51 protein-coding genes, 3 pseudogenes, 1 riboswitch and 4 other annotated features (1 of these 59 running past the window's edge) are annotated in these 57,671 nt (G+C 35.6%); of the genes and pseudogenes, 14 read left to right on the top strand and 40 right to left on the bottom strand.

The annotated features are described in order from the left end of the window. Positions 1–218, top strand: a pseudogene (locus AC3WTI_RS00270) (serine hydrolase domain-containing protein); it begins 777 nt to the left of the window's first position. Positions 219–271: 53 nt separating this feature from the next. Here the strand turns inward: AC3WTI_RS00270 and AC3WTI_RS00265 are convergent. Next, the gene (locus AC3WTI_RS00265; protein ID WP_087955639.1) at positions 272–877 is read right to left on the bottom strand and encodes a pentapeptide repeat-containing protein; all 606 of its coding nucleotides are present in this window, start codon (positions 875–877) and stop codon (positions 272–274) included. A 55-nt stretch (positions 878–932) separates the two neighbouring features. Then, a complete protein-coding gene (locus AC3WTI_RS00260; RefSeq protein WP_097842085.1) occupies positions 933–1,856 on the bottom strand; it encodes an alpha/beta hydrolase in 924 nt (307 codons plus the stop codon). A gap of 205 nt (positions 1,857–2,061) precedes the next feature. Between AC3WTI_RS00260 and AC3WTI_RS00255 the strand changes: the two genes are divergently transcribed. Continuing rightward, entirely contained in the window at positions 2,062–2,823 is a 762-nt protein-coding gene (locus AC3WTI_RS00255; protein WP_097842086.1) for a DODA-type extradiol aromatic ring-opening family dioxygenase, read from the top strand. 52 nt (positions 2,824–2,875) lie between these two features. Here AC3WTI_RS00255 and AC3WTI_RS00250 read toward each other — a convergent pair whose 3' ends face one another. The 3 genes from AC3WTI_RS00250 to AC3WTI_RS00240 form a co-directional block, all read right to left on the bottom strand. After that, positions 2,876–4,090, bottom strand: a complete 1,215-nt coding sequence (locus AC3WTI_RS00250; protein ID WP_087955632.1) for a multidrug efflux MFS transporter — start codon at positions 4,088–4,090, stop codon at positions 2,876–2,878. A gap of 169 nt (positions 4,091–4,259) precedes the next feature. Next, positions 4,260–5,111, bottom strand: a complete 852-nt coding sequence (locus tag AC3WTI_RS00245; RefSeq protein ID WP_492304289.1) for a GNAT family N-acetyltransferase — start codon at positions 5,109–5,111, stop codon at positions 4,260–4,262. Between the two features lie 18 nt (positions 5,112–5,129). Next, positions 5,130–5,846, bottom strand: a complete 717-nt coding sequence (locus tag AC3WTI_RS00240; RefSeq protein ID WP_087955628.1) for a DUF554 domain-containing protein — start codon at positions 5,844–5,846, stop codon at positions 5,130–5,132. A 216-nt stretch (positions 5,847–6,062) separates the two neighbouring features. Between AC3WTI_RS00240 and AC3WTI_RS00235 the strand changes: the two genes are divergently transcribed. Together AC3WTI_RS00235 and AC3WTI_RS00230 are read left to right on the top strand one after the other, a co-directional pair. Next, positions 6,063–7,166, top strand: coding sequence for a CapA family protein (locus tag AC3WTI_RS00235; protein ID WP_087955625.1), 1,104 nt, complete (start codon positions 6,063–6,065; stop codon positions 7,164–7,166). Positions 7,167–7,218: 52 nt separating this feature from the next. Then, entirely contained in the window at positions 7,219–7,446 is a 228-nt protein-coding gene (locus AC3WTI_RS00230) for a hypothetical protein (protein WP_097842088.1), read from the top strand. 80 nt (positions 7,447–7,526) lie between these two features. Here the strand turns inward: AC3WTI_RS00230 and ilvA are convergent, their stop codons facing one another. From ilvA to ilvE, 6 genes are read right to left on the bottom strand one after another with little or no spacing between them, the layout of a single operon-like run. After that, complete coding sequence (gene ilvA / locus AC3WTI_RS00225) at positions 7,527–8,789, bottom strand: threonine ammonia-lyase IlvA (RefSeq protein ID WP_097842089.1); 1,263 nt, start codon at positions 8,787–8,789, stop codon at positions 7,527–7,529. Positions 8,790–8,820: 31 nt separating this feature from the next. Next, a complete protein-coding gene (ilvD, locus tag AC3WTI_RS00220) occupies positions 8,821–10,494 on the bottom strand; it encodes a dihydroxy-acid dehydratase (RefSeq protein WP_087955620.1) in 1,674 nt (557 codons plus the stop codon). A gap of 46 nt (positions 10,495–10,540) precedes the next feature. Further along, entirely contained in the window at positions 10,541–11,548 is a 1,008-nt protein-coding gene (locus AC3WTI_RS00215) for a ketol-acid reductoisomerase (protein ID WP_087955618.1), read from the bottom strand. A 14-nt stretch (positions 11,549–11,562) separates the two neighbouring features. Continuing rightward, the gene (locus AC3WTI_RS00210) at positions 11,563–11,793 is read right to left on the bottom strand and encodes an ACT domain-containing protein (protein WP_000019914.1); all 231 of its coding nucleotides are present in this window, start codon (positions 11,791–11,793) and stop codon (positions 11,563–11,565) included. Beyond that, a complete protein-coding gene (gene ilvB, locus AC3WTI_RS00205; RefSeq protein ID WP_097842090.1) occupies positions 11,790–13,505 on the bottom strand; it encodes an acetolactate synthase large subunit in 1,716 nt (571 codons plus the stop codon). The genes AC3WTI_RS00210 and ilvB overlap by 4 nt, the downstream gene beginning before the upstream one ends. A 22-nt stretch (positions 13,506–13,527) precedes the next feature. Then, the gene (gene ilvE / locus AC3WTI_RS00200; protein WP_048527269.1) at positions 13,528–14,427 is read right to left on the bottom strand and encodes a branched-chain-amino-acid transaminase; all 900 of its coding nucleotides are present in this window, start codon (positions 14,425–14,427) and stop codon (positions 13,528–13,530) included. Positions 14,428–14,579: 152 nt separating this feature from the next. Further along, positions 14,580–14,818, bottom strand: a binding site (T-box leader). Positions 14,819–14,885: 67 nt separating this feature from the next. Continuing rightward, positions 14,886–15,131: a binding site (T-box leader), on the bottom strand. Positions 15,132–15,325: 194 nt separating this feature from the next. Here ilvE and msrA point away from each other — a divergent pair. After that, positions 15,326–15,862, top strand: coding sequence for a peptide-methionine (S)-S-oxide reductase MsrA (gene msrA, locus AC3WTI_RS00195; protein WP_097842091.1), 537 nt, complete (start codon positions 15,326–15,328; stop codon positions 15,860–15,862). Between the two features lie 156 nt (positions 15,863–16,018). On the opposite strand, the gene AC3WTI_RS00190 is transcribed toward msrA, so the two are convergent. From AC3WTI_RS00190 to AC3WTI_RS00170, 5 genes are all read right to left on the bottom strand, one after another. Next, positions 16,019–16,219, bottom strand: a complete 201-nt coding sequence (locus AC3WTI_RS00190; protein WP_087955609.1) for a hypothetical protein — start codon at positions 16,217–16,219, stop codon at positions 16,019–16,021. Between the two features lie 185 nt (positions 16,220–16,404). Further along, the gene (locus AC3WTI_RS00185) at positions 16,405–17,301 is read right to left on the bottom strand and encodes an RCC1 domain-containing protein (protein WP_097842092.1); all 897 of its coding nucleotides are present in this window, start codon (positions 17,299–17,301) and stop codon (positions 16,405–16,407) included. A 164-nt stretch (positions 17,302–17,465) separates the two neighbouring features. After that, entirely contained in the window at positions 17,466–18,107 is a 642-nt protein-coding gene (locus AC3WTI_RS00180) for a FusB/FusC family EF-G-binding protein (protein WP_087955604.1), read from the bottom strand. 110 nt (positions 18,108–18,217) lie between these two features. Then, on the bottom strand, positions 18,218–18,904 hold the full coding sequence (locus AC3WTI_RS00175; protein ID WP_087955602.1) for a DUF421 domain-containing protein: 687 nt from the start codon (positions 18,902–18,904) through the stop codon (positions 18,218–18,220). A gap of 157 nt (positions 18,905–19,061) precedes the next feature. Beyond that, positions 19,062–19,325: a CD3324 family protein gene (locus tag AC3WTI_RS00170; RefSeq protein ID WP_071721825.1), complete on the bottom strand. Its 264-nt coding sequence runs from the start codon at positions 19,323–19,325 to the stop codon at positions 19,062–19,064. 326 nt (positions 19,326–19,651) lie between these two features. Here AC3WTI_RS00170 and AC3WTI_RS00165 point away from each other — a divergent pair, with 326 nt between their 5' ends. Beyond that, the gene (locus AC3WTI_RS00165; RefSeq protein WP_087955600.1) at positions 19,652–20,356 is read left to right on the top strand and encodes a polysaccharide deacetylase family protein; all 705 of its coding nucleotides are present in this window, start codon (positions 19,652–19,654) and stop codon (positions 20,354–20,356) included. A 40-nt stretch (positions 20,357–20,396) separates the two neighbouring features. On the opposite strand, the gene AC3WTI_RS00160 is transcribed toward AC3WTI_RS00165, so the two are convergent. Beyond that, on the bottom strand, positions 20,397–21,734 hold the full coding sequence (locus tag AC3WTI_RS00160) for a sodium-dependent transporter (protein WP_087955598.1): 1,338 nt from the start codon (positions 21,732–21,734) through the stop codon (positions 20,397–20,399). 301 nt (positions 21,735–22,035) lie between these two features. Further along, positions 22,036–22,258: a binding site (T-box leader), on the bottom strand. 220 nt (positions 22,259–22,478) lie between these two features. Here AC3WTI_RS00160 and AC3WTI_RS00155 point away from each other — a divergent pair. Then, complete coding sequence (locus tag AC3WTI_RS00155; RefSeq protein WP_087955596.1) at positions 22,479–24,113, top strand: putative polysaccharide biosynthesis protein; 1,635 nt, start codon at positions 22,479–22,481, stop codon at positions 24,111–24,113. Between the two features lie 38 nt (positions 24,114–24,151). On the opposite strand, the gene AC3WTI_RS00150 is transcribed toward AC3WTI_RS00155, so the two are convergent. From AC3WTI_RS00150 to AC3WTI_RS00135, 4 genes are all read right to left on the bottom strand, one after another. Then, complete coding sequence (locus tag AC3WTI_RS00150; protein WP_087955594.1) at positions 24,152–24,976, bottom strand: DUF4037 domain-containing protein; 825 nt, start codon at positions 24,974–24,976, stop codon at positions 24,152–24,154. Positions 24,977–25,069: 93 nt separating this feature from the next. Then, on the bottom strand, positions 25,070–25,582 hold the full coding sequence (locus tag AC3WTI_RS00145; protein ID WP_087955592.1) for a GNAT family N-acetyltransferase: 513 nt from the start codon (positions 25,580–25,582) through the stop codon (positions 25,070–25,072). Positions 25,583–25,659: 77 nt separating this feature from the next. Further along, positions 25,660–26,577: a cysteine synthase A gene (cysK, locus tag AC3WTI_RS00140; RefSeq protein WP_087955590.1), complete on the bottom strand. Its 918-nt coding sequence runs from the start codon at positions 26,575–26,577 to the stop codon at positions 25,660–25,662. A 10-nt stretch (positions 26,578–26,587) separates the two neighbouring features. Continuing rightward, positions 26,588–27,799, bottom strand: coding sequence for an MFS transporter (locus AC3WTI_RS00135; RefSeq protein ID WP_001149401.1), 1,212 nt, complete (start codon positions 27,797–27,799; stop codon positions 26,588–26,590). 222 nt (positions 27,800–28,021) lie between these two features. Between AC3WTI_RS00135 and AC3WTI_RS00130 the strand changes: the two genes are divergently transcribed. Further along, a complete protein-coding gene (locus AC3WTI_RS00130; RefSeq protein WP_087955588.1) occupies positions 28,022–29,662 on the top strand; it encodes a peptide ABC transporter substrate-binding protein in 1,641 nt (546 codons plus the stop codon). A gap of 41 nt (positions 29,663–29,703) precedes the next feature. On the opposite strand, the gene hflX is transcribed toward AC3WTI_RS00130, so the two are convergent. Both hflX and AC3WTI_RS00120 read right to left on the bottom strand, forming a co-directional pair. Continuing rightward, positions 29,704–30,963 carry a GTPase HflX gene (gene hflX / locus AC3WTI_RS00125; protein WP_087955586.1) on the bottom strand — a complete coding sequence of 420 codons (1,260 nt, stop codon included), beginning with the start codon at positions 30,961–30,963 and terminating at the stop codon, positions 29,704–29,706. Positions 30,964–31,446: 483 nt separating this feature from the next. Continuing rightward, positions 31,447–31,995 carry a cobalamin biosynthesis protein CbiN gene (locus AC3WTI_RS00120; RefSeq protein ID WP_142286563.1) on the bottom strand — a complete coding sequence of 183 codons (549 nt, stop codon included), beginning with the start codon at positions 31,993–31,995 and terminating at the stop codon, positions 31,447–31,449. Between the two features lie 180 nt (positions 31,996–32,175). Between AC3WTI_RS00120 and AC3WTI_RS00115 the strand changes: the two genes are divergently transcribed. Then, positions 32,176–33,159 carry a ketoacyl-ACP synthase III gene (locus tag AC3WTI_RS00115; protein WP_000555766.1) on the top strand — a complete coding sequence of 328 codons (984 nt, stop codon included), beginning with the start codon at positions 32,176–32,178 and terminating at the stop codon, positions 33,157–33,159. Positions 33,160–33,243: 84 nt separating this feature from the next. On the opposite strand, the gene AC3WTI_RS00110 is transcribed toward AC3WTI_RS00115, so the two are convergent. The 3 genes and pseudogenes from AC3WTI_RS00110 to AC3WTI_RS00100 form a co-directional block, all read right to left on the bottom strand. Next, complete coding sequence (locus AC3WTI_RS00110) at positions 33,244–34,512, bottom strand: MFS transporter (RefSeq protein ID WP_097842093.1); 1,269 nt, start codon at positions 34,510–34,512, stop codon at positions 33,244–33,246. A gap of 187 nt (positions 34,513–34,699) precedes the next feature. Then, a complete protein-coding gene (locus AC3WTI_RS00105) occupies positions 34,700–35,512 on the bottom strand; it encodes a polyphosphate kinase 2 family protein (protein ID WP_087955580.1) in 813 nt (270 codons plus the stop codon). Between the two features lie 88 nt (positions 35,513–35,600). After that, positions 35,601–35,737, bottom strand: a pseudogene (locus AC3WTI_RS00100) (carbon starvation CstA family protein); the annotation flags it as partial. Positions 35,738–35,819: 82 nt separating this feature from the next. On the opposite strand from AC3WTI_RS00100, the gene AC3WTI_RS00095 reads away from it, so the two are divergent. Further along, positions 35,820–36,284 (top strand): YozF family protein, encoded by a 465-nt coding sequence (locus AC3WTI_RS00095; RefSeq protein ID WP_087955579.1) that lies wholly within the window; start codon positions 35,820–35,822, stop codon positions 36,282–36,284. Positions 36,285–36,303: 19 nt separating this feature from the next. Here AC3WTI_RS00095 and AC3WTI_RS00090 read toward each other — a convergent pair whose 3' ends face one another. From AC3WTI_RS00090 to AC3WTI_RS00075, 4 genes are all read right to left on the bottom strand, one after another. Further along, positions 36,304–36,582: a hypothetical protein gene (locus tag AC3WTI_RS00090; protein ID WP_087955578.1), complete on the bottom strand. Its 279-nt coding sequence runs from the start codon at positions 36,580–36,582 to the stop codon at positions 36,304–36,306. 28 nt (positions 36,583–36,610) lie between these two features. Then, positions 36,611–37,873, bottom strand: coding sequence for an MFS transporter (locus AC3WTI_RS00085; protein WP_087955577.1), 1,263 nt, complete (start codon positions 37,871–37,873; stop codon positions 36,611–36,613). A 194-nt stretch (positions 37,874–38,067) separates the two neighbouring features. Further along, positions 38,068–39,480: an S-layer homology domain-containing protein gene (locus AC3WTI_RS00080; protein ID WP_097842094.1), complete on the bottom strand. Its 1,413-nt coding sequence runs from the start codon at positions 39,478–39,480 to the stop codon at positions 38,068–38,070. A 309-nt stretch (positions 39,481–39,789) separates the two neighbouring features. Next, a complete protein-coding gene (locus AC3WTI_RS00075; protein ID WP_087955575.1) occupies positions 39,790–41,034 on the bottom strand; it encodes an N-acetylmuramoyl-L-alanine amidase in 1,245 nt (414 codons plus the stop codon). A gap of 169 nt (positions 41,035–41,203) precedes the next feature. On the opposite strand from AC3WTI_RS00075, the gene AC3WTI_RS00070 reads away from it, so the two are divergent. Further along, positions 41,204–41,689, top strand: a complete 486-nt coding sequence (locus tag AC3WTI_RS00070) for an 8-oxo-dGTP diphosphatase (RefSeq protein ID WP_087955574.1) — start codon at positions 41,204–41,206, stop codon at positions 41,687–41,689. Between the two features lie 29 nt (positions 41,690–41,718). Here the strand turns inward: AC3WTI_RS00070 and AC3WTI_RS00065 are convergent, their stop codons facing one another. Genes AC3WTI_RS00065 through AC3WTI_RS00055 form a run of 3 tightly spaced genes read right to left on the bottom strand, consistent with a single transcriptional unit; the run spans position 41,719 to position 44,873 of the window. Further along, complete coding sequence (locus AC3WTI_RS00065; RefSeq protein WP_087955573.1) at positions 41,719–43,344, bottom strand: YndJ family protein; 1,626 nt, start codon at positions 43,342–43,344, stop codon at positions 41,719–41,721. 5 nt (positions 43,345–43,349) lie between these two features. After that, positions 43,350–43,961 carry a DUF4166 domain-containing protein gene (locus AC3WTI_RS00060; RefSeq protein ID WP_087955572.1) on the bottom strand — a complete coding sequence of 204 codons (612 nt, stop codon included), beginning with the start codon at positions 43,959–43,961 and terminating at the stop codon, positions 43,350–43,352. Between the two features lie 3 nt (positions 43,962–43,964). Continuing rightward, on the bottom strand, positions 43,965–44,873 hold the full coding sequence (locus tag AC3WTI_RS00055; RefSeq protein WP_087955571.1) for a DoxX-like family protein: 909 nt from the start codon (positions 44,871–44,873) through the stop codon (positions 43,965–43,967). A 192-nt stretch (positions 44,874–45,065) separates the two neighbouring features. Beyond that, positions 45,066–45,252, top strand: a riboswitch (Lysine riboswitch). 199 nt (positions 45,253–45,451) lie between these two features. Between AC3WTI_RS00055 and AC3WTI_RS00050 the strand changes: the two genes are divergently transcribed. Next, the gene (locus AC3WTI_RS00050; protein WP_087955570.1) at positions 45,452–46,681 is read left to right on the top strand and encodes an aspartate kinase; all 1,230 of its coding nucleotides are present in this window, start codon (positions 45,452–45,454) and stop codon (positions 46,679–46,681) included. Positions 46,682–47,027: 346 nt separating this feature from the next. Further along, positions 47,028–47,480, top strand: coding sequence for a VOC family protein (locus tag AC3WTI_RS00045; RefSeq protein WP_087955569.1), 453 nt, complete (start codon positions 47,028–47,030; stop codon positions 47,478–47,480). A gap of 194 nt (positions 47,481–47,674) precedes the next feature. On the opposite strand, the gene AC3WTI_RS00040 is transcribed toward AC3WTI_RS00045, so the two are convergent. Both AC3WTI_RS00040 and asnA read right to left on the bottom strand, forming a co-directional pair. Then, the gene (locus AC3WTI_RS00040) at positions 47,675–48,112 is read right to left on the bottom strand and encodes a helix-turn-helix domain-containing protein (protein WP_087955568.1); all 438 of its coding nucleotides are present in this window, start codon (positions 48,110–48,112) and stop codon (positions 47,675–47,677) included. A gap of 136 nt (positions 48,113–48,248) precedes the next feature. Continuing rightward, on the bottom strand, positions 48,249–49,232 hold the full coding sequence (gene asnA, locus AC3WTI_RS00035; RefSeq protein ID WP_087955567.1) for an aspartate--ammonia ligase: 984 nt from the start codon (positions 49,230–49,232) through the stop codon (positions 48,249–48,251). A gap of 70 nt (positions 49,233–49,302) precedes the next feature. Beyond that, positions 49,303–49,561 (bottom strand) — a binding site (T-box leader). Positions 49,562–49,965: 404 nt separating this feature from the next. Here asnA and AC3WTI_RS00030 point away from each other — a divergent pair. Next, complete coding sequence (locus AC3WTI_RS00030; RefSeq protein ID WP_000047588.1) at positions 49,966–50,100, top strand: DUF3934 domain-containing protein; 135 nt, start codon at positions 49,966–49,968, stop codon at positions 50,098–50,100. Between the two features lie 98 nt (positions 50,101–50,198). Here AC3WTI_RS00030 and AC3WTI_RS00025 read toward each other — a convergent pair whose 3' ends face one another. The 5 genes and pseudogenes from AC3WTI_RS00025 to AC3WTI_RS00005 form a co-directional block, all read right to left on the bottom strand. Beyond that, entirely contained in the window at positions 50,199–53,393 is a 3,195-nt protein-coding gene (locus AC3WTI_RS00025; protein ID WP_087955566.1) for a DEAD/DEAH box helicase, read from the bottom strand. Positions 53,394–53,511: 118 nt separating this feature from the next. Continuing rightward, positions 53,512–54,444, bottom strand: a complete 933-nt coding sequence (locus AC3WTI_RS00020) for a response regulator (RefSeq protein ID WP_087955565.1) — start codon at positions 54,442–54,444, stop codon at positions 53,512–53,514. A gap of 2 nt (positions 54,445–54,446) precedes the next feature. After that, the gene (locus AC3WTI_RS00015; RefSeq protein ID WP_097842095.1) at positions 54,447–55,745 is read right to left on the bottom strand and encodes a sensor histidine kinase; all 1,299 of its coding nucleotides are present in this window, start codon (positions 55,743–55,745) and stop codon (positions 54,447–54,449) included. Positions 55,746–55,808: 63 nt separating this feature from the next. Then, positions 55,809–57,521, bottom strand: coding sequence for an oxaloacetate-decarboxylating malate dehydrogenase (malS, locus tag AC3WTI_RS00010; RefSeq protein ID WP_142286565.1), 1,713 nt, complete (start codon positions 57,519–57,521; stop codon positions 55,809–55,811). Between the two features lie 75 nt (positions 57,522–57,596). Next, positions 57,597–57,671 (bottom strand): annotated as a pseudogene (locus AC3WTI_RS00005) (aspartate ammonia-lyase); the annotation flags it as partial.

The raw sequence follows: 57,671 nt of genomic DNA, 5'->3' as shown, positions 1-57,671 counted from the left end.
CTGCAGAATCTTACGGATATGGTTACGGTTGGAATATTGCTATGACCGAGAAAAATAATAAACTTATATTTCATCACGGAGGAATTAATGGCTTTACGTCCTCCTATTTACGATTAATTGACAAAGAGGCTACAATCATCATTTTAAGCAATGTATCTACACTATTAACATCGACTCTTGCTAACGAAATAGCTTCTTATATAGAAAATAATTTTTAAATCTATTATGATTTGAAAAACCGTTCAGCATTTTGAACGGTTTTTCAAACAATTTAGTTCACCTTAGCCCCATAACATCTTGCTACTGCAACTGCCTGTGCTATATCTAATTTCACATTTTTTAAATCAAAACTTGTAAAGTCAATTCTATCAACTATCGCTCCCTTTAAATTTGCACCGCTAAGTTTCGCCTTACCTAATTGTGCACCGGTTAAATCCGCTTCACGTAAATCTACTTTTTCTAAATTACATTCATATAGGTCAGCTTCCATTAAACGTATGCCTTTTAACATTTGTTTACTTAAGTTCGCAAACCTTAAATTCGTATATGACCAATCGCCCGATATTATAGTTATTCCGTCTAAATTCGCTTCTTCAAAATCGGAACCAGTCATTTTACATTCTTCAAACTTCGCTACAAATAAATTCGCACCAACAAACTTACAATTTGCAAATGTAGTCCCTTGATGAATAGAAGCATTAAAAAGAGCACCGGTAAAATCACATTCTATGAAATTACAATTTTCAGTAGAAACTTCCGATGCATCTATCCCTCTAAAACGGCATTTTATGAAAGTACAATTTTTCAATTCCTCTTCTTTAATCAAAACATCTTGAAAATCTATTTCTACATATTCTTTATTTACAAATTCACTCATAACTACTCCTCCATCTCCTTAAAGAAACCTCACTTCAAAAAAGTGAGGTTTCTTCTCATACAATATGCTTATCTAACCAAGAAATCAAATCTTGAAATACTTCATCTCGATTTACTTCATGGAACATTTCATGTCTGCCATTTTCATATAAACACAGTGTTACATCTTTCACGCCACATTTTTTATAATTTTCATATACTTCTTTTACACCTTTCCCCATATCCCCAACAGGATCACGATTTCCTGAAAAAATATGTATTGGAAGGTTTTTCGGTGTTTTCTTGAACTCTTCTAGTTTATTTACTTCTAATACACCAGAAAATAATTCTCGATAAAAACTCGTCGTACAAATGAATCCACATAACGGATCTGCAATATATTTATCTACTTGATGATTATCTGAAGATAACCAATCAAATTTTGTACGATTTGGTTTAAAGTGTGAATTGAAGTTTCCGAAAGATAAAAAGTTTAGCATCGGACTTTTCGTTTTTTCCCCGCGTAATTTCATCTCAATTGTCGCTACTTTATGACCGATACTTCCTAAAAGCCCTGGATTTCCACCAGTTCCTGAAATAAGGAATCCATCATATAATTCACCTTTCAGTTGTACAGCACGTCTTGATAAAAAAGAACCCATACTATGTCCAAGTAAAAATAACGGGCATGTCTGCTCTTTTCTTATCGTTTCTGATACAAAAATAACATCAGAAACAGCCTCACTCCAACCTACATTTGGTTTAAAATGACCATAATCTTCTTCTCTTTTCACTGTTTTCCCATGACCTTTATGATCATGCGCATAAACACCATAGCCTGCTTTTAATAACGCAGCAATAAAGTCTGTATAAACACCTGCATGTTCTGTCATACCATGTGCAATTTGAATAATCCCTCGCGGATCTCTTTCTGGTAGCCACTTACGTAAATAAATTTCCGATCCATCCAATGCCGTAACGAAACTTTCCTGTACGTTCATTTCGTCAGCCCCCAACTCTATTATGTATATCAACAAATGAATATCCATTCATTATTCTTATTATGTATTATATGCAATTGCTTTCATTATGACAAATGCCGCACTTTTCCAATTAGCTCAATAACTATTATGTTGACGAACTTGAAATAAAATTATATAGTTACTTACATAAAGTAATTATTATATTTTGGGGGAGGTTTCTATTATGATGCCATCATTATTTTTAGCACACGGATCACCGATGCTTGCTATTCAAGATACAGACTATACAAGGTTTTTAAAAACACTTGGAGAAACATATAAACCGAAAGCAATTGTTATTTTCACTGCTCACTGGGAAAGTGAAGTATTAACGATTTCTTCATCAGATAACGAATATGAAACAATTTATGATTTTGGAGGTTTTCCTCCTGAGTTATACGAAATCAAATATCGTGCGAAAGGTTCTTCTAACATTGCATCTATGTTAGAAACAAAATTTAAAAACAAAGGTATTCCAGTCCATCATAATATGACGAGAGGTTTAGATCATGGCTCATGGACACTCTTACACCGCATGTATCCAGAAGCAAATATTCCTGTCGTCCAAATTTCAGTCAATCCATTCCTACCTGCAAAAGAGCAATTTAAGATTGGAGAAGCACTTAAAGGACTTGGACAAGAAGATATTTTAGTCATTGGTAGCGGTGTTACCGTTCATAACTTACGAGCATTGAAATGGAATCAAACGACACCTGAACAATGGGCAATTGAATTTGATGATTGGATTATTAAACATATGCAGATTACTCATAAAGATGCATTATTTAATTGGGAGCACAATGCCCCTCATGCACAATTAGCAGTACCAAGAGCAGAGCATTTTGTTCCTTTATTTATCGCTATGGGAAGTGGTGAAAATAACGGTGAAATCATTCACCGCAGTTACGAGCTTGGTACGTTAAGTTATCTTTGTCTCCAATTTTAAAGAAAAGGATGAAGCAATCATTGCTTCATCCTTTTCTTTTTTATTCACCTAGTTAACTAACTTCCAAATGTCGTTTCTCTGATACTTCTTCGTTCTTATTATGAAAATAAACCCAAATGCACGCAATAAATAATAGTGATGATGTAGAGAAGAAAACATATTGGAAGCCTGCTTGTGCTGCAATTTGTCCACCAAGTACTGGTCCAATCATATTTCCTAAAAACTGAAATGATTGATTATACCCAAATATTCGTCCCGTTACATGGGTTGGTGTATGTTGTTTTAGTAGAGTTTGTACGGAAGGTAATAGCCCTGCTTGTGCGATACCTAATAAAAATCGAAGAATTAATAGTTGCCAAGCTGAGGTTACAAATGCTTGCGGAATAAAAATAATTCCTGCAGCAAACAACGCTACAACTAACGTTTTTTGAGGACCGATTTGATCTGATAATCTTCCTAGTCTTGGTGCTGCCAAAATAACCGCTAACCCTGTCGCTGACATAACCGCGCCTGCAATCATTTCAATATGAGCTGTTCCTGGGCCTTCTAAATTCTTTACATACAATGTAATAATAGGTTGAATTGACATGTTCGCAAGTTGAATAATAAATGTTGTTACAAACAAACTAATAATTAAATGCTTCGCTGGAACCATCGTCCATACTTTTTTCGTTTGTACTTTTTTTGCTTGAGCGGAGTGATTCTCTTCATGTAGGAAGAAAAAAACGATGAGAAAAGAAAGGAATAAAAAAGCTCCTGTAACAAGAAAAACATGGCGCATTCCAATTAACTCTGACAAATAACCACCAAGTAATGGACCAAGTAAAGAACCGCTCACGCCACCTGTTGAAATGGTGGAGATTGCCCATCCTGAATGTTCTTTCGGAGTTTCTGCCGCAATAAATGTCATCGCCGTTGAAAGGAAACCAGATACTGCCCCCATTAAAAATCTTAGTGCGACTAGTTGATACACATCCGTTACAAATCCCATAAGGGTCATAATAACCGCCATACCTAGGCTCGCACGAATAAGCATCAATTTCCGTCCATGTATATCACCAAGTTTTCCCCATATTGGTGATACGATCGCACCCATTAAAAATGTAATACCAAATGCAAGTCCCGACCACTGTGCAATACTAGAAGTGCCAGTCACTCCTAACTCCTCAATATAAAAAGATAAAAAAGGAATTACTAAACTCATACCGGCTGCAGTGGTAAAACAACCTAGCCAACAAATCATCAAATTTCGTTTCCAGCTGGCCATTTTCACACCTTCTTTCTTTAGATACCCATTCTACACCCTTTCTTATAAAAAGTTTAGTAATTTGCTTTATATGTAAGATTTACTACAAAACCCGCTATTTTTCTAGTAAAAACCACTACATTCCCACATTTTTTTCATAATAAAACCAACTCCACCTAAATGAAGTTGGTTAATGATCCATTATCGATATTAAGCGTGCATTACAATTCCGCTCATAAAACTCAATCGGACCTGCTTGTCCAATAATGGCGTATTCATATCCTTCTTGCTTCATACTATGTAAACAACGATGTAACAATTGCTTTCCTACACCTTTCACGCGATTTTGTTTTGCTGTGCCCATTGGACCAAACAATCCTTTCTTCCCTCTCACTACATCATAACAAGCGAAACCTACTATCACTTCTTCTCTTTCTGCTATATAAATAGGTAAATTTTCTTTATATGTACGAAATCCATATTCTATTGAATGTAACCAACGTTCACCAAATTCCTCATTCACAAAACTTGCTAATTTTTCAAAATCAGAAAGGTTAGCTTTTCTAACAGTACAAGTTAAATCATAATAAGTAGGAACAAAACATTTTAGATCAACCGCTAAATCTCTTGGTTCAGCTATAATATGTAACATACCTTTTTGTATTTGTGCATTTTCAATAAACGTATCCGCGCGAAATAGTGCATACATAACATGTCCTTCATTCATTATTACTTGCTGAAAACGTTCCATACGTTTCTTGGCTATTTGTAAAATTTCTAACACCTTATAAGATAACTTATATTGTCCTATTTCTTTATACCCTTGATCCGTTAAATCGTACTCTTTTCGTATTGAAAGCTTTTCTAAAAAGTCCGCACCAATGTGACGAAACAAATACATATACAACTCGCTGCAAACTCCAGTACCCTCTTTACACATCCCTATAAACAAATGAACTAGTTGAATGATAGTATTTTCCGCCTCTTTTGCCGCAATCTTCAATATGCTATGAACACGTTTTGTAAATTGAAATTCCTCCATATGCATCTCCAGCCCCTATTACTTTACTATTAAACCGTAACCATAAATAAGTGAAACGATTATTCCAACTACCAATATACCCGGCAGTAAATTTGCCACTTTAATTTTAATAATACCAAGTAAGTTCAATCCAATAGCGGCTATCATAATACCACCTGTAGCTGTCATTTCTACTATAAATTGATTCATTAATGCTTTCGGGACCAAACTATTAATTTGTGTTGCAAAAACAGCAATACCTCCTTCGTATAAAATAACTGGGATTGCCGAAAATACTACACCAATTCCTAACGTCGTCGTTAATATAATAGAAATAAATCCATCAATAATTGCCTTTGTAAATAAAATATCATGATTTCCACGAATCCCGCTGTCGAGTGCACCAAGTATGCCCATCGCGCCAATTGCAAAAATTAATGTAGCTGTTACAAAACCTTCTGATATGCTTCCTTTCCCTTTCGATCCAACTTTATTTTCTAGCCAATCTCCTAACTGTTTTAGCTTTCCCTCTAATTGTAGCCATTCCCCGATGACGGTACCAATTACTAAACTTAGTATGACAACAAGAAAATTTTCACTTTTCAATGCCATTTGAAGTCCAAGCACAGTAACCGCTAAACCGATTGCATGCATAATTGTTCCTTTCATACTTTCTGGAATCCTACTAAATAATTTACCTAGTAAAGTACCAAGTATTATACAAACCCCATTTACAACTGCTCCTAATATAACCATTTCTCATTATTCACCCTTCGAATTCTTTATTTCTATATTTTGGTTTATTCATTGATTTACAGGTTATCCATATGTTAACTTAATATTGAGAATATTAACAAATGTTTTTCACAACATAAACCGCAATTTTTTGTAGTTATACATAAGGTGAAACTTTAACTAGCTCGGGTTTTACTACCTACAAATTGCGGTATAAACTCAAAAGGGAAGGTATTTATGACAACTTTACTAAAACGATTTCTGTTAATAGCCTTTTGCATTACACCAATTGTTTTATTAGTTAACTACTCTTTTACTTCAAAAGCGAAAGACAAATCCGATTTGCAAAACAAATCTAATAAAACCGCTTCAACAAGTGAAAAGAAAATAGAAGACCCGGAAATCACACTCACCTTCTCTGGTGATACAATGTTCGATTGGCAATTACGTCCTGTAGTCGAAAAAAACGGGGCTGATTATCCATTCCAGCATGTTAAAGAAGAAATAACAAAAGCTGATATTTCTTTCGTTAATTTAGAGTCAGCATTTACAACGAGAGAAAAGAAAGCTCCTGGACAACTGTTTTGGATTAAAAGTGATCCATCCACGCTTCAAGCGATAAAAAACACTGGATATGACATCGTAAATATTGGGAATAACCATACACTTGATTATGGGCAAGATGGATTATTAGACACAATTTCTCACGTAGAAAAATTAAAGTTTCCTTACATTGGAGCCGGGAAAAATGCAAAAGATGCATATACAGCACGAGAAATGACCGTAAAAGGGAAAAAGTTCAAATTTCTTTCCTTCGTTCGATTTATGCCTGATACGAATTGGGTAGCTGGCGACAATAAACCTGGTGTTGCGAACGGATATGATTTAAATCTCGTAACAAAAACAATTAAAGAGCAAAAGAAAGATGCAGACTATTTAATTGTCTATATGCATTGGGGCGTTGAAAAATCAAATCGTCCGGTAGAATACCAAAAACAATATGTACCTAAAATGATTGAAGCAGGAGCCGACGCGATTGTCGGAAGTCACCCACATTGGCTTCAAGGATTTGAGTATTATAATAAAGTTCCTATTGCTTACTCATTAGGAAACTTTTTATTCCCAAGTTACGTGAGCGGGAAAAGCGCCGAAACAGGCGTATTAACTTTAACTTTCAAAGGAAAGGATGTCCAAATGTCATTCAATCCTTACATCATTCGTAATAACCAAATCGCCCCTGTAAGTGAGGAAGAAAAGAGAAAAGCTCTACAATATTTACAAACGATTTCAACTGACGTAGAAATTGATAGTACAGGGAACATAAAAAATAAACGAAACTAGACAACGCAAGATTTATTTCTCTGTAACATACTTTACAGAATAGGTGATGAACATGCTGAAAGACTTATTAGAAAATGTAAGTTTGTTAGAAAACATTTATAAAATTTCTATAGCCGTTCTACTTTTATGTTCATTTTTCTCTGTTAGACTTCTAAAAAAAATAAAACGTGAACGAACACTTACTACCTTTGAAATTACTATGTATGTCATCATTCGTATTGCGATACTCTTTTGGTTAACTAGCTTTATTCTTCTTGAATTTAATGAGTATCTAGTTTAACTTTAAAAAAGATAGAACAAGCATTATATTTCCCCGCTTGTATCTATCTTTTTTATTTGGGTGCTAACTCTTTCCTTCTATTAAATTAGTAAATCAAACAAAACAGGATTTTTATTAAGCTCCATAAATTGAATATTATTTTCTTTAAAACGAGTAATTAATTGCTCATAATCTTCTTTATGTTTTAACTCTACTCCGACTAATGCTGGACCATTTTCTTTATTATGTTTCTTAATATACTCAAAGCGCGTAATATCATCTTCTGGTCCTAATCCTTTATCAAGAAATTCTCTTAGCGCACCTGAACGCTGCGGGAATTCAATGATAAAATAATGCTTTAATCCTTCGTAAATGAGAGAACGTTCTTTCATTTCTTGCATTCTATCAATATCATTATTCCCACCACTTAGCGTACATACAACTGTTTTACCTTTTATTTCATCTCTATATAAATCAAGCGCTGCAATAGATAGCGCACCAGCCGGTTCAGCTACAATTGCATTTTTCTTATACAGTTCTAAAATCGTCGTACAAACCTTTCCTTCTGGTACTAAAACAATATCATCAATTACATCTTTACACGTTTCAAATGTTAACTTTCCTACCTTTTTAACAGCTGCCCCATCAACAAAACTATCTATTTTCTCTAATGCGACATTTTCATTTTGAAGAAAGGCCTCTTTCATAGATGCAGCTCCCATCGGCTCTACACCAACGATCTTTGTAGCAGGACTAACACCTTTCACATATGTACCAACACCTGATGCTAACCCACCACCGCCGATTGCTGTAAAAATAAAGTCAACCGATTTCTCCATATCATGCATAATTTCAACTGCAACTGTCCCTTGACCAGCAACTACATACGGATCATCAAACGGATGAACGAACGTCATTCTATTTTCTTCACAATAGCGCTGCGCTTCTTGGAAAGAGCTATCAAATGTATCACCAACTAATACAATCTCTGCAAAATCACCACCGAAAAATTGTACTTGTGATACTTTTTGTTTAGGCGTTGTCGTTGGCATGAAGATTTTTGACGGAATCTTCAATAAATTACACGTATAAGCAACTCCTTGTGCATGATTACCAGCACTTGCACAAACAACGCCGTTTTGTAATTGTTCTTCCGATAAACTCTGAATTAAATTGTACGCACCACGAATTTTGAAAGAGCGAATTAATTGTAAGTCTTCTCTTTTTACATAAACGTCACAATCATATTTCTCAGATAAAACTGTATCACGTTGTAACGGTGTTTTAATAACGATATCTTTCATGCAATTATGAGCCATTAAGATATCTTCAATTTTCACTCTCTCCTTTACCTTCTGCACCATTTCATATCATCCTTATCTCTTTTAAATTGGCTCAATCGAAATTCGGGATTTTTAGGACTGCACCTGTATTCGCCGATGTTACCATTTGTGCATAACGTCCAAGCCAGCCCGTTTTCACTTTCGCTTCTGGTCGTTTCCATTCTTTTTTACGCTTATCTAATTCTTCGTCACTAACTCTTACTTCTAACAATCTTTCCTCAACATCGATACAAACGATATCTCCTTGTTCAAGAAGTGCAATCGTTCCACCCGCAGCTGCTTCTGGTGAAATATGTCCTACTGAAATACCACGTGAAGCACCAGAGAAACGTCCATCCGTTAATAGCGCAACATCTGCACCTAATCCCATACCGGCAATCGCTGAGGTTGGTGCCAACATTTCCGGCATACCAGGGCCGCCTCTTGGTCCTTCATAACGAATAACAACTACATCGCCTTTCTTCACTTTCCCAAGCATAATGCCCGCAAGCGCCTCATCTTGTGAATTAAAAATAACGCAAGGCCCTTCAAATCGTTTTACCTCGGTCGCCCCGCTTTTGATAACTGCCCCATCTTTCGCAAGGTTTCCTCTTAATATACGTAATCCCCCTTCTTCACTATGAGGATTTTCGAGAGAATGAATCACTTCCTTATCTTTAATCTCTGCATGAGCAATATTTTCTCTTAATGTTTGCCCAGTAGCAGTAATACGGTCTAAATGAAGTACCCCTTCTTTTCGGCTCATCTCTTTCAAAATGGCACTAATCCCGCCTGCTCGATCAATATCTTCCATATGCCAATTGGAAGCAGGGCTTACTTTACATAAATGTGGTACACGTCTTGAAACGGCATCAATACGGTTCATATCGTAATCTAATCCAGCCTCTTGCGCGAGCGCCAATGTGTGCAATACTGTATTTGTTGAACCGCCCATTGCCATATCAAGCGCGAACGCATCATCAATGGCTTCTTCCGTTACAATGTCTCTCGGTTTAATATCTCTTTCAATTAAAATCTTTAATTTTTCTGCTGCTTGTTTAATTAGTTCTTCGCGTCTTGGATCAATAGCTAAAATACTTCCGTTACCAGGAAGAGCTAAACCTAACACTTCACATAAACAGTTCATAGAATTCGCTGTAAACATACCAGAACAAGAACCACAAGATGGACAGCCATGATCTTCAATATCTTTTAATTCCTCTTCTGAAATTTTCCCAGATTGATAAGCTCCTACTCCTTCGAAAACAGAACTTAAATCGACAACGTCTCCTTTAGATGTTTTTCCAGCCGCCATCGGACCACCTGAAACAAATACAGTTGGAATGTTAATACGAAGTGCAGCCATCATCATACCAGGTGTGATTTTGTCACAGTTTGGAATACAAATCATGCCATCAAACCAATGTGCATTTACAACCGTTTCTACTGAATCTGCAATGATTTCACGACTCGGAAGCGAATAACGCATACCGATATGCCCCATCGCAATACCGTCATCTACTCCAATTGTATTAAATTCAAATGGAACCATACCTGCTGCACGCACTGCTTCTTTAACAAGTTTCCCAAACTCATTTAAGTGCTTATGACCTGGAATAATTTCAATAAAAGAATTACAGATAGCTATAAACGGTTTATCAAAATCTTCATCTTTCAAACCAGTTGCTTTTAATAAACTACGGTGCGGCGCTTTATCAAAACCTTTTTTAATCATGTCACTTCTCATCTTGTCAAATCCCCTCTTACGTATTTTTCACTTACAATCACTTACTCTATTTCTTTACTAATTCTTTCGGTGCATGAATCCAGCTCATCATTTCACGAAGCTCTGCCCCTACTTTTTCTAACTGATGATTTTGCTCTGCTTTTTTCATCGCATTATATGTTGGACGCCCAGCTTGATTTTCTAAAATCCATTTCTTCGCGAATTCACCTTGCTGAATTTCTGTAAGTACTCGTTTCATTTCTTTCTTCGTTTCATCTGTAACAATTCTCGATCCTGTTACATAATCTCCGAACTCAGCCGTATCTGAAATAGAATGGCGCATGTTCGTTAAACCACCTTCGTACATTAAATCAACAATTAACTTTAATTCATGTAAACATTCAAAGTATGCAATTTCAGGACGATATCCGCCTTCTGTTAATGTTTCAAAACCAGCTTTCACAAGTGCCGTTACCCCGCCGCAAAGTACTGCTTGCTCTCCGAATAAATCTGTCTCCGTTTCTTCTTGGAATGTCGTTTCAATTACACCTGCACGTGTACAACCTACACCTTTTGCATACGCAAGCGCTACACTTAATGCCGTTTCCGTAGCATCTTGATGTACTGCGACTAATGCTGGAACACCATTTCCTTCTTGGAATACACGACGAACGAGATGACCTGGACTTTTTGGTGCGACCATCGCTACATCTACGTAACTTGGCGGATTAATTTGTCCGAAGTGAATATTAAATCCATGTGAGAAAAGTAACATTTGCCCTTCACGGAGATTCTCTTCTACTTCTGCTTTATACACATGTGCTTGCTGTTCATCTGGCAATAACATTTGTACAACTTGCGCGGTTCGAACCGCTTCTGAAACAGACATTACTTCAAACCCATCTGCTTTTGCTACTTCAAAAGACTTACCAGGTCGAACACCAACTACAACTTCCACACCAGAATCACGTAAATTTTGTGCCTGCGCATGACCTTGAGATCCATAACCAATTACCGCAACTGTTTTCCCTTGTAATAACTCTAAATTTGCATCTTTCTCATAATACGTTTTCATATTCCATACACCCCTTATAATTTATTTACTTGCAGTACATCAATTAATTTTTTCAACTGACCAACAAGTAATGTCGCTTCATTTTCAGTACAAACTGCTGTGAGTTTCATTTCAGAAACACCACTCGTATCTCTTTCGTTTAAATGTAAAGAAGAAATATAATAACCACGCCGAGCAAAAATTCCACTTATACGTAATAAGACGCTTGGCTCGTTATGAATAACGAGTGAAAAAGTATGACTCATTCTTCCCACCTCTTCATAATCATTTCGTTATTCCCTTTGTTTGGCGGAACCATCGGAAATACGTTTTCACCTTCTTCTACACAAAAATCAACTACGACAGGACCTTCATGAGCAAATGCTTCTAACATCACTTGTTTCGCCTCTGTTGAATTTGTCGCCCTTAATCCCTTCACTCCATAAGCTTCTGCCACTTTCACAAAATCTGGCGATCCAATTTTCGACTCTGATAAACGATTTTCATAAAACATTTCTTGCCATTGCCTTACCATCCCTAAAAATTTGTTATTTATAATAAACACTTTTATAGGGATGTTATTTTCAGCAATTGTTTGTAGTTCTTGAATGTTCATTTGAAAAGAAGCATCACCTGCAATACAAACGACGAGTTCTTCTTCTTTTGCAAGCTGAGCACCAATTGCCGCCGGGAACCCAAACCCCATCGTTCCTAGTCCGCCAGACGTTAGAAAAGTCCGTGGATTTTTCGCTTTATAATAATGAGCAGCCCACATTTGATGCTGTCCTACTTCTGTCGTAACAATCGCTTCACCATTCGTTACTTCACTTACTAGACTAATAACATGCTGTGGTTTTAACTCACTTTCTTTTTGATTGTAGGAAAGAGGATATTCCTCCTTCCATTCCTCTATTTTCGTAAGCCATTCATTTGTTTGTGTACGAATTGGCATATGTAACAACATGTGTAACGCTTTTTTCACATCTCCAACAATCGGATATTCCACAGTTACATTTTTATGAAACTCTGAAGAATCTATATCGATATGTACCTTTTTCGAATGCGGAGAAAAGAGTTCTAATTTTCCTGTTACACGATCATCAAAGCGAACACCAAAAGCAAGGAGTAAATCACATTCTGTTACTGCCATATTTGCAGCATACGTTCCATGCATGCCGAGCATTCCTAAAAATAACGAATCTCCTGGCGGATATGCACCAAGTCCCATTAAAGTGGAAACGACAGGAATACGATTCTCCCTCGCAAATTTGATGAGTTCATCAGAACCACCCGAATGAATGACACCTCCTCCAATATAAAGAAGTGGGCGTTTTGCTTCTGAAATAGCTTTAGCTACCTCTTTTAGCTTCACACTGTCTGGCATAGGCTCTAATTTATATCCTGGAATCTCAATTACTTCATTATAAAAACTTGTTACCTTTTCATTTTGAACATCTTTTGGAATACCAATTAATACTGGTCCCGGTCGCCCACTTTCAGCGATGTAAAAAGCTTCTTGTACAATGCGTGATAAATGATTCACATCACGAACTTGGTAATTATGCTTCGTAACAGGTACTGTAATCCCGACAACATCTGCTTCTTGAAATCCATCTTTCCCGATGAGAGGTTTTGCAACTTGCCCTGTAATGACAACTAAAGGAATCGAATCCATATAAGCATCTGCTAAACCCGTAACTAAATTTGTCGCCCCTGGGCCAGAGGTAGCAAAGACTACCCCGACCTTTCCAGAAGCTCTCGCATATCCTTCTGCCGCATGAATGGCAGCTTGTTCATGACGAGTTAAAACGTGCTTCAATCCACTTCCGTATAACGCATCGTACACTGGTAAAATCGCTCCGCCTGGATAACCGAAAACGGTCGTTACACCTAAATTCTTCAAACATTGAATAACGTGTCCGGCGCCTGTCACTTCTTCACACTGTAATTTCTCACGTGTTGTATACTGCTGCTCCATTTCAATTAACTCCTCTCCCTACCTACAGTAAGCTTTCCGCCAATCCTGGAACACGTACTCCTCTTTCTCTCGTTAACTTTTTAAATTCCTCTGTCAATTGTTTCGTTACACTTCCTGGCTTCCCATCTCCAATTTCTCTTGAATCAACTTTTACAACTGGAATTAATTCTGCTGCCGTTCCTGTTAAAAACACTTCATCTGCTACATATACGTCATGGCGAGTAAATGGCCTTTCCTCACACGGAATATGAAGTCGCTCACATAGCTCGATAACACTATTTCTCGTAATACCTTCCAGCGCTCCTAAATACGAAGGCGGTGTTAACACCTTTCCATCTTTCACAACGAAAACATTATCTCCAGATCCTTCACAAACATATCCTTGTTGATTTAACATAAGGGCCTCTAGCACTCCTGCTTGCGCCGCTTCAATTTTTACAAGTACGTTATTTAAGTAGTTCATTGACTTAATGCGTGGGTCCAATGCATCTGGCGTGTTACGTCTTGATGCAACAGATACAACGCTTAATCCATTATCGTAAAATTCCTGAGGGAATAATTTTAATTGTTCTGCGATGATAATAACGCTCGGTTTTACACAACTTCTAGGGTCGAGCCCTAAGTCACCTTTTCCTCGTGAAACAATTAACCGAATGTAGGCATCCGCATACTCATTTTTTTGCAACGTTTGTAAAACCGCTTCTTCCATTTCTTCAACCGTCAATGGGATTGTAAGTAAAATAGATTTTGCCGATTCATATAATCGTTTTACATGTTCTTTTAAACAAAATACATTTCCACCGTAACTACGAATTCCTTCAAATACACCGTCTCCGTATAAAAAACCGTGATCATATACTGAAACAACTGCCTTTTCTTTTTCTACAAATTCCCCATTCATATAAATGTACTGATTTCCCATCTCACATCGCTCCTCTTTTTTTCTCTCTATTTTTGCAATCTATTTCTATATCGATTGCTGAGATGAGTATTTTTAACAGAATATTCAGTATATAAACCTTAAAAATATACTCGTCTCAACAATCGATTACATACATACTTGTAGCAATCCATTGCTGAGACGAGGGAATCGTGGTACCACTCAGCTTCCTTACACTTCTCACGAAATATAAGCTCTGCAAGTCCAATTAGACTTTTGTTTTTCTATCGGAAACAACTCCGCTACTTTTTACTAGTTTCAACAGTAGTGCTCCGAGGTGATCTTCAATGATGAAATTGTTACCACCCTCACAGCAGCTGGGCAGCTCTCTGAAACAATTTTTATCATTTACTCTCCTCTTCTACGCATTCTCTTATTCTATTTTTTAAAATAAAAACTCTCGCCTCAGCAATCAACTACTACAATTTAGTAGCTTTGATTGCTGAGGCGAGAGTTTCGCGGTACCACTCAGCTTCCTTATACTTCTCACGAAATATAAGCTTTGCAGGTCCAATTAGACCCCCGTCCTTTTACCGGAGACGATGCCGTCGCCCTCTACTCAGTTTCCCTTTCGCAAGCGATGCTCCGAGGTGATCTTCAATGATTCGATTGTTACTACTCTCACAGCCTAGGAGCAGCTCTCTGAAACGATCATAACCATCTACTTTCCTCTTCTTTGCATATGCAACATATAAAGTTAGAAAATTCTTAATTCACTTTTATTTGTTAAACGTATTATAGGACGTTGTTCTTTTCATTGTCAACATGTTTTCAGAAAATATTTTTAATAATACATATATTTTTGAATCTTTTTTTATTGCGCAATAAAACTTTTTGTATAATACTATATAAAACATATATATTTAGGAGGATTACAGCAATGTCCGAAAAAACATACGAACTCGCAACCTTTGCAGGCGGTTGCTTTTGGTGCATGGTAAAGCCATTTGATGAACTTCCTGGTATTCATAAAGTACTTTCTGGCTATGCAGGTGGTCATGTAGAAAACCCAACATATGAACAAGTAAAAGCTGGTACATCTGGTCATTTAGAAGTTGTACAAATTACATTCGATTCTTCTATTTTTCCGTACGAAAAATTACTAGATTTATATTGGCCACAAATCGATCCAACTGATGATGGTGGACAATTCTTTGACCGTGGCCCCTCTTATCGCACTGCTATTTTTTATCATAACGAAACGCAAAAAGAGCTTGCTGAAAAATCAAAACAAACTCTTGCAGAATGCAGTATGTTTAAAGAGCCAATCGTAACTGAAATTCGCCCGGCTGCCCCCTTTTATGAGGCTGAAGAATACCATCAACATTTCTATAAAAAGAACCCAAAAAAATATGCTACTGAGCAAAAAGAATCTGGCCGTGAAGACTTTATAAAAGAAAATTGGCAAAAAAAATAATAAAAATGCATCGTGCTTTTTAAGTACGATGCATTTTTATCTTTGAAAAAAGTACCATGCAATGATGAGAACAACCGCTGTTAATGTCCAAAGTATGATTTCATTTTTCACTCTACTCTTTTTCATTTCATTCCCTCCTAATAGCTATTAATATATTCAAGATTTCCTCTGTTTAATTGTCCATCTTATATACGTGAATACATCCGTACAAATTCTTATAACAAGACCACCAATGATTCCGATTGCAATTGAAATTACTAACATCTGTCCAAAACTAAGAGTAGTTGTGTATGTTATGTAGAGAACAACGCATACAAGTAAAACATCCGGTAAAGAAAGCAAAAACTTTTTAAACATTTCTTCAGCTCTCCTATGCTTTATTTATCTTTTCTACTGTAGCTTTGAAATAAAGCTTGTTTAAAAATTCTATTTAGACACTCCTTTTACGGAAAAAGAATAAGAACCCCTTTTGAAAAGGGATTCTTATCTACATATTTACTCCTAAAATAGAATAATATTACTAGTGATTTGTTGTACATTAACTATTTGCCAGGCAATCGGATGTTGCGCCAACTGCCTACATCGCATTGACCATATGTATTATCACCTACTGCTACCACCGTTCCGTCTGATTTCAGGCCGACTGTATGTGCACAACCCGCCGCTATCGCTACAATATCGTTCCAATCGCTTACATTACATTGGCCATACGCATTCGAACCTACTGCCGTCACAGTACCATCTGATTTCAGAGCGATTGTATGATTACTCCCTGCCGCTACTGCCACCATACCTTTCCAGCTGCTTACATCACATTGCCCATGTTTATTATTCCCCACGGCCATCACTATGCCATCCGATTTCAAACCAACAGTATGAAGATAACCAGCTTCCAACGCCACCATACCAATCCAGTCGCTTACATTGCATTGGCCATATCGATTATTCCCCACCGCGGTCACTGTGCCGTCCAATTTAAGACCAACTGTATGCCAGTCACCCGCCGTGACCGCCACAATATCACGCCAGCTACTTACATCGCATTCTCCTTCTTTATTTCTCCCCACTGCTATTACCTTACCATCCGGTTTAATGCCAAGGGTACGACGCCACCCCGCCGCAACCGATACAATATTATACCAGTCGTTTACATCACATTGATCATGCTTATTCCACCCCACCGCCTCCACAGTATGATCACTTTTCAGAGCGATTGTATGAGCATTACCCGTGTTCGTCGCCATATGAACATTGCCCGTAGCGACTGCTTCCATATCACACCAGCCACTTACATTGCATTCTCCTTCTTTATTTCGCCCCACTGCTACCACCGTACCATCTGATTTAAGAGCAACTGTATGCCCCCGGCCTGCCGCTATCGTATCTTTAGGCCACCGTTTCACTTTTAACATCTCTTCTTTCAATGAAATGTAATTCATGTTTTACCTCCTTGCATATAAGCAAATCTATCCAAATAGATATTTTTATCTAATTTCATTATAAATGACCCGACTTTTTTTATAAATTTACAGCTACAAAAGGGGCCTATTATTAATTCTTTCAAAAATAAAAACCTCCAGTTTAAATACTAGAGGTTTTTTCTTTATTTCTTCAATCGTTCAATAAAATCGTTCAATTTATCAAGTGATTTCATATTCTGATTACAAGCTATACCATCTTTGCAAATATAGTTTCCCTTTTTAACGAAAGTTCCTTGTACATCACCTTTAATTTCAACTAAAAACATTCCTACTTCTTCATGCCCATGACATAATGAACAAATGCTTTTTTTATTTAAACTTTGGAACGTTCCTTGCAGACCAACAAACTTATTTTTATCATTTTTCGCTATAATAAATTTCCTGCTTGACCCTTTATCAATCCAGCTTAAATAAGATAATTCTTTCATGTTCAGTTCTTCCATATCAGGAAGTTTCAACTTTTTCGCTTTAGGAAATAATTTTTTTAATGTTTGCGCTGTAACTTCCTGAAACGGAATGACATACGGATTTATTTTCGTTAAAAATGATTCTGCATCTTCTCTATTTTGAACTGTTAATACGTTATCAATTAGCTCTTTCTGTTCATCCGTTAAATTCTCAAATACATGTATTATTTTTTCAATCGCTAATGATTTTAATGCTTGAATGACACCTCTATCATTTGCCGTTGCGTGCCCATTTGCTAAAATATAAGCTTGTGATTTTATAAAATTATATTGATCACTTCTAATAAAAGATTCCATCTTTATCACTCCATACAAATTGTTGATCTAGTCTTATTGTATACAATGATTCAGCTTTTTGATATGTAAAAGATAACTTGGAAACGAATATTACATACCCTGGCTACGTTCTACCGAGTCATTTCCTGACAAAAGAAACCATCGTCTGTTTTCCATTCTGCATATAATACATCTTCAAATTTAGTAATCCCTTTTTGCTTTATTTGTTTATACAGCCATCCTTCATCAAAGCCAGCTTCTCTCAAATTATCTTTCACTACTTTTCCATCACTAATTAATGAAATTGGTAAATATACAGGCTTATGCTTTAAACTTAAATCATTTATAGTGGGAGATTCGTATTTACTCTTTTTCAGAACACTTATGTTCCCATTAGGTTCCAAAATCATATATTCAACTTCTCTGATTGAAAATATGTCTTTTTGTTGCCTAAGCATTTGTTGTAGTTGATTAATATCCAAATGATTTGAACTTAATTGTTCTCGGTCAATCTTTCCATTACGAATAATAATTGAAGGATACCCTTCAAAAAACCTTCTTGTTCCTCTTATTTTTTGTGTTATCACTTCTATTGAATAAATTAAAATTACCCATACAAATACTGAATATAAAATAGACCACACTTTAATTTTAGGATCATATATTGAATTTCCAACGAGCTCACCAAGGACGATAGCAGAAATAAAATCAAAGGGGGTTAGCTGAGATATTTGTGTTTTCCCTAGTATTTTTGTAGCAATTAATAGAACAAAAAAGCCAACTAAAAGCTCTATCGTTATTTGTCCAATATGATTCATATATGTTCACCTTTCTACTTTCCACTCAAATACTATGTATACTATTTAATAAAAAAACGGCACAATATTGCTATTATCTTGCCCATTCATATCCAATAAATACAAAGCAAAAAAAGAGTCTAGCTCAAAATAATATTTGAACTAGACCCTTTTATTTTCATTTAGAATACACGATCTTTTTAATCGTTTCGCCAGAAAGAAAATGCTCCTCTGCAAGTTGATGAATGGAAATTCCGCTTTTAAATGCTTCTTTAATCGCTTTGTTTCTTTCATCTAAATGTTTTCTTCCTCCAGATCGTGTACCCCATTTATAATGTTTCGTTTCTTGTTTTGGAATGTAAATTGTTTCACCTTGTATATACTTTTGAATCTCAGTAATTAAACTTTCTGGTAAAACCGTCGCAGCTTTAACGTATTTCATTTCTGCTCGCCCCTTATTTTTTATGGTTCATTTCAATAAGGTGCAAAGCCAAATATAAAAAATGATACGAGCTCATTTAGGCGATTGTATATTACTTGTCTACCTCACGCAAAGTATCGCCATTTCCATACTTGGCTTTGCATGAGACACTGCAGTGTCCGGCAATTGAATTGTAATCGCCATTTAAACACCTCCTAATATACCTTTTGCATTTTATTATATGATAAATTCCTTCCCCTTGCATCCACATCCTTTTTAAAGCATGAAATTACTTAATTTGATATAATACTTTTTAGTCTAATCCAAAAATATAGTGAGGTTGCTTTATGAAAAAGAAAATAGTCATTACAATCGTTACATTATTCATTATTACTGTAGCATTATTTGGAACATATAAATTAATGAATGCAAGAAGTTTTCAATTGTTTGGTGATTTAACAAACCGAGTAGAAACAAATGAAAAAGTGGTTGCTTTAACTTTTGATGATGGTCCTACGAACAATGTAAAACAAATATTACCGCTACTAGATACATACAATGCAAAAGCTACTTTCTTTTTAATTGGAAATGAATTAGAAAAAAACCTATCGTTAGGAGAAGCTATTGTACAATCTGGACACCAAGTTGGAAACCATACATATTCTCATAACAGAATGGTTTTAAAAACACCTTCTTATATTAAAGAAGAAATAGAAAAAACGAATGCATTAATCCGCCAAACTGGATTTACAGACGCAATTGACTTTAGACCACCAAACGGAAAAAAGCTAATTGGTCTGCCCTATTATTTAAATAAAAACAATATCGAAACAATTACATGGGACCTTGAACCTGATACTTTTTATAAGTCTGCTGCTGATAAAATTGAATATGTTAATAAAAATGTAAAACCAGGTTCTATCATTTTACTGCACCCTATGTATGATAAGTCTAATGAAAATTTACAGACCATCGAAGGTATTTTAGACTCTTTATCTCAAAAGGGCTATCAGTTTGTAACAGTAAACGAACTGCAAAAAAGAGCAAAATAAAAAGGTAGCGTATCATAAAATGATACGCTACCTTTCTTTATTAAATAATGCCAAGTACATTTAAGAATACGATAATAATCGCAATTGGTGCGATAAAACGAAGTAAGAACAACCATAACACGAACAGTTTATAGCCCTTATTTTTACTTACACCAAGCTCTTTCATTAATACATCTTTCTTCATTTTTAACGGAACGAAGATAGAAACTAATAAAACACCAAGTGGCATTAGTACGTTACTAACTGCATAATCCGCTAAATCAAAGACTGTCTTTCCGAAAATTTTCAGATCACTTAATAAACCGAATGATAACGCTGATGGTACTCCAACAACGAAGATTAATAACCCTACGATTAAAGCCATTTTTTCACGTTTCCCTTTACCTTTTGCAGTTAAAGATGCAACGCTAATTTCTAACATCGAAATTGCTGATGTAATAGTAGCAAAGAAGAATAGTAATAAGAAAACGATGAAGAATAATTTTCCGAATGCCATTTTACTGAAAATAGCTGGCAGTACGATAAATAATAGTCCAGGTCCTTGAGATGGTTCCATTCCAAATGCGAACACAACTGGGAAAATTGCAAGTCCTGCAAGTAATGTAATCACTAATGTTAAAGCAACGATAGAAAATGCTGAACGCGGTAAACTTTCTTCTTTCGGTAAGTAAGAACTATACGTTACCATAACGGCTACCCCGACAGATAATGAGAAGAACGATTGTCCCATTGCATATAAAATGATTTCTGATGTTACGTTTGAGAAGTCAGGTTGTAAGAAGAAACGAACTCCTTCTCCAGCACCATCTAACGTAAGTGCACGAACGATTAAAACAAAGAATAAAACGAATAATGCTGGCATGAAATATTTATTTACTTTTTCAACACCATTTTGTACACCTTTACTTACGATGAAAATAGTAATAAGGATGAATAATAGCTGCGAGCCAACTGCTAAATACGGATTGGAAATGATTTCACCAAACGTAGCTTCATATGCCCCATTTCCTTCCCATAGTCTACCTGTAATTGCATTCCATAAGTATAATAAAATCCATCCTCCTACAACACTGTAGAAAGAAAGTAATATGAAACATGTTACAATCCCTAATTTCCCTAACCACGGCCATAATGTTTTTGGTGCGATTTCTCTATACGCATCAACGGCCTCTTTTTGTGTACTTCTTCCGATAACGAATTCAGCTAATAATAGCGGTAAACCAATTAATAATGTGAAACCGATGAAAATAAGGAAGAACGCGCCACCCCCTCCAATTCCGGCCATGTATGGGAACTTCCAAATTGCCCCTAGACCAATCGCTGAACCTGCTGCAGCTAATACGAAACCTAATTTTGATGTCCATTGCTGTGAATTCATCTGTTAATCTCCTCTCTTTATCTTTTTCTGTTTTACAATCCGGTATTTATATTGTTCTATCCACACTCTCTTCTAATACGTTCACTTCCTCCCTACTAATAAAAAAACGCCCCTACGTAAATACGTAGGGACGACAAAAATATCGCGGTACCACCCTAGTTATGAAGATACAACAAAGTTAGAACCGAAATAAAAAACGTCCCTACGCAAATACGTAGGGACGATAAAATATCGCGGTACCACCCTAGTTATGAAGCCACAACAAAGTAAGACCTAAATAAAAAACGTCCCTACGTAAATACGTAGGGACGATAAATATCGCGGTACCACCCTAGTTGTGAAACAATCTTCACCACTTTATTTGATAACGGTATAAACTACCGTCTTTCATTTCCTCAAAATATGAGATTTATGAAAGATGCTCCAGGACGAACTTCATGAATAATCTATATACTGATTCACACCAACCATCAGCTCTCTGTAATAGGGAGATATTCACTACTATACCCTTTCATTGCCCAAATATTATTTTCCGAATTGATTACTATCATTTTTATCACACATTAAAAATAGTGTCAACTTATATTTTGAATTTTTACGTATTACATTCTATTTGAAAATGTAAAATATGACTTTTAAGTGAATAATATTAGAATATTTATGTTCCATACTATATTAACTACTCTAACAGGTTTATAGTAATATACGATAAACGTAAGACAGCACGAGTAGGAGGAAAGAATTTTGTCTACTTCAAAAGTTTTAAAAGGAACTGCTTTATTAAGCGGTGCGACAATGATTTCGCGTATATTAGGTTTTATATATTTCTTCCCCTTTCAACTATTAGTCGGAACACAAGGGGTCGCTTTATATGGATATGCATACTCTTGGTACGGTATTTTATTAAGCTTTTCAACTGCGGGCATTCCGATTGCCGTTTCCAAATTTGTTGCAAAACATAATGCGCTTGGTGATTATAGTACAAGCAAAAAATTATACAACTCTAGCGTAAAATTAATGTTGTTTATGGGCTTTTTAGGTTTTTTAATTTTATTTATTGGAGCACCATACATATCACAATTTATTATTCGCTCAAAAACGCCAGATCCACAATTTATCGCTGACGTAACACTTACGATGCGAGCATTAAGTTTCGCACTTATTATCGTACCAGCTATGAGTGTTACACGCGGTTATTTCCAAGGTTTTCAACATATGAAACCAAGTGCTGTTTCTCAAGTCGTAGAACAAATTGCGCGCGTTCTTTTCATTTTAGTTGGTAGCTTTATTGTCTCAAAACTATTAGGGGGTTCAGTTGCCTCTTCTGTTGCGGTTGCCACGTTTGGTGCTGTTATCGGGGCACTTGCCAGCGTTTCGATATTAATGTTGTACTGGAAAAAATATAATAGATTAAAGCCTCCTGAAGGAGAATTAAGGTCAAGAGCATCGAATATCCCATTAAAAAATATTTATATGGAATTACTTCGATATGCAATCCCAATTGTATTTGTCGGTATTGCAATTCCGCTCTACACGTTAGTAGATCAATATACTGTAGCTGATGTCCTTAGAGCGATGGGAGAGCCGTTAGAAACAGCAAATGCAGTGTTCGCTTATATAACGAACTATGCCCAAAAGTTAATTATGATTCCAGCTTCACTTGCAACTGGATTCTCATTAACGATTATTCCGGCTATAACGAAATCTTATACAAGCGGGAAATTAGAAGAATTACAAGAACAAATTGCAAAGATATTTCAAGTCTTATTATTCTTCACTATCCCAGCTGCATTCGGTCTTGCTAGTATCGCTTATGATGCATTCCGTATGGTTTATGTAAATCATGAAATTGCACTTGGTGGATCACAATATTTAATTTCATTTGCACCTTCTGCTATATTAAGTGCAATTTTCACAGTTTCAGCAGCTATTTTACAAGGAATTGATTATCAAAGAAAAACGATGATTGCTTTTTCAGTCGGGATTCTCGTTAAAGTTTTAGTAAATACACCGCTCTTACATTTATTTGGCGGGCACGGTGCTGTACTCGGAACAATTCTTGGATACATGGTTTCCAATGTTATTATGTTGTACTGCATCGTTAAGTTTGCGAAATTTAAAATTGGTGAAACAGCGAAAACAGTACTTCTTATTACAATTTACTCCGCAGCAATGTCTGCTGTTGTAATAGCATTAAAAGCAATTTTAAAATGGTTAATTCCTGGACAATCTTATATGGAATCACTTCTCATTGTTATTATATGCGGCACTATAGGAGGGATTGTTTACCTCTTATTCGTCCTAACGAGCGGACTTGCTTCACATATTCTCGGTGATAAGATTCAACGATTACCCGTACTAGGTAAATTAATTAAATAAAAAGAAGGGATGTAACCCATTGTTACATCCCTTCTTTTTCACTTCGCATATTGAATATGTTTTTGTTGTTCAGCAATATGTAATTCTGGAGCATGTTGTTCTACTAAATGGAATAGCTCTTTAATTAACACTTCTAACTCCTGTACACTATACTCCGGTTTCCCTATTAACATATTCGCCATACGCTCATATAAGTTATCAGGCTTAATACTCATTCGTTCCACATTATTCGGCATCCATTTAAATGCAGGGTGATGCACATACATTCGGTTTAGACCAAATAAGACCCCAAATATATTTCTTTGCACTTCACAAATAACATCATATAGCATGAGCCAGTCTTTTCGTTTTAAAAGCGCCTCTCGATTATGCCAACGATTGCTTAACCAAAGATTTTCTGAAATCATCTGTTCCGCTAAATCTTCTGGATATGATACCACCCTATCTTTTAATTCATGTACTTTCTCTTCGCCATACAAACTAACACCATCACGAACGGATGATACGATACATTGTTTTTCATAATTTATATCACATTGATCCACCACATCCGAAATCACTTTCTCTACTGTTTCTGTTAAAAAGTTACTAATTTCTAATTTAATTCCCTCTTTTGTCAAATATGTTTCCGACCATTCTTCTTCCTCGTAAGGATGATATGACAAAATTGTTCCACCAATATAGTTAATAGGCCCTTTACGATCCTCATCCTCTGGTGGCATTGACCATAAAATATGTAATTCTATATCTGAATGTTCATCTTCTAACTTTCTAGCTACTGAGCCTGCTAAAATAATAGCTTCGACCTTCGGATTTCTCCTATAAATCTCCGACATTTCTATTGCTTTCTCTTTTAATCCCACTTCATTTCCCCCTATAATTGCAGTACACAATTACCTTCTCATTTATCTATTTCGATATTATGCACTGCATTCCCTTTTCAATGCTCCACTAAATCATATTTCTACCCAATAACGCTGAATAATTTCCCCAGTGTGAGAAGAAACCACTTCATTTTCTAACACTCCGCCAACCTTTTGAATCGTTTTAGCCGAAGCAATATTAGCTTTATCGCAAGTTATTAACACTTTCTGCAACCCTAACTTTTGTGCTTCATCTAATGCGAGTTTCAATTGTTTTGTCGCGTAACCTTGGCGACGTTTATTCGGATGGATACTGTATCCAATATGACCACTTTCCCGCAATAATTCTTGGTTTAATCGTTTTCTAATATTCACAAAACCTATAAGTTCCCCTTGTTCAACACTTAAAAATTGACTAGAAGGTACTCGATTACCTTGTAAGTTTTCTCCCAGTTCCTGTTTACTCACTTTTTCAAACCATTCATCAAGTGAATCAAAATTTTGTAAAGAACTACTACCATGTGGTTGTTCATCTGCATGTAAAAATGCCTCTCGATACTCCATAATTTGTTCGCTATATTCATTTGTCGGTTTTAATAGTTTCATTGCGTTTCTCCTCTCTTAATAACCTATAACAAACCCCTTAATAGCGCCATTTCACCATTAAGGGGTTTCTATCATTTTTATTCAAATAATCCCATACTCAAATAACGCTCACCTGTATCAGGTGCAATACATAAAACCTTTTTACCAGCGCCTAATCGTTTTGCTATCATAATCGCTGCGTAAACAGAAGCTCCAGAAGATGGTCCAACTAATAACCCCTCTTGTCTTGCTAAGTTTCTCATTGTCGTTAAAGCCTCTTCGTCTGCAATTTGAATAATTTCGTTATACACTTCTGTATTTAAGTTTTTCGGGATAAATCCTGGACTTGTTCCTACTAATTTATGAGGACCTGGAACACCACCTGATAAAACGGGGGATCCTTTCGGTTCTACTACTGCAATATATAAGTTTGGTAGTTTCTCTTTTAACGTTTCCCCAGTCCCTGTAATCGTCCCACCAGTTCCAGCTGTTGCTACAAATGCATCAAGCTCACCATCCATTTGTTCATAAATTTCAAGGGCCGTCGTATAACGATGAATATTTGGGTTAGCTGGATTTTCAAATTGTTGCGGAATAAAACTATTTGGCATTTGCTTTTGCAGTTCTAACGCCTTCGCAATTGCTCCTGGCATTCTTTGTTCTGCCGGTGTTAAAACTACTTCTGCGCCGTATGCTTTCAATAAATTTATACGCTCTTTTGACATATTGTCTGGCATAATTAAAATCGCTTTATATCCTTTCGCAGCTGCATTCATTGCTAAACCTATTCCTGTATTACCACTTGTTGGCTCAATAATTGTATCTCCTGGTTTGATAAGACCATTCTCTTCTGCAACGTGCAGTAAATTATAGGCAGCACGGTCTTTCACACTGCGTGACGGATTAAACATTTCTAGTTTCACATACACATCTGCGGCGTCTTCTGGAATAAATTTAGATAATCGGACGACAGGTGTATCTCCTATTAATTCTGTAACATTTTCACATAATTTCATAGTGCATCCCCTATTCTATCGTTTTCTTATCACTTGGTAATAACCACGAAGTAAGTCCAATTAATGGTAGACAACTACATAGTAACATAATGAATTGTAGACTATATATGTCAGCCAATTTCCCAAGGACTACAGAACCTAAAGCGCCGAGTCCAAACGCAAGCCCTACAATTAATCCAGATACCATTCCTACTTTTCCAGGAACAAGCTCTTGCGCATAAACAACAATTACACTAAAACTACTTGAACTAATAAAACCGATACATAAAAATAGCGGTACGACCCACACGAGCGAAACGTGAGGTAATAAAAGAGCAAGTGGGGCTGAACCTAGCATTGAAAATACAATAATTGTTTTCTTTCCAAATCGATCTGCTAACGGTCCACCAAAGAAAGTTCCTAATACACCGGCAATCATAAATGCGAATACAAAATACTGGGCATTTTTTATAGATAAACCGTAATGTTCAATCAAATAAAATTGATAAAAATTCCCGATACCAGCACCGTACCAAGAACGTACAAAAGTAAGAAAAACAAGAAGTATAATAACAAATTTAATATGTGTACTTACTATGGCATTTTCCGCTTCAAGCGCAGCCCTCTTTTTTCTTCTTACAGCACCAGTAGCTAATTCATTCCTATACCAATTTGATACGAAAATTAATAATACAATTCCTACCGCTGCAAATGCGGTAAAACCTAAAGAGCCAATTTGGCCGAGCGGAACGAAAATTAACGCTGTAAAAATAGGAGCTAGCGAATTCCCTGTATTTCCTCCCACTTGATAAATCGCTTGCGCTAAACCTCTTTTTGCCCCTGCCGCCATATAAGCAACTCGGGCACCTTCTGGATGAAAGACTGCTGAACCTAATCCGATAAATAAAACAGAAATAATAACAATAATAAAGTTCGGTGCAAACGCCAGTCCAATCATCCCAAGCATACTCGAAAACATACCGAGCGGTAATAGAAATGGTGACGGCTTCTTATCCGAATACATACCAAAGACCGGCTGCATAATCGATGACGTCATATTTAATGCAAACGCAATCCATCCTACTTGCATATAGGATAAATTCATCGTTTTTTCCAAAATAGGAAACAATGCCGGCACAACTGCTTGCATCGAGTCATTTAAAAAATGACCGAAGCTAATCGCAAATAGTATTCGATATATCGTCGGTGTTTCCATTGTATTTTTTTTCGAAACTGCCTGCATATATGAATCTCTCCTTCCTGTACAAAATATATATTTATTACAGTAGGTGTAATAAATTCTGATTTTTGAAACATTTCTATTCTATACTGATTTCATTTCTTTTTCCAGAAATATCACTTCTTACATAATATATTTTTTCTATACGTTTTATCGGATTTATTTATAGAAATTTTCTATATTTTCTTTTATACTAGGACAGAGATAAAGGGAAGGATGACAACTATGAAGAAAAAAACTAAAGGAATCGTTGCACTCTCAATCACATTATCTATGTTTTTAACAGCATGTGGTCAAAAACAAGAGGCAACAACTACCGGGGAAAAGAAAAAAGAATCTTCAAAACAAGTATTAAATATTGTAGAAGCTGGGGAAATTTCTACACTTGATTCGTCTATCGCAACCGATGGGTTTTCTTACGCTGCATTAAACAACGTAATGGAAGGATTATATATGCCTGGTCCTGACAATAAACCCGTTCCTGCAGCAGCTGAATCCTACAAACTGAGCGAAGACGGAAAAACATATACGTTTACATTGCACGATTCAAAATGGTCAAATGGTGATCCAGTGACTGCCCATGATTTTGAATATGCATGGAAACGGGCCGTAAATCCAGAAACTGCTTCTGAATACGCACATATTATGTTCGATATTAAAAACGCTGAAAAAATAAATAAAAAAGAATTACCAATTGACTCATTTGGTGTAAAAGCAATTGACGATAAAACGTTAGAAGTACAGTTAGAACACCCTGTTCCATACTTTTTAGGTTTAATGGGATTTGCAACATTTTATCCTCAAAACCAAAAGGTTGTAGAAGCGCAAGGAAAAAATTACGGACTTGAAGCTGCAAATGTGGTTTATAACGGGCCGTTCCAATTAAGTGAATGGAAACATGATACAAGTTATAAAATGACAAAAAATCCGAACTACTGGGATAATAAAAATGTAAAGTTAAATGAAATTAATGTAAATATTGTAAAAGATACTTCCACAGCCGTTAATTTATTTGAAAGCAAACAAGTAGACCGAATTACGATTAATTCAGAGTTTGTTGATAAATATCAAAAAGATCCGAGCTTAAAAAAGATGGAACGTCCTTCTATGACATTTTTCCGATTTAGCCAAAAGAATCCTTTATTAGCAAACAAAAACGCTCGAAAAGCTATTTCGCTTGCTTTTGATAAACAAGGAATCGCAACAACAATTTTAAATAATGGTTCTATACCTGCGAATGCATTCGTTCCGAAAGGATTTGTAAAAGGACCTGATAATAGAGATTTTCGCAGTACGAGTAGTGTAAAAGTAGAAACAAATGTGAAAGAAGCTAAAACACTATGGGAAACTGCGAAAAAAGAAACAAATTTACAAAACGCTTCTCTTTCAATCATAACAACTGATGAATCTAACGATAAGAAGATTAGTGAATTTTTAAAAGGTGAACTGGAGAAAAATTTACCAGGATTAAAAATTACATTACAGCCCCTTCCAGTAAAAGCATTTTTAGACCGTGAAGGAAATGGTGACTATGACATCTCACTTTCTACATGGGGACCGGATTATCCTGATCCTACAACATTCTTAAATATGTTTGTCACTGACGGACCGTTTAATAAGATGAGTTATTCAAACAAAAAATACGACGAATTAATTGAGAAAACAAGCTCTACTTTAGCAACTGATTTACCAGCACGTTGGAAAGCGTTCCAAGATGCAGAGAAAATCTTACTCGAAGATGATGCAGCTATCGCTCCAATCTTCCAATCAGGACTTGTATATTTAGAACGACCAACAGTCAAAGGTGTTGTTATTCGTCCATTCGCAGGAATTTATTCTTATAAATGGGCCTCTATTACAGAATAAGAAAAAGGCGATCCTAACATATATTAGGATCGCCTTTTTTATTATATCGCAAAACGCTTATACTTTTCGTAATCACTCGTCTTACATTCTACTTCTAGTTTCGTACCTTCGTTTTCATAACTCGTAGATAAAACGTGCGCATGATTATTGAAATAAGAAACTACCTGTCCTTGATCATACGGAATTAACATTTCGCACTTCGTATACTCTTTATAGATGTGTGCGCGAATCATTTCGACAAGCTCTTCTATTCCAATATGTTTCTTCGCTGATAAATAAACTCGTTCTTCTTGTACTTTCGGAATTTCAACATCTACCATATCTGATTTATTATAAGCATAAATGGTTGGAATATTTTCTACTCCAATTTTCTTTAACGTTTCATTTGTAATATCAATTAACTGTTCATAATTTGGATTTGCGTAATCTACAACGTGAATAAGTAAGTCCGCTTCCGCTACTTCTTCTAACGTTGAACGGAACGCTTTCACAAGGTGATGCGGTAATTTGCTTACAAATCCAACTGTATCTGTTAATAAAAATGATTTGTTATCTGGCAGATCAATATTTCGTACAGATGTTTCTAACGTCGCGAATAACATATCTTTTTCAAATACTTGTTTCTCTTCTGTACCATTATAAATTTCCAGCATCGCATTCATCGTCGTTGATTTTCCGGCGTTCGTATAGCCTACTAACGCTACAACTGGTACTTCATTTTTCTTACGCTGCTTTCGTTGCGTTTGACGCTGGGCAACAAGTGCTTCTAGGTCTTTATTTAAAACTGAAATCTGTTCTTCAATTTTACGACGATCTAACTCTAATTTCTTCTCACCGACACCTTTATTTTTCGTACCAACTCCGCCGCTCTGTCTTCCTAACGATTCACGAAGCCCGATTAAACGAGGCATCATATACTGAAGATGCGCTACCTCAACTTGCAACTGCGCTTCTTTCGTTTTCGCACGTTGCGCAAAAATATCTAAAATTAATATAGTACGGTCAATTACTTTGCAATCTAAATCCGCTTCTAAATTTCGAATTTGAGAAGGCGATAATTCGTCATTAAAGATTACCATATTCGCATCTACTTCATTTACATAGGCTGCTACTTCTTCAATCTTTCCTTTTCCGATATAATGGGACGGATTTACTCGTTGTAAATTTTGCGTCACTTGCCCAATTACCTCTACATCACAAGCTTCTGCAAGATTTGTTAACTCTTCCATCGAATACGCAAAGTCATCTTCATTACCTAAATTTACTCCAACTAAAACTGCTCTTTGTAATAATTCTTCCATATATTTATTCCTCCATTTCGATTACGTAAAATAAAAAACACAGGTTACTGCCTGTGTTTTCGTAAACGGATAAGGGTTCACCAAAGAAATAGAAGAAAGTTATACTTTCATCCTATCTCATAGTCAAAAAGTCCCAAGATCATATACGTATCCACAATAAGTGTTCACCTATACGATCCCATTCTATTTATAAAGGCAAAACAAAAAGAGGGCGTATTCGTCCCTCCCTCTTTTTCACATATAAGCTTAGTAAAGGGTTCCTTTAAAATAGGCAGACCAATCCCGTTCACTCTGCACACAGACAGAGCCTTTGAGCGCTATTCAATTATTGGCACAAAGTATTGAGACGTAATCTGATTAAGATCAAAGGAAGCCCCTCCGTTCATTTTAAGTTACATAAAGTGTAGCATAAGTAATTGGCTTTCACAAGATTAAACCACCTATAGAAACAGAAAGAAAATCCTTATATATTTACTTTAATCGTCATTTTTTGCGCGTTCTTCTTACAATAATAATCGCAAGAGCTACTATCAATAACAGACCTATAGAAAGGGTAACAACTTGCCACCAACTGAAACCGCTCACCATGTCATTTTTTAAATTGACTTTCTTCGTCGGAACAGATTCTTTTGCAATTTGACTTAAAGCCACTTTGTCCGCCCCTGCCTCATCTAATCTCTTCGTTCCACTGCACATAGATGTCTCTAACTTTCCTTCTCCTCTATTAAAAGCAAAGACTAAATACTCTCCTTCCTCCCCAAAAGGAAATGTACAGCTACTAAAACTTGTATATATAATAATTTGCGAAGAGCTTGTCCCTTTCCAAATTCTCTTCACTTCAAATAATATTTCCATTTTCCCGTCCTTCTTTTGAACTTCTAATACCTTACCTTCAAACACTACATCTGTTTTTTGTAACCTCTCTTCCGGTGATGCTTTCATACACTCACAAGCGTAAGACTTCTCTGGAAAAATAAAATAAGTAAAGCTACAAATTAAAACTAAAGACAATACATATGCGATTCTTTTCAAGAATCTCAAACCCCTTTACTATCAATTTTAGAAGCTTTCCGTATATTATTTGGACATCACTCCTCAAATCCTTTTTCGTTTCATTAAAATATATTGATTTTAATAAACAAAAAACTTTATTGACATTTTTATAGTCTGATATTAGTATCAGATTATAAAAATAAGTTAGGAGATGCTCCTATGCATTCTAAATCCCGTATTACTGCAATTGGTACTTATGTTCCAAATCAAATATTATCTAATAACGATTTAGAGAAAATGATTGATACGAATGATGAATGGATTGTACAAAGAACAGGAATGAAGGAAAGACGAATCGCGAGCGAAGACGAATACTCCTCACACTTAGCCATTAAAGCAATTGAAAATTTATGTACAACTTTTAAAAAGAACTTAGAAGATATAGACTGTATCATCGTCGCTACAACAACCGCTGACTATATTTTTCCGAGTGTCGCGTGTCAAATACAACAACACTTCAACATACCTCATACAATAGCATTTGATTTAAATGCAACTTGCGCTGGTTTCACATATGGCCTGCACGTCGGTAATAGCTTAATAACTTCTGGATCACACGAAAAAGTACTTGTCGTAGCAACAGAGACATTATCTAAAGTTACTGATTACAGCGATAGAACGACTTGTATTTTATTTGGCGATGGTGCTGGAGCTATTTTATTAGAAAGAGATGAAAACAAACCGAGCTTTATTGCTGCTCATATGGGAACAAATGGGCACGGTGGCATTCATCTATACCGAACAAACTTATCTACTACTATGAATGGTACACCACTGCAAACAAATGAAAAAATCGTTCAAAATGGGAGAGAAGTATATAAATGGGCAACTCGCATAGTACCAGCAGGCATAAAAGAACTATTACATACCGCAAATATGAAAATAAATGATATAGACTGGTTTATTCCTCATAGTGCTAATTTAAGAATGATTGAATCTATTTGTGAAAAATCTCAAATTCCAACACAAAAAACATTAACGAGCGTGGAATATATGGGGAATACATCTTCCGTCTCTATTCCACTCGCTCTAGATTTAGCAAGAAAAAAAGAAAAATTAAATAACGGAGACACACTTTTACTATACGGATTTGGCGGTGGTCTTACGCATTTAGGCCTTATTGTGGAGTGGGATTTAAACTAACATTTTTTTATACAACTAACTACAAAAAAGCTGCATTCAAAGATTGGTTACCTCCCTTTGAACGCAGCTTCTTTTATCTTAATTTTATTTACCTGTCCGAGCCCATATCACAATTGGAATAAGCATGAAAGCTAAAACTCCTCCAGCTAATGACAATGCCGCATAACTTGAATTCGCTACTACCATACCTGACATGGCTCCGCCTGAAGCTCCAGCTAGCGCAATAAATACATCTATTTTCCCTTGTGTTTTTGCACGTGTGGAAGGTATAGTTGCATCAACAATTTGAGCAGTACCACTTATTAAACCGAGGTTCCATCCTAATCCAAGTAAAGACAAAGCAACGATTAATAGTATTAAAGAGTCGCTCGGCGCTAACGCAGCTATGACACCTGCTGCCAGTAAAATTACTCCACCAGCTATACTCATCGTAGTTCTTCCAATTTTATCAATTAGCATTCCCGTAACGAGAGATGGAAGATACATTGCACCAACATGAAAACCAATCACAAGCCCTACTTCACTTAATTCATGACCGTGGTGTCCCATATGAACGGGTGTCATCGTCATAATTGCAACCATCACGACTTGTGTAAGTATCATTACGATGGCTCCAACAGTAATACCTCGTTTGTTTTCTGTCGCTTCTTCTGTTACTGCTTGCCCTTTATATGTATGTTCTTGTTTATATGTTTCTATTATATTTGCAATAAGTAACGGATCTGGACGAAGCATAACAAAAAGGACAAGACCTGCCAGTATAAATGCAGCTGCTGATAATATGAATGGACCAGCAAGTTCAGGAATTCCAATTGAATGAGCAAACCTTCCCATTACTCCTACTAAATTCGGACCTGCGACTGCACCAAAAGTCGTCATTACCATAGTAATACTAATAGCAGTTGCTCTTTGCTTCTTATTCGCTAAATCTGTTCCAGCATAACGCGCTTGTAAATTCGTAGCTGTGCCCGCGCCATATATAAGTAAAGAAACTAGTAAAAGAATAATACTATTTGTTAAAGCTGCCACTACAACTCCAATAGCCCCTAGTCCACCTACTATAAAACCTCCTGCAAGCCCTATGCGGCGACCATGTTTTTGCGATAACTTCCCAACAAAGAAAGCTGCTACCGCAGATCCCATTGTAAACATAGCTGCCGGTAATCCTGCAAATGCATCTGTCCCAAGCATTTGCTGCGCAAGAAGTGCACCTACTGTAATCCCAGCAGCTAGCCCTGCTCCGCCGAACATTTGTGAAATACTTACGATTAGTAATGTTCTTTTGTATAATTTTTGTTGTTCTTCTTCTGTATATATATGATTACTTATTGAAGCATCTGCTGTATCTATCATTTTCTCACCCTTTCTATAAAACTAATACCTCTTGTTAATGTACTATAGAACAACAAAATCCCCAAATTTAAAATACTAAAATTTATTTATACATGTAAAGAACCCCACGGTTTATGTTTTCCCATTACCGAGGGGTTCCCAAACTTACAGGGTAACTCTACTTTATATTTCATATGTAAACTCTGTACTATTTTACAACTGCATCTTCATTAGTTACAAAACCCTCTGTCTTTCCCTCTTTTATTTCATAATAATACGAAGGTAATTCTATATTATGTTCTAAGAGATAATCCTCAATTAATGAAATAATCACTTTCAACGTTTTCAATCGAGCATATAATTTATCGTTACTCGCGATAATTTGCCATTTCGCATTTGGCTTATTTGTTTTTTCAAACATGTCTTCCATTGCTTCAACATACTCATCCCATTTTTCACGGTTGCGCCAATCTTCGTCTGTAATTTTCCATTTTTTCAAAGGGTTGTTCTCTCTATCTTTAAACCTCTTTAATTGTTCATCTTTACTAATATGATAGAAGAACTTTCCGACTATATAATGATCATCTGTTAATAGTTTTTCAAAATCATTAATCTCATCATATGCTCTCGTCCACTCTTCCTTTGTAGCAAAACCTTCAACACGCTCAACTAACACACGACCGTACCATGAGCGATCAAAAATAGTAATTTGCCCGTACTGAGGTAATTTCCACCAGAAACGTTGCAAGTAATGGTACCGTTTTTCATGAGGTGCTGGTGCTCCAATTGGATTTACTTGGAACCCACGTGGATCAAGGTGTTCTGTCACTCGCTTAATCGCTCCACCTTTTCCAGCCGCATCCCAGCCTTCCATAACAAGCATCACTGCGATTTTTTCTTCTTTTACTATTTGCTGCAACGCTAATAAGCGCCTTTGATATTTTTCAAGTTTCTTATTGTACTTAGATTTCGATTCAATTCTTTTCGTTACATCTACTTTAGCAAGATATCCATGTTCCATAAAACAAATCCTCCTTGTTGTATGACAATGTTATTTCAACATATTATTGAAAAAAATTCTCATTAGAAAAAACTGTATAGAAAAATCTCTACACAGCTTTCATAAAGAATACAGCAGTTAATATCACCATAATACTGCACCTATAATATAAGATGTGTTCAACGGAATATTAAAACAAATTTTTGCATTTAAAATGTAAATTACATTCATTAGTGCCATAAACATCCCCTTACATTATATGGTATATACTCACATAAAGAGAAGATAATAATAAATAAATCTGTTACAGAATGGGAGCTCTCTAAAAATGAAACGAAAAATATTTTCTCTCTTTGCACTAATCTGTTTAGCACTACCAATACAAGCTAGTGCATACACATTTCAATCACTACCAATTGCATCAAAGTCTAAACAGTGGTATATCAAAATTGATAATTTTCATAATGCAAACAAGCAAGCAGTGCAGCCAAAACAAGGTGTATACGATACATATAGTTTACTCGTAAAAAACATCGGTAATGATGTATCAAACGTAGCTGTGGAAATACTTGATAACACTCCTACCTCTAAAGCTACTTTTCATTCTACCGCTTTAAATAACAACGTTTCAAAAAGTGATACAAGCTTTGATTACATCGTATTCCCATTAGACTTTAACAGCCATAATTTCAAAGTCGTCATAACTTGGGAAGAAAAGAACTTCTCTTACAACGGCCATCCAGTAAATGAAAGTAAAAAAATGAAACAAACATTTGTATTTAATGAAGAGTAAGCCCTAATTTGATTAGGGCTTACTCTTTTTTTACAAAACCAGATTGAATTGCTTCTGCCACTTCTTTTGTAATTTCCAGTTCTGTTGCTTTCATACTAATTTTCATATGCCAAATATGTACGGAGGGCTTTTCATTATAAAGATGCTTTATTAATACGAGTTTGTTATATGCTAGCCTATTTTCTCTATGGGTAGCGATATAGACTGTGAAATGTTTTGCTTCAAATACCTTTTCTCCCAAAATGTATTTACATCCCAACTCATGTACTAGTAAATCATGTAGGTTTTCTATATTCATATACCATATCCCCTTTTAACCTACATAATTAATCGAACCGCCTAATGCTTGGTACAGCCAACGCTATTCCAATCGTTACAAGTACTAAAATAGCTAGTGTTATAATCGTTATCTCGCCACCTATGACAGTAGCTAACCATCCTACAACCACATAACCTAGTGGCAATAAAGCAAATGAACCTAACATATCAAGGCTTGCCACCCTTCCAAATGCTTCTTCTGGCACAAGCTCTTGTAAACTCGTTTCCCAAATGAGTCCAAATATCATCATACCGAAACCTTCAATTGCCATTAATGCAATTAAAGCAGGTGCCCAAGCAATAAACGGCATTATTAAAAGCGCACAACCACTGATTAAAACACCACCATAGGCAAGTAATCCCCGCTTATGCCACCTTTCTCTCCCGCCAAATATTAGCGCGGCAATTACAGCTCCAACACCAGAAGATGCCATTCCTAATCCATACACGTATGCTTCAAAATGATGATGAACATTAAATAACCATGGAATTAATACAACGATAATTCCTGCATAACAAATATTGATAAAAGAAAAGACTAAAATTGTAATCCATAGCCACGGATGACTTTTTAAAACGAAAACACCTTCCATAAACTCGTGTTTGTAATCGACCTTTCTTCTTTCAATATGGTTTACTTTTTTAAACTTTATTTCTCTTAAAAATACTAAACATAAAAATGATAGCAAATATGTTACTGCATCCAGTCCAAATCCTATTCCGGCAGATGCAACTGAAACAATCAATCCTCCAAGAGCCGGTCCAATTAGTCGTATACCTTGATTACTCATTTGCGTTAATGCATTAGCTGCATTTCGAATTTCCGGTACAAATACTTTCGCTCTTACAGCCGCATATGCCGGCTGAAATATCCCTTCCATAAGCCCATATAATGCTACGAGTACATATAGAAGCGGAATTGTTAATACGTCCATAAATATAAGTGTTGCAAGTAATAGCATTAATACGCAGCGAATTATATCTGTAAATAACATTACTTTCACTCGATCCATTCGATCTACGACTAATCCAGCAAACGGTAACGCAAGAATATTAGGAAGCATGTACATCGCCATAGTCATTCCCATTACAATTGTTGAGCCAGTCAATGAATACACAACGACGGGCAAAATAACCATCGTTATCGAACTACCTAAAGTCGAAAATAATTGCCCAATCCACAAAAATTTAAAATGTGGTGATACTTTAACTGGCAATAACAATTTACCGACATAACTTACATGTTTCTCTGTTTGTATTTCTCCTTGCATACTTCTCTCCTCTTTTCAAATTAAGTTAACACTAAATATAAAACAGAAAATTCAATCTCCAACACTTTAAATTATATATGAAATTGTTAAATTATTGGTAAAAACAAAAATAGAAACTCCGAATAAATCTATCAATATTACATGTTACATATAAATAAAAAAGGTGTTTTCATAAATGAAAACACCTTTTTTATTTATAATTTTAAGTTCTTCTTCAATGTCCAATACTTTTCTTGAGCATTTTCAAATGAAAATTCTACCCAACCGTTTGGATCTTCACGATATACATTTACTTTCTTACCACTTTCTAATTTTCCAACTTCATTTTGTGTAACATTTGGTACACTCTTAATTGGGTTGTTAAACGGAAATGGAACTTGGTAGTAAGACCCTAACAATTGAACTGTAGCTGTTGCATCTTTTGCATAATCTTTATATGGAATTGCCTCGCCTAACGCCTCTACATTTAATGTTTTAGGGTTTTTCGGCAATGGTTTTACATTTTGATAATCTTTGTTATTATAAGGCTTAATACGCTCCATAATATTAGCGATTTTTCCAGCCCATGATTTATCTGTTGCATACTTATCATTTATATCAGGCAATGTATAACCCTTAAAATATCTAGCATCTGGCTCTAAGTAGTTTTTTCTTACATAATCAGCATTGTATGAAATACTTAATGCATAAGATGGTAAATATTTTGCATGTGCAAATGGATCCCAATCATACGCTCTTAAGCCAAATAAATTATGTTTACGATATGCAATTTCTGATTTACCGTAACCAGATTCTAAGATTGCATGTGCAGCTAGGTATAATGCGTTCACACCGTACTCATTTTGTGCTTGAATAAAATCTTTACCATTTCCAACAAGTGGACTGTCTGAATGATACTTTCCAATGAAATTATCAATCTCTTGTGCTGTTACGCTAGATGGTAATGTTACATTTAGATTAATATACGATGGCTGTTCAACAGGAACATCCTTTTTAATTTGCATCGCTTTATATAATAGTTGTGCATAGCTTTCACGTGTTAATACACCTGACGGGTCAAATCCACCAAGTTCATTCCCTGCTGCTACACCATTTGATTGCAATGCACTAATGGCTTCTTTTGCCCACCAATATGTTGCATCTATATCATTAAATGTATGTGGTGCTTTAACTTCTAATTTAAATGCTTTTTGCAAAATAACAGACAGCTCAGCACGAGTTAATGATTCTTTCGGTCTAAAGGTTCCTTTACCGTCACCTACAAAAATCCCCATATCTGTTAATGCCAAAATTTCTTTTGGGAACATCGTCGTTCCTGCGCTAATATCAGAGTATGGATTTTTATAATCGCTTTTTGCTTCTAGTTTTAATGCGCGATACATTAATGCTGCTACTTGCTCACGAGTTACAACATCTCCAAAGCCAAATTTACCATTATCGTAACCTGCAATAACCCCTTTTGACGTTAAATCATTAATCGCTTCAAGTGCCCAATGATTTTTCGGAACGTCTGGAAATTCTTTTGTAGATGCAAACGAAGTTGCCGGAGCCATCACTACTTGAAGTGCGACTGTCACTGCTAACACATTAGAAATAACTTTTTTCATAAATTTTTTAACACGTTATGTATATGCTTGTCCCGTGTTAACTTGCCTCCCTTTATCGTATAATTTTCCCTATTAAACTAACAAACTCTTAATTAGTCAACAGTAAAAGTATACGTGATAAAAATAAACTAATCTACCATTATTTTATTCATAATCAGCATAATACGATATATCTTTTTATTCCGATACAAAATTACACAAACTTACATAAATTGAGCTTTAATCAGCCCCCACCAATCGGGTTGCGCGACAAATAGCGGGATAAAAAGCCCACCTCTATATAGACGATGGGCTTAGCAATCAATATTGTTATTTCGTTAAACGAGATTTTGAAACATCAAAACCTTTCCACTCATAATAATCTAAAATACCCGCATAAATTGCCTCAGCGGCTATTTGTCTTCCAGATTCTGAACCTAACTTCTCATAATCCGTGCTGTTATCTAAGAATGCTAGTTCAGTTAATACTGCAGGCATCTCATTTTCTCTTAGTACATAAAAGTCTTCTGGTTTCACACCACGATCTCTTGTATCTAGAGCTTTAACTAATCTCTTTTGTATTTTATTGGCTAACATATAACTATCTTTTTCACGCTCAGTTAATTCTTTCTTTTCAGATCCTTTATAATAAAAAGTTTCTGTTCCATATCCATCATGGTTTTGAGAAGCATTTGCATGGATACTTACAAAAATATCTCCATTATGTTCCTTCGCGAAATCCACACGATTTTTAAGGTCTTCTCCTTGTTTTTCACCAAGACGAATATCTGTTTCACGTGTTAACATCACACGAAATGGAGTTTGTTTCTCTATTAAACTTTGTAATCTTTTAGATGTATCTAATACAATATCACTTTCATGTAATCCTTGTGTCGCTTTCCCAGGATCTGTTCCTCCATGACCTGGATCAATAATAATCATCTGTTCTACTAAAGGATTGTCTATTTTAAGCGAATCTGCCTTTTTAATAAATTGAGCTGCTTCTGCTTTAGTTAGAATTTTCTTAGGTTCCCATTTGTCACCAGTACCAACAGAAATCCCTAATTCAACTAAGATGTTAGCTTTTTCTTTACCCCAGTTTAATGTTTCTAAATCTTTGAATTTAGTTGCTGGAGTACCGTTTACTTTAGCCTCTAATTTATATGCTTCTACAAGAAGAGATGCCATTGAAACACGGTCGATTTTTCCATTTGGATCAAATACGCCTTCGCCTTTCCCTTTAACAACGCCAGCTTTTTCTACAGCTGCGATAAATGGAGTATACCATTGTTTTTGAGAATCACCGAAAGATGGTTTAGCATCTTTATCGAATGGTAAGTTTAAGATTTTAACCATCATTGTAGCTGCTTCTGCACGAGTAATCTCTTTTCCAGGCTCGAACATTCCTTTCTCGTTACCTGTAACTGCGCCTTTTGCTGCTAAGTAGTTAATAGAATCTTCTGCCCAGTGCCCTGGTTGGACATCTGGAAACGTTTTTGTTTGTGCGAAACTACTAGATGAATAAGATAATATACTAGCTGCGATTACTCCTGCTGCAATTATTCTATTTTTCATAGAATATATTCCCCTCTCAAGTACAATGTATTTATGTAACAGACTAATTATAGTTCTGAAAATTAGTAATAGTCAATTGTAATTTGTATAATTTTGTATTATTATTGTATTTTTTGTCATATTTAACTATAGTTAAAAACTATAAGGTTTTATAAGAGGAGAGATTCGTATGAGCAACAATTGGAAAGATATAGAATACCGTATTTACACGATGTGTATGATTCAGCGGAACAACGAAGTATTGCTAATACAGCGCCCCGATCATCTAGGCTTCCCTGGCTACATCGCTCCTGGCGGAAAAGTAGATTTTCCAGAAAGTATCGTTCAAGCTGCTAAACGAGAAGTAAAAGAAGAAACTGGATTACTTGTTTCAAATTTAACTTTTAAGGGATTAGATGAATACGTAAATCCGAAAGAAAATGTTCGATATATGGTATTCAATTATTGGACAGACTCATTTGATGGTGAACTTCTTATGAATCCTCCTGAGGGTGAATTATTATGGGTGCCAATTGATGAAGCACTAAATCTTCCTATGCAAAATTGGTTTAAAGAGAGATTCCCATTATTTTTTGAAAAAGGTACGTTTGAAATTCAACGTGTTTGGGACCGAGACTTAGATAAACAAGTTGCTATAACAATTACGCATACGTAAAAAAAGCTTGGGATCTCTCCAAGCTTTTCTTACTTCTCCTCTATTTTCTTAATCTCATAATCAATTTCTAAAAACTTAACCCCAAATATCCACATTCTATGTTTTGCTACTAATATTTGATCTTTGTTCTCTTTAATAATAAAAGTTTCTGCTAACGGTAAACGTATTGTAAAGAAACGGGTATGCAAATAAATACCCTCATCTCCCTGACCATTTTCTCTTAACTTACTAGTAATAATTAAATCCTTACTCTTATTACATACTTTCAAAACCCCTGTCATATTCGAATATGGTAAAGGTAATGCAATATTCATGTATGTCTCGTTCTCATATGTATGTTTTGAGTAAAGAGCTACAAAAATAGATTCTTCTGCTTCATTTTTTCTTAGCCAAGCCCTTACATTCTCTCTCCCATCCTTCTCATCTATCACCCCGACGATAGAGCCATGCATCATTTCCCACTTGCCGCCCATTCCTAAATGTATTTGCCCTATACGTTTACTCATTTTCTCATAGCAAAATGCTACCGGACGGAACCAGCGAGTCCATTTAATATGTGATTGTAACTCATACTCTTTTGTATTTTCATAAAAGCGAATAATACTTAAAGGAATCTTCGTCACGTCAAATGCCTCACTATGAAAATCATTCATATTATCAACTAAACCTTTGTATTCTTTACTATCTATTAAATTTCTGTTATGTAAAAATGCTTCACCAACTGTCACATTTCCTCTTAACCCGCTCATTGGCTTCCCGTAATATTTATAATTTGGAGCACTATTTTCAATCATCCAGCCGACAAATGCTGGTAACGCTACTCCAATTCCATTGACAACACCGTGAATCCAAACCATTTGAGCAATTGTAATCGTCATTACATGTTTCAAATTCCCATACGAATATATAAGTGAAAACATAATTGTTACCATGAGTGTGCTAGACGATATGATCAGGAGAATCTTTGCACTAATAGCATTAAATTTCGTGCGCCAAACATAAATACCATAACTATAAATTGCACATAAATATAGGAACACTGCAAAAAATTCAAATACTCTTGAGTACGTAATTCCTATTGCAACTGTCATAGGTGAAATGACGATGATAAACATAATAGCATCATATACTTTACTTCTCTTTTCTCTTTTTCTCCCAATTAAACCGGCTGATAACGGCAATAGAAATGCCGAATAATGAAAGTGTGCAGCGGTAAGCAAAACAATGTCGGAACTAAAGTGCATAATGGAGAGTTTTGCTACAGAAGCAAAAAACCAAAAACCACCTAAAAACAAATATATAAACGCACTATCTATAGCGGTCTCTTCTAGCGGTTGCCATCCTCTTTCTAGTAATCTACTCACACCAAATAATGCAACAATTCCTGTATATACAAACCAAAGTAACGCAAAAAAATAGTGGTTTGTAACGAAAGCTAGCATTGCACTCATTGCTGCGATTGGATATAAAAGCGATACGAGTCTATAAAAGGATACATATGATTCATTTCTTGTTTTCTTATCAATGATACAAAATGACATCGGTATAAATAACAAAATTGATAATAAAATAATTGCTTCAACTGGGTTTATATTTGACCACTCACATATTAGAAAAATAATATAACAAGCAAGCCCAACTATTATATTTTTCATTTCATTTATTTCCTTTCCACAAATGTTCCCTTATATGAAAATAATGAACCAATTAACGGATTGCGTACTTGTACATGAATTCGAAAGCATTTCCTTGTTTCATCATAACTTTCTACAATGTTGGCTTCCCCATATAAAAATCTAGGTAACGGGACTTTCCTTCCAAACATGTAAAACCATTGTTTCTTTGAAGAAATATGCATTGCCCCCACCTCATCAATATGAAAATTCAATGTAGAAACAAGTAAGTGTGGTTCACCAAAATAATCTACAATTTCATTATTCTCTTCCTCCAACTGCATAACGGCATTAAAATATCTTTTCTTATTGTGAAAATAAAAAGTACGATTCCACCGCACAAGTTCATGTCCATGTTCATCCCGCTCAGCCGTATTATGTATTGTAAATGGCACTTCCTTCCCCCGCTCAGAGAAAAACATTCTAAACTTCGATGCAATTTTTAATATCAATTTTACGAAAAAAGAACCTCCATAAATCTCATCCATCTTTCCTTCTCCAGTAAAACTATTTTCTTCTGTAATTTCATAACGTTTCTGTAATTTTGGATGAAGCTTTTTATAAGAATCTCCTAATAGTCTCTCATACATATTAGCCATACATTATCCCTTTCTCTTCCTCTTGCAATTTTTTGCACTTGGCAAATTCGTGCTATTTATATAACCGACAATCGATAACCCCATGAGTAGAACGTTTAATGTAATTGGATTAAACGGCTCTGTAAAGCTTGCGACATTCGTAAATCCTGCCGCTATTGTTAAGGCTATTAACATAAAAATATGTACGACAAATACTTTTCGCTTTTGAAATGGCAACAGCCATAGGACACCAAAAATAATTTCTAGTAATCCAATTATTTCAAGTACAAAAATACTATGTTCCGTTGAACCAATCATCACCGATAGCATTTTTACTTCTTCTGAATGAGTAAACACTAATTTTGGCACTATACCTTGATACATCCATACAAAGGCAAATAAAAAACATACGAGCCAATATGTCATTGTTCTTCTCATTAGTAACCTAGGGTGAAGTCCCTTCTCTAACCATAATTTTAATGCATCAAAGCTCCAAGCAGTCGCCCAGCCTAATAACGGCCGAAACATATAGAAATCTATTACATTCCCTATACGACCAAATCTCGTATCATAATCATATTGCGTCTCAAAATGAATGTGTTCTTTACGAGGGGTATACTTCCAATAACCACGCCCTGTTTGAATAAGAGATAATTTATTATCCGTCCAAAATTTTAAAGAAGAAATACGTTCTCCCGTTTCTTTTACTATCTCACCTATCGATTCCCCTTCACCAGCTATTTCAAGTCCAAATCCGATTTTTGTTTTATATAAAAACTTCTGTGGTTCTCCTTCTTTTTTCTCTAAATATGAAATTTCAGTAAAGCGAGCATCCCATTCTGTATGTATATTTGGTTCTTGCGTGTATTCCCATAATTTCTCCATTGTTGTGTTCATTTCTGCCGAAACATAAATAGGCTTTTTCCCCTTCATTCTTCCACCTCCTATGCACTATAAGTTTAATGTACATGCAATGAATTTATTTTGCTACATTTTTCACAAACTTCCTTTTATAAAAGAAAGAATTTTTAAAATTTATACAAAACACTTGATTCCTCGAAAAATTTAAATTATTATAAAACAAATGTTACCAACAACTTCATAAATCAAACACTCTCGCCTAAAACGTGAGATAGAGGTTGCGATACTTATGAGTATTCTAATGGAGACACAGAGATGTCTATGAAATTAGATGAAAGGAAGTATTGCCGAAATTGATAAATTTCTCTGCATTTATCAATTGGGGCTGTTTTCGAATAGAAACAGAACTGTCATATGTACAAACGTGTACGTATGAAGAGCTATCTACAAAAAAGAGATATCATTTTTATGATATTCCTTTTTTGGCGGTTTTTTTATTAGCTCCGTTTTCTGTTTCCCTTTTCCTGTAACAGCACCATCCTCACTTATTTGAGATGGTGTTTTTTGTTTTTCTCTGGTAACTACAGGAATATTGGGATTTATATATGTCCTAATCTATTCTTAAAAATGGATGAAAGAAGGAATTCGTAATGGAAACGATTGTACAAAAATTTGGTGGCACTTCTGTCGGAAGTGTTGAGCGTATTCAACATGTAGCAAATTTAATTATTGAAGAATATGAACGAGGGCATAGTATCGTCTCCGTCGTTTCAGCAATGGGAAAAAGTACAGATGAACTTGTCGCACTTGCTAACGCTATTACAGAAAATCCAAGTAAACGCGAAATGGATATGCTTCTATCAACAGGAGAGCAAGTGACTATTTCATTATTAACGATGGCACTACAAGCAAAAGGTTATAAGGCAATTTCATTAACAGGATGGCAAGCTGGTATTACGACAGAATCTGTACATAGTAGTGCACGGATTACTGACATTCATACAGATCGAATTCAATCTTACCTTACTGAAGGTACGATCGTTATTGTAGCTGGATTCCAAGGAATGAGTGAAAATCATGAAATTACAACGCTTGGACGCGGTGGTTCAGATACGACTGCTGTTGCATTAGCTGCTGCACTGAAAGCAAAAAAATGCGATATTTACACGGATGTAACAGGCGTATATACAACGGACCCACGAGTTGTAAAAGATGCTTATAAATTGGATGAAATTTCTTATGACGAAATGTTGGAACTTGCAAACCTCGGTGCTGGTGTATTACACCCGCGTGCTGTGGAGTTTGCTAAAAATCATAATGTCATGTTAGAAGTTCGTTCAAGTATGGAACAAGAAAACGGAACAATTGTAAAAGGAGAATGTAACATGGAACAACAATCAATCGTTAAAGGTATTGCATTTGAAGATAATATTACACGCGTCACAATGAAAGGATTAGAACAAGGTGCACTTTCAACGGTTTTCTCTACATTAGCAACGGCACATATTAATGTAGATATCATCATTCAAAGTATTACAAATGAAGGAACTGTTCACCTCTCCTTCTCAATCCATTCTAATGATTTAAGAGAAACATTAGAGGTATTAGAACAAAATCAAGAAACACTTCACTATGAATCTGTAGAATATGAAAATCATTTAGCAAAAGTATCCATTGTAGGGTCTGGTATGGTCTCTAATCCAGGTGTTGCTGCAAATATGTTCACTACTTTAAAAGAAGAAAATATTCATATTAAAATGGTAAGTACATCAGAAATTAAAGTGTCTGTCGTTATTGACCGTCTTCATTTAGTAACAGGTGTCGAGGCGCTGCATCAATCATTTATGGCGAAAATTGAGCCTTTAGTGCAAATGAGTTAATTTCCACTAATAAAACTTAAAACAAATTATATGAATCTATTTCCTTCCTATATTAATAGAAATAGGGTGGGAATATTTCGCGGGGAAAATCGAAGTTATTCTATTGAATAGCAACTACAGTATCAAATGCTTAAAATAATACATTCACGAAAGTAAGTTCACGCGTATTTCAATAATAGAGGGTTTCCGAAGTCTTGTTCGTTAACAAGATATTATATACTATACCCGAAAACACCTTGTCACATTTTCCTACACTGTGACAAGGTGTTTTTTATTTAGAAGGATTTTCAGTATAATTATGAGAAGAATTAAATAATAAAATTATACATATAAGGAGATAAAGACTATGGCAAGCAACAGATTACTAAGAATGGACAATATCAGCATTGTTGTAGAATCTCTTGATAACGCAATCTCTTTCTTCGAGGAGATTGGATTAAAACTCGAAGGGCGCGCTACCGTCGAAGGTGAATGGGCTGGTCACGTAACCGGACTCGGTTCTCAGTGCGTAGAGATTGCTATGATGGTAACCCCAGATGGCCATAGCCGAATTGAGCTTTCGCGATTTCTCACACCATCTACTATAGCAGATCACCGGACAGCTCCTGTAAATGCCCTCGGTTATTTACGTGTCATGTTCACCGTTGAAGACATTGACGAAATGGTATCGAGACTTACTAGGCATGGTGCTCAGCTCGTTGGTGAAATAGTTCAGTACGAGGACTCGTATCGACTCTGCTACATTCGCGGAACGGAAGGAATTTTAATCGGTTTAGCGGAAGAACTCGGTAACAAATAAGTAATGTTTTACTGAATTAAAAATATTTGAAAGAAATTCATTTTTAATAAAGCTTCAATTTTCAACCCCGTCCTAACTTTAGAACGGGGTTATGCTTGTTTGGACTTTTTAACATACTATCAACATCTCAAAATTAATATAAAACAATTCGGTTGCTTTTTATACTCTTTCCTAGGAAATATAACTGACTCTTCTCACTTCTTATCATATATATCTTTTCTTTTAAAAAGCGATCTGAACTCATTCAAAATCACTTTCTTTACGTCAGAGTAAAAAAACATCATGAATAGTACTATCCCTAATAATATCTCTTGCATTCCTTCATAATTAACGAAAGCACTCGCAATTAGCAAACCAAATCCAATGTAGAAACTAAATTCATTCTCTTTCTCAAAATCTTCATCTTCATCGATATGTATTTTCTCTTTTAAATTTTGGTTCCCTTTTATTAACTCATCGAGCGTAACATTATACATTTCACTCAATAAAATCAAATTTTCAATATCAGGGCAACTTTTATCATTTTCCCACTTATATACCGCTTGCCTCATTATACCAATCTTTTTAGCAACATCTTCCTGTGAAAATCCTTGTGACTCTCGTAATCTTTTAAGTTGTTGTCCTAAGCTCATAACGTCCCCGCCTTTAACAAATTATTACATAAAAGGGGTAAAAAAAGAAAGAAACCATCAGTAAAACTCACTGTAAACCATTCGTTTACACCATAAAAAAGAGAGGATAACTCTTTGAGTTATCCTCTCTCTTCTATTAAAACAGATGAATGTTTTCTTTCTTACAAGCTTCACGTAAATCGTCAGGCCATACAGAAGATTGAACTTCACCGATATGTGCTTTACGTAAGAAGTACATGCACATTCTTGATTGTCCAATACCACCGCCAATTGTTAATGGTAGTACGTCCTCTAAAATACCTTTATGGAAATCATACTCACGCTTGAAGTCTTCACCAGTTTTCGTTAACTGCTCATCAAGTGATTTACTATCAACACGAATTCCCATTGATGATAATTCAAATGAAGATTGTAGTACTGGGTGCCAGAATAAGATGTCACCGTTTAATTTCCAATCATCATAATCAGCTGCACGTCCGTCATGCTTTTCACCTGAACGAAGCGCATCACCAATTCCGATAATGAAGACTGCACCGTGCTCTTTTGCAATTGCGTGTTCACGATCTTTCGGTGTTAATTCTGGATATTTATCTTCTAGTTCTTGGGAAGTGATGAAAACAATTTCTTCTGGTAAATACTTTCCTAGGAACGGATATTTTTCAAATAAGTGATCTTCTAAATCTTTGAATATTCCATAAATTATCTGTACTGTCTTTTGTAAGTAATCTACAGTACGCCATTCTTTTTGAACGATTTTTTCCCAATCCCATTGGTCAACGTAAATAGAATGTGTTGCATCAAGTTCTTCATCACGACGAATCGCGTTCATGTTTGTATATAAACCTTCACCAGCTTCATATCCATATTCGTGTAATGCGAATCTTTTCCACTTCGCTAGTGAGTGAACAATTTCTAATTCTTCTCCTGAATGTAACATATCAAATTCAATTGGACGTTCTACACCGTTTAGATGATCGTTTAATCCTGATTTTTTCGTTACGAATAATGGTGCAGATACGCGGAATAGTTCAAGGCGTTTTGCTAATTGATCCTCGAAAAATGTTTTAACTTCCTTAATTGCGATTTGAGTCTCTCTTACTGTCATTAATGATTGATACATGGTGGTTTCCTCCTAAAATGTTTGGATGTTGTGAAAAGAAGCCAACAAAAAAAGCCCTTCTTTCCCAAAAAACTGGGACGAAAGGCTTTGGTTCCGCGGTACCACCCAAATTAGCAACAGAGGTTGCTCACTTATACAATACGGAGATGAAATATCTCGATACTGTTCTTCTTGTAACGGCGAAGTTCCCGGCTAAGTCTACTTTCCTGTAAAGGATTTCGGTTAGCAACTCCAGGAGGTTCTTCATAATAGGCTTCGTACCAGGCTCACACCACCCCTGACTCGCTTAGACTACATCCTACTACTACTCGTCCTTTCATAGTCGTTTTGTTGTCACATCTCTGAAACATTTTATTAATGATTATTCTATACAAAAAATAAAGAAAGTCAACAAAAATTTAAAAATATTTTTCAATTCTTTATTTTACGGCTTTATTGATTGTTGCTAATTTAACATCTTTACTTTTTCTGTCTCGTCAATCCAAAAAACGTTTCACTAACCGCAACTAACATATACACAACAAGTAATGTAATCGTTCGAAATATAGAATCCGCAGTATTTCGTATTATTTTCATTTTCTTTGTAATTCCTTTCAGTTTACGTGCAAATTCGTGTTATACTATAGCATTCAAGCAGTTTATTTTACTTAAAGCAATCATAGTCATTTATAAAGAGTATGTTCTAAATCATTGACTATTATCAAATAAGATTTTTATATAACGGAGTGATCATATGAGTAAAACGAAAGCAAAACCGAAAAAAGGTGTAGGACAAGGTACAGGAAGTAAAGGATGGAATCGTTGGCAATCAAGTGCTAAGAAAAAGGCAGCTGCCAAGCCATATAAAAGTAAAGGGACAAAGAAGTAATCTAAATAACATTTGATTTCTTTACTTTGTACAAACAAAAATAATTATTACAACAAAAAAGCTATGCCCTCATACATTTGAAGGCATAGCTTTTTACATTAAATCATTAAAATATCTCGAATTTCTTCCTCCGTGATTGATGATAATTTCTCTTCTCCTGGCTCAATCACTTCAGCAATTAAATTTTTCTTACTTTCTTGCAGTTCATGCATTTTTTCCTCAATTGTTCCGTGAGCGACTAATTTAATAACTTGTACTGTATTTTTTTGTCCCATTCGATATGCTCTATCTGCTGCTTGTTGTTCAACAGCTGGATTCCACCATAAATCGTACAATATAACCGTATCAGCACCCGTTAAGTTAAGACCTGTACCACCAGCTTTTAAAGAAATGAGAAACAGGTCCCCTTCTCCTTCGTTAAACCGGTCACATAGCTCTACACGTTCCTGCGAAGGTGTATTTCCGTCTAAATAAAAGTATGGAATTGCTTGACGATTTAACTCACGCCCAATAATGGACAGCATCTTCGTAAATTGAGAAAAGATTAAAATTCTCTTACCAGTACTTCTGCACTCCTCTAGTATCTCTAGCAGCTGCTCAAATTTAGCCGAACTCCCCTTATAATCATCAACGAATAAAGCAGGATGATTACAAATTTGTCGTAATCTCGTTAAGCCAGCTAAAATTCTAATTTTATTTTTACGTAACGTATCCTTGTCTAAATGTTTTAATGTTTCTTCCCTTAATTTCGCTAAATAAGCAGCATATAGTCTCTTTTGATCTGGTAATAATTCCGATGACTGTAAGTGCTCTATTTTATCTGGAAGTTCCTGTAATACATCTTCTTTTAGTCGTCTTAATACGAAAGGTTTTACGCGCTTTGCTATATCTTCTCTCCTTAAATCACCGAATTCTTTTCTTCCTGGTAATAATTCTGGAAATACGACGTGGAAAATAGACCATAGCTCTTCTAATGAATTTTCGACAGGCGTTCCCGTTAGTCCGAAACGATATTCAGCTTGAATTGTTTTCACTGCTCTTGCAGTTTGCGTTGTAGGATTTTTAAACGCCTGTGCTTCATCAAGAAATAGTGTATGAAATGGCCTCGCATACGATCTTATATCTCTTCTCAGCAATGGATATGACGTAATTACGACATCAAATTCCGCTACGTCTTTTAAGATTTTTCGTCGTTCTGTTTGATTTCCATCTGCAATAACCGCTCTAATATGCGGAGCGAATTTTTTCAATTCACTAAACCAATTGTACACGAGAGAGGACGGTGAAACGACTAATATAGGTAGCTTCTTCTCCCGAATTTCAGGCAAAACAGAATCTATAAAAGCAATGCTTTGCAGCGTTTTTCCAAGCCCCATATCATCTGCTAAAATACCGCCGAAACGGTAATAGGCAAGTGTTTTCATCCACTCGAATCCATATACTTGATATTCTCTCATTACAGCATGTAAAGTTTGCGGTACTGTAAACTTTAATTTTTTCGGGTTTTGAATACTTTCAACTAAATCTTGCACAGACTCATCTAAACTTAAAACATTACCTTCGTGAAGTCCGTTCATCCATTTTACACTCCGAATAAGCGGAACATTCACTTCTTCCCCATGTAAAAATTCTTTTCGAATACCTGACTCTTTTACAAACTGATTAATTTCATTAAACTCTTTGCTCTCTAGTGATAATAAAGAACCATTCGGTAATCGGTAATATTTGCGTTTCTCTTCAAGAGCCACTAACACACCTTTAATTTCCGCTTCCGGTATTCCTTTTATATCAAAACGAAATGATAACCAATCAATTCTTTCTTTTCTTCTCACTCTAATAAGAGGTGCTGTATCGCCTTTATGAATGTGTAATTTAATTGCTGTTGTCGCGTAAATATCAACTAAACCTTTTAACGTTGGAACGACATGATATAAAAAGTTATACTCAGCCTCTTCATTATGCATAAAATAACCGCCTTCTGTTTTCGCGAAGGCACTTTCACTCATAATGTCTAAAATCTCTTTTTCCTTTTTCTCATCACGATTAAAAACAGATGGTTGCCCATCTTCTTCTAGCGGATTGATCACGACGTTTCCATAATGGAATTCAAGACCTGCTAACAAACGATTTCTCACTCGATCTAAATACAGTTTTGCTTTTAAAGACGGCGTTTCAACACGATCGGATATTACTTCATCAATGCGTACCGTTCCAAGTTTCATTAATCCAGGCACAACTTTCGCTACGAAATGTTCCATCTTACTTTCAGGAATATAAAATTGATTGCTATTTGAGCGACTCATCATTTTTTGCAATTCAATAAGTCGCATACAATCTTCCATAGGCAAATCATATAATTTCCCATCGTAAAGAGCGTTATTATACATTTCCATAACTTGAACACGATTTAGGCCATCTATATGAAGTGTAAACCCACCATTATTTCCTTTCGTAAATTCAAAATGTAATGGTAATAAACCTTTTGACATTTGCAAGCCGTGGAACAGTTGCTCATTTTGTTTCAGCTGTACATACTCCACTTTAGAAAGTGAAAAGAGTATATCTTTCCACGAAGCTGGCGGTATGAATATCATACTTTCATCTTGTTTCGCATGTACTTCTAACGCATCTTCATACATTTTTTCATTATGATACATTTTAATAAGGTGCTGAATAACCGCATCCGTTTCTTGCCTGAAGCTTTGTACATCTGGCTTATATGTAAATTCATTAGAGCAATGAAAAGCCTCTCTTTTCTCCACTTTAGAAAGAAATTCTCTAATATGCTTTATAAAATATGTTTTCGCAAGTTTTAACTGAATTCCAAGAAGGGCCCCACCACTTTTCGTCGCTACTGGTGAACATATAAACGCAACATCTAATATTTCACGTGTATCAAAGCGGTGTTGTTTACTTTTTGGTCGCAGTGGTTTGTCTGCAAACAACTGAAACATCCCGTTTGTTATTTGATCATTTCTGCTACTAACAGAGCCCATTCCGCCCGTTTGCTGGTTATAATTTATTTGGATCAATACGGCTGCAACATGTTGACAGTACGTTTGAAAAGACGCTAATGAAGGACAACTACATCTCGCAACTACATCACCTTTTTTAGCTTTTTCTACTGTAACATGAAAATCTTCATTCCCTTTTACCGTCGCCTCACATATTTCTTTCGTTTCATCATAATGATTCACGATTACTTTATTTGATTTATAATAAGCTTCGCCTCTTTTATAAGAGGTCTCTCCGCATACTTCTTTAATAATTGATTTATTTAATGTAAAACTCATTGTTTTGACACTTCCTTAATGTAAAACCATTTTCTCTTACTTAACATTTTACATGCTCAACGAGAAAATATAAAATGTTGATTCAACAAAAGAAGGTGCTTATTTATAAGCACCTTCTTCACTCAATCTCCATCAACCGTTTAGCCTCAAAATACAACACTTGAATAAATTTTTTCGTATTAATTCGTATATGTCCAGAGGTTGCTAATTCATCCTTTGTCATTTCTGTCATCCGTTTTCTAACTACAGTGAAATCAAAAAATTTTGGGGCATAGCTTTCAAATTTCGGATTTGAAAAGTCTGTTAGTCCGAGGGAAGCTAAATGATTCAATGATTGATAAATCGCTCTTCTTACACGTTGTTCAGAGGCTTTTCTCTCCTTATCTATATCTGCATCCGAAGCTATATGATCTAATTTTTTTAATGTTATTTGGTGGAAAATATCTTTTAACGCAGGGAATCCAAATTCAAATGTTTGCGCCTTTTCTTGCCCATATAAATATTCTAGCATATTAAGTAAATCTTTACTTCCATTCTCTCCTGCGATACCGAGTTCTGCTAGTAAGAAGCGTCCGGAATCTGATATTTTTTTTTCTTCTTGCACTGTTTCATTGCGCATTTGTGGCTTTTCCCACTGAAATACATTATTTAATGATTTTTGAATGTCATATATAGAACGCTCCAAACGAATACGCTCTATCACTTTTCGTACAACCGATACTACTTCTATTTTGTTTAGTGGTTTTGTAATATAATATTCCACACCAAGTGTATATGCCTCACCAATGAGCTGTTTCGATTCAACTTGAGAAATCATAATAATTTTCCCAGTAAACGAAGACGCTATATGACGAACTGTTTCGATGCCATCTCTCATCGGCATTAGTAAATCAATAAATAAAATATCTACTTTTTTATAATTTAGCTGTTCTGCTTCAATAAACGCTCCATCTTCCGATTCTCCAATTACTTCCCCAAGATCGCCATCTTCAATAATTTGCGAAAGCATCGAACGGAAAACTTCATCATCATCTACGATATAATAAAACAAACCTATTCCCCTTCCCGCTTTAAACTGCACTCCGGTAAACAAACGATAAACTTACACCCTTTTTCAGTTTCATTGTCTTCTAATCCTACTTCTCCGCCGAGCTCTGTTACCATTTCATGTATGTAAGAAAGTCCAATCCCTGTTGACGCCGTTCCCGTTTGATCATACTTTGAAGTAAACCCGGGCTTAAATACTAATTTCTTATACTTTTGTGCTATACCAGGGCCATCGTCAATTACTTCAAAGACTACATTTTGCTCTCGTTTATATAATTTTATATGAATGAGACCTCTATCTTCAATTGCTTCTACTGCATTCGCAACTAAGTTATTAAAGATTGATAGCAATGTATACACGTGGTATGCAGCGTGTTCACCCTCTATATGTTTAGAAAAACGTATATCTTTACCTAGCATTTCAGCATACTTTTCATTTATTCTTACAATCATTTCTGTAAGCTCATAACCTTCTACATACTCCGCCACATTTTTATCTAATAGCAGTTTAGATAACCCCGCAAAAATCCTTTGATTATCTTTTTTAATTTCGTGCACTTCTCCTGCTATTTTCAGTGCTGCTTTACTGCTGGAATCATCGTTCGCTTGTAAGTTTCGATATAGTTGATATGCTTCTTGTGTAATCAATTCTGCATTTTGTAACGTTTTTTTCAAATGAACTGATTCTACATATAAATTTGAAAGGTGCATGAACATTTTTTCATTTTCTTTTCGAACTTGTGATTCTTTTAATTTCGTTTCATATAAGTTCATCATATTTAAAAATCCAAGCGCAAAGAAACTACGGAAAATAGCAATAATAATTAGTTTATTCACTTCAGAAACTGTTATCGTTGTACCGAGAACGACCATATGATAAATCGCTAGTTCTGACATACTTGCGATAATTTCAATTGTAATTCCAAGACACCCAATAACAATTGGTTTCTGATGAAACTTATTTACCCTACAAAGTGAAAAAAGACTTCCATAAATAAAATAATAAAAGAACACAGGATAACGCAAATAAAATGATTCTGTCATATGAAAGGAACCTTGCATAACCCAGTCGAGACATACGCGGAATAAAACGACACATATACCGACAAGGATACCCGCAGCCGATGCTGGTATTCTTCTTAAAAATAGTAGTAAAAAGAAGAAAAGCGGTGTCCCAAAACTAACGCGAAACGTATCATTAAAAGGATGAAAATTAAGCTCTCCAGCGATCGGAACAACAACCATTAATATAATTAAAAGGGATATATCTTTCTTCCATAACTGATTCCAATTCAAAGGTGCCACTTCCTATACTTTTTGTCCGTAGTAAAAGTGAAAGCCCGCTTATATAATAAACGGGCTTTATTTCTATATTCTAACCTTTTCTACCGCTTTTATTTGGCGATACTCAGGCTCCCAGATTGCTTCTTTCACTGCAATCTTGATATCGTTATCACTTAAATTCTCTCTAGCTACACCTTCTGCAACAGCAACTTTCGCTACTTCAATTGCAACCATTTCCGAGATATTACGTAACTCTTCAACTTCTGGCAAAATAGGTGCTCCTGGCTGGCTTGTATCTACCATGCTTGCAACTGCTTCAGCTGCTGCTGCGAACATTCCATCCGTCATGACGCTCGCACGTACGACAATTGTTCCAAGGCCAAGCCCTGGGAAAATAAGTGCATTATTTGATTGTCCAATCACATACGTTACACCGTTATATGTAACTGGTTCAAATGGACTTCCTGTTGCAACTAATGCTCTTCCTTCTGTCCACTCAATTAAATCAACCGGTTTTGCTTCAGCAAGTGGTGTCGGGTTCGACATTGGTAAAATGATTGGTCTTTCTACGTGAGAAGCCATTTCTTTAATAATCTCTTCTTTAAATGCGCCTGCAACAGTTGATGTACCGATTAAAATTGTCGGTTTTACATGTTTCACAACCTCAGCAAGTCCAATCACATCATTTTGTTTCCATTCACTTACTTCCGCTTCTTTTCTTGCATACGGCATCTGGAAATCAAGAAGATCTTCCATATTATCTGTAACTAACCCGTTACGATCAATACACCAGAAACGCTTATATGATTCTTCTTCTGATACGCCTACGCGAACCATTGCATCTCTAACTTGATCTGCGATACCGATTCCAGCCGTACCAGCACCAAATACAACAACGCGGTGTTCACTTAGTGGTACACCCGAAGCTTTCACTGCCGATAACACAGCAGCAAGGGAAACTGCACCTGTACCTTGAATATCATCATTAAATGTACAAATATCATGACGATATTTATCTAAAATTTTTCGTGCATTTCGAGAACTGAAGTCTTCCCAATGTAAAAGTGCTTTCGGGAATTGTTTATTTACCGCTTGTACAAACGTATCAATAAATTCATCGTATGCTTCACCAGTTATACGAGGATGACGATTTCCAATATAAAATGGATTGTTTAATAGTTCTTCACGATTTGTACCTACATCTAAAATTACTGGTAATACACGACTAGGATCGATTCCAACTGCGGCCGTATAAACAGCTAACTTTCCGATAGCAATGTTAATACCACCAACGCCCCAGTCGCCAATTCCAAGTATGCCTTCTCCATCTGTTACAACGACTAAATCAATATTTTCTGCTGTTGCACCGATATTGGCGAATGCTTCTTCAATGCCTGATGGATCGTTAATAGATAAATACACACCACGTGGTTTACGGTATTCATGACTATATCTTTGAATTGCTACACCGACTGTTGGTGTATATACAATTGGTAACATTTCGCGCAAGTGATCTGTTAAAATGCGATAAAATAGTACTTCATTTCGATCATGTAACGCTGTTAAGTATACGTTCTTTAATAAATCATCCGGTTGAGAACAAAATTGTTCATATGCTCGGCGTGCTTGTTCTTCTAATGTTAAAACTGCTGGTGGTAATAACCCTTTTAAACCTAATTCTTCTCTCTCTTCTTGCGTGAAAGCGACCCCTTTATTTAAAAGTGGTGTTGATAATACTTCTACTCCTCTTAATGTCGTTTCTAATGAACCATTAGAAGCTACTGTAAACTTACTCATAACATCCCTACCTCTATTCATATATAGCATTTCTATATTGTAAACAAAAAAGAGGGGATTGTCCCCCCCTCTTTTTTAATTTTTCTTTAAAAGAGTTGCTCCTGCAATCCCTGGGTGTGTCATTTCGAATGGATCTAGAATTAACTCTAA

It is taken from the genome of Bacillus sp. EB106-02-03-XG38 (assembly GCF_058792175.1).
The sequence above is the reverse complement of the archived record's forward strand: the minus strand, read 5'-3'. Positions and strand labels throughout refer to the sequence as shown.

What these genes read in the sequence shown, in the direction of transcription:
- AC3WTI_RS00245 (WP_492304289.1), bottom strand. Translation starts at nt 5,111, where the DNA reads ATGGAGGAATTTCAATTTACAAAACGTGTTCATAGCATATTGAAGATT.
- ilvE (WP_048527269.1), bottom strand. Translation starts at nt 14,427, where the DNA reads ATGGGAAATCAGTACATTTATATGAATGGGGAATTTGTAGAAAAAGAA.
- hflX (WP_087955586.1), bottom strand. Translation starts at nt 30,963, where the DNA reads ATGGAAGAATTATTACAAAGAGCAGTTTTAGTTGGAGTAAATTTAGGT.
- AC3WTI_RS00090 (WP_087955578.1), bottom strand. Translation starts at nt 36,582, where the DNA reads ATGAATATAGAAAACCTACATGATTTACTAGTACATGAGTTGGGATGT.
- AC3WTI_RS00215 (WP_087955618.1), bottom strand. Translation starts at nt 11,548, where the DNA reads ATGAAAACGTATTATGAGAAAGATGCAAATTTAGAGTTATTACAAGGG.
- AC3WTI_RS00190 (WP_087955609.1), bottom strand. Translation starts at nt 16,219, where the DNA reads ATGTTTAAAAAGTTTTTGCTTTCTTTACCGGATGTTTTACTTGTATGC.
- cysK (WP_087955590.1), bottom strand. Translation starts at nt 26,577, where the DNA reads ATGAAATTATGTGAAAATGTTACAGAATTAATAGGAGATACACCTGTC.
- AC3WTI_RS00210 (WP_000019914.1), bottom strand. Translation starts at nt 11,793, where the DNA reads ATGAGTCATACTTTTTCACTCGTTATTCATAACGAGCCAAGCGTCTTA.
- AC3WTI_RS00085 (WP_087955577.1), bottom strand. Translation starts at nt 37,873, where the DNA reads ATGCAAGGAGAAATACAAACAGAGAAACATGTAAGTTATGTCGGTAAA.
- AC3WTI_RS00055 (WP_087955571.1), bottom strand. Translation starts at nt 44,873, where the DNA reads ATGAAGGGGAAAAAGCCTATTTATGTTTCGGCAGAAATGAACACAACA.
- AC3WTI_RS00025 (WP_087955566.1), bottom strand. Translation starts at nt 53,393, where the DNA reads ATGAGTTTTACATTAAATAAATCAATTATTAAAGAAGTATGCGGAGAG.
- AC3WTI_RS00070 (WP_087955574.1), top strand. Translation starts at nt 41,204, where the DNA reads ATGAGCAACAATTGGAAAGATATAGAATACCGTATTTACACGATGTGT.
- ilvA (WP_097842089.1), bottom strand. Translation starts at nt 8,789, where the DNA reads ATGGTGCAGAAGGTAAAGGAGAGAGTGAAAATTGAAGATATCTTAATG.
- malS (WP_142286565.1), bottom strand. Translation starts at nt 57,521, where the DNA reads ATGAGTAAGTTTACAGTAGCTTCTAATGGTTCATTAGAAACGACATTA.
- AC3WTI_RS00165 (WP_087955600.1), top strand. Translation starts at nt 19,652, where the DNA reads ATGAAAAAGAAAATAGTCATTACAATCGTTACATTATTCATTATTACT.
- AC3WTI_RS00045 (WP_087955569.1), top strand. Translation starts at nt 47,028, where the DNA reads ATGGCAAGCAACAGATTACTAAGAATGGACAATATCAGCATTGTTGTA.
- AC3WTI_RS00170 (WP_071721825.1), bottom strand. Translation starts at nt 19,325, where the DNA reads ATGAAATACGTTAAAGCTGCGACGGTTTTACCAGAAAGTTTAATTACT.
- AC3WTI_RS00115 (WP_000555766.1), top strand. Translation starts at nt 32,176, where the DNA reads ATGCATTCTAAATCCCGTATTACTGCAATTGGTACTTATGTTCCAAAT.
- AC3WTI_RS00145 (WP_087955592.1), bottom strand. Translation starts at nt 25,582, where the DNA reads ATGAAACTATTAAAACCGACAAATGAATATAGCGAACAAATTATGGAG.
- AC3WTI_RS00250 (WP_087955632.1), bottom strand. Translation starts at nt 4,090, where the DNA reads ATGGCCAGCTGGAAACGAAATTTGATGATTTGTTGGCTAGGTTGTTTT.
- AC3WTI_RS00240 (WP_087955628.1), bottom strand. Translation starts at nt 5,846, where the DNA reads ATGGTTATATTAGGAGCAGTTGTAAATGGGGTTTGTATAATACTTGGT.
- AC3WTI_RS00230 (WP_097842088.1), top strand. Translation starts at nt 7,219, where the DNA reads ATGCTGAAAGACTTATTAGAAAATGTAAGTTTGTTAGAAAACATTTAT.
- AC3WTI_RS00040 (WP_087955568.1), bottom strand. Translation starts at nt 48,112, where the DNA reads ATGAGCTTAGGACAACAACTTAAAAGATTACGAGAGTCACAAGGATTT.
- AC3WTI_RS00130 (WP_087955588.1), top strand. Translation starts at nt 28,022, where the DNA reads ATGAAGAAAAAAACTAAAGGAATCGTTGCACTCTCAATCACATTATCT.
- AC3WTI_RS00255 (WP_097842086.1), top strand. Translation starts at nt 2,062, where the DNA reads ATGATGCCATCATTATTTTTAGCACACGGATCACCGATGCTTGCTATT.
- AC3WTI_RS00260 (WP_097842085.1), bottom strand. Translation starts at nt 1,856, where the DNA reads ATGAACGTACAGGAAAGTTTCGTTACGGCATTGGATGGATCGGAAATT.
- AC3WTI_RS00265 (WP_087955639.1), bottom strand. Translation starts at nt 877, where the DNA reads ATGAGTGAATTTGTAAATAAAGAATATGTAGAAATAGATTTTCAAGAT.
- AC3WTI_RS00095 (WP_087955579.1), top strand. Translation starts at nt 35,820, where the DNA reads ATGAAACGAAAAATATTTTCTCTCTTTGCACTAATCTGTTTAGCACTA.
- AC3WTI_RS00080 (WP_097842094.1), bottom strand. Translation starts at nt 39,480, where the DNA reads ATGAAAAAAGTTATTTCTAATGTGTTAGCAGTGACAGTCGCACTTCAA.
- AC3WTI_RS00160 (WP_087955598.1), bottom strand. Translation starts at nt 21,734, where the DNA reads ATGAATTCACAGCAATGGACATCAAAATTAGGTTTCGTATTAGCTGCA.
- AC3WTI_RS00180 (WP_087955604.1), bottom strand. Translation starts at nt 18,107, where the DNA reads ATGGAATCTTTTATTAGAAGTGATCAATATAATTTTATAAAATCACAA.
- AC3WTI_RS00185 (WP_097842092.1), bottom strand. Translation starts at nt 17,301, where the DNA reads ATGAATTACATTTCATTGAAAGAAGAGATGTTAAAAGTGAAACGGTGG.
- AC3WTI_RS00235 (WP_087955625.1), top strand. Translation starts at nt 6,063, where the DNA reads ATGACAACTTTACTAAAACGATTTCTGTTAATAGCCTTTTGCATTACA.
- AC3WTI_RS00065 (WP_087955573.1), bottom strand. Translation starts at nt 43,344, where the DNA reads ATGAAAAATATAATAGTTGGGCTTGCTTGTTATATTATTTTTCTAATA.
- AC3WTI_RS00060 (WP_087955572.1), bottom strand. Translation starts at nt 43,961, where the DNA reads ATGGCTAATATGTATGAGAGACTATTAGGAGATTCTTATAAAAAGCTT.
- AC3WTI_RS00105 (WP_087955580.1), bottom strand. Translation starts at nt 35,512, where the DNA reads ATGGAACATGGATATCTTGCTAAAGTAGATGTAACGAAAAGAATTGAA.
- ilvD (WP_087955620.1), bottom strand. Translation starts at nt 10,494, where the DNA reads ATGAGAAGTGACATGATTAAAAAAGGTTTTGATAAAGCGCCGCACCGT.
- ilvB (WP_097842090.1), bottom strand. Translation starts at nt 13,505, where the DNA reads ATGGAGCAGCAGTATACAACACGTGAGAAATTACAGTGTGAAGAAGTG.
- AC3WTI_RS00075 (WP_087955575.1), bottom strand. Translation starts at nt 41,034, where the DNA reads ATGAAAAATAGAATAATTGCAGCAGGAGTAATCGCAGCTAGTATATTA.
- msrA (WP_097842091.1), top strand. Translation starts at nt 15,326, where the DNA reads ATGTCCGAAAAAACATACGAACTCGCAACCTTTGCAGGCGGTTGCTTT.
- AC3WTI_RS00135 (WP_001149401.1), bottom strand. Translation starts at nt 27,799, where the DNA reads ATGCAGGCAGTTTCGAAAAAAAATACAATGGAAACACCGACGATATAT.
- AC3WTI_RS00030 (WP_000047588.1), top strand. Translation starts at nt 49,966, where the DNA reads ATGAGTAAAACGAAAGCAAAACCGAAAAAAGGTGTAGGACAAGGTACA.
- AC3WTI_RS00050 (WP_087955570.1), top strand. Translation starts at nt 45,452, where the DNA reads ATGGAAACGATTGTACAAAAATTTGGTGGCACTTCTGTCGGAAGTGTT.
- AC3WTI_RS00175 (WP_087955602.1), bottom strand. Translation starts at nt 18,904, where the DNA reads ATGAATCATATTGGACAAATAACGATAGAGCTTTTAGTTGGCTTTTTT.
- AC3WTI_RS00110 (WP_097842093.1), bottom strand. Translation starts at nt 34,512, where the DNA reads ATGATAGATACAGCAGATGCTTCAATAAGTAATCATATATATACAGAA.
- asnA (WP_087955567.1), bottom strand. Translation starts at nt 49,232, where the DNA reads ATGTATCAATCATTAATGACAGTAAGAGAGACTCAAATCGCAATTAAG.